Here is a 57,671-nt window from a genome sequence, read left to right on the forward strand (position 1 = left end):
CGATTGCGCGTTCAACGGCAGCCTTGTGGCCCGAGACGACAACCTGACCGTCCGCATTATCGTTTGCCGCGACGCACACACCTACCTTGGATGCCTCTTCAGCAACTGCATTCACATCTTCAAGGCTAAGACCAAGGATTGCAGCCATTGCCCCTTCTCCAACCGGCACGGCGCGCTGCATCGCCTGCCCGCGACGCTTAAGCAGTTTAGCGGCATCGCCGACCGAAAAAGCGCCCGCTGCTGCCAGCGCTGAATATTCGCCAAGCGAATGTCCGGCAACATGGCTCGCGAGGTCAGCAACTTTCAGCCCACCGGCCTCAAGAACACGGATGACGGCAAGGGATGCGGCCATAAGGGCCGGTTGGGTGTTCTCGGTCAGTCGGAGGTCATCCTCCGGGCCTTCCCACATAATTTTCGAGAGATGCTGCGAGAGCGCATCATCTACTTCTTCAAACACGAGGCGCGCGGCTTCTTCCGCGTCGGCCAGCGCTTTTCCCATGCCGACAAACTGGCTGCCTTGGCCTGGGAATACAAGTGCACGAGTCATATCAGCATCTCCAATTGCCCTTCTACTGTAGCGCCAAATGGCACAGGCCGTAACGTCAGCGCAAGAGCTTAGAGTAATTTATTCGCCTGAGACAGGCTTTCCCTTGCATTTCCGGGGGGGCGGCGTTATAGAGGCGCGTCCTGAGTCCCGGTTTTGGCGCATTGCCCTGCCGTTATGTCACAGGATATTTGTTAAGGAAAGCTGGAGGCACCCGTCATCGCGACTGGTGAACGATCAGCATACAGGAGCAAAACATGGCTACGTACGAGCATGTTTTCATCGCGCGGCAGGACGTAAATGCCTCGCAGGTGGAAAGCATCACGGCCGACCTCTCCAAGATCATCGAGGAGAATGACGGCAAGGTCGCTAAGACCGAATACTGGGGTCTCAAGAACCTCGCATACAAAATCAAGAAAAACCGCAAAGGCCATTATGTTCTTCTGAACATTGATGCGCCGCACGCTGCGATTTCAGAGATGGAGCGTCAAGCACGCCTTCATGAAGACGTTATTCGCTTCATGACCATCCGTGTAGAAGAGCTTGAAGAAGGTGACAGCATCGTTCTTCGCGCCAAAGCTGACAAAGAGCGCCGCGGGCCCCGTGAGCCTCGTGGCGAAAGGAGGCCCCGCTAATGGCTGCTCGTCGTCCTTTTTTCCGCCGTCGCAAAACGTGTCCGTTTTCCGGCGAAAATGCACAAGTAATTGATTACAAAGACGTAAAACTGCTTCAGAAATATGTTTCTGAGCGCGGCAAAATCGTGCCGAGCCGTATCACGGCTGTTTCTGCAAAGAAACAGCGCGAGCTCGCTAAAGCGATCAAACGCGCCCGTAACATCGCCCTGCTGCCGTTCATCGTCAGCTAATCGCTCACCCTAAGGAGACATAAAATGCAAGTCATCCTGCTGGAACGCGTCGAGAAACTCGGCCAGATGGGCGATGTCGTCACCGTTAAAGACGGTTTTGCCCGTAACTTCCTGCTGCCGCAAAACAAGGCTCTTCGCGCTACCGCGTCGAACAAAGCTGCGTTTGAAGCCGACAAGGCCCGCCTTGAAGCAGAAAACCTCGAGCGCCGTAAAGAAGCTGAATCCGTGGCCGAGAAAATGGGCGACCTCAAGGTCGTCATGGTTCGCGCTGCTGGTGAAAGCGGTCAGCTTTATGGTTCGGTAACGAGCCGTGATATTGCTGATGCGGTAACGGAAGCTGGTGTATCCATCAGCCGCAATCAGGTTGTTCTCGACCGCGCCATCAAAACACTCGGCCTGCACGACGTTGTGATCCGCCTGCACCCTGAAGTGTCCAAGACGGTTGTTGTCAACATCGCTCGTTCAGACGCTGAAGCTGAAACTCAGTTCTCGACCGGTTCCGCTGTAACCGGCGGTGTCAGCGACATTGAAGACGATTTTGTCGAAGAAGAAACCGTTGAAGAGCTTTTTGAAGAAGAAGCTCCTGAGGAAGCCGTTGAAGAAGTGGCTACTGCCGCTGACGACGAAGACGCTGAAAAAGCTGACGCGTAAGCTTCTCTCACATAGATTTCCGGGAAGGCGGTCCTTTGGGGCCGCCTTTTCTTTTACAACGCTCTACAGCTTCACCAAGTTATCCCCAGAGTTATACCCCTGTGGAAAACTTCTTAGTGGATAAGCTGAATTAGCGGTTTTTACCTATCTCGCGCTGTGGCATTGTGCCCGTCATAGCCGGGACAGCGACACAGATTCGCAGCACAAAACCCGGGCCCAGGAAGAAACGCCCATATACGGAGGCCGCCTCATGGAAGCGCTGAAATCAGACGCTGCCAACGACGAACAAGACTCGCTCACTTATCGCCAGGCCCCTCACAATCTTGAGGCTGAGCAGGCGCTTCTGGGCTCGATTCTTGTCAATAACGAGGCCGCACAGAAAGTTCAGGGTTTTCTCCTGCCCGAGCACTTCTATGAGCCCGTTCATGGACGCATCTATTCTTCCGTGCTTAAGTTGATGGACAAGAACCAGATCGCGGACCCCGTCAAGCTCAAGCCCTACTTTGAAAATGACGAGGCACTCAAGGATGTCGGTGGTGCGCGTTATCTCGTGCGGCTGGCTGCATCTGCGGCGACTATCATCAACACCGAAGACTATGGCCGAACAATCTATGATCTGGCCTTGCGTCGCGCATTGATCCAAATCGGTGAAACCATGGTCAACGACGCTTATGATGCGCCCGTTGATGCGGAGGCCACCGAACAGATCGCGGATGCAGAGAAGCAGCTTTTTGATCTCGCGGAGCTTGGACAAGCGGAATCGGGCGCGCAGCCCTTCTCGCGCGCCCTCAGAACAGCTGTGGAGAATATCGAGAATGCCTATAAGGACCCAGATAGCCTTTCGGGGATTGATACCGGCCTCTCTCGCCTAAACGAAAAAATCGGCGGGCTACATAACTCGGACCTTGTGATTCTTGCTGGACGTCCAGCCATGGGGAAAACCGCGCTCGCCACCAATATCGCGTTCAATGCCGCCAAACGTTACGCCGATGACCGCCTAGCAGGCATAGAGCCGGAACGCTCGAAGGGGGCTGTGGTTTGCTTCTTTAGTCTTGAGATGTCCGCTGACCAGTTGGCGGCGCGTATTCTCTCGGACCGGGCGAACTATAACTATAGCGGGCCGGAGCCGATTCAGTCGCACGCCATGCGGCAAGGCAAGCTAACCCAGGAACAGTTCGAAGCCATCGCCCGGGCTGCCATTGAGCTTGAGGAAACGCCCCTCTTTATTGATGATACCCCCGCGCTGACAATTGCAGCTCTCAGGAACCGCGCCCGCCGCCTCAAACGCCAACACAACCTTGGGCTTGTGGTCGTCGATTACCTTCAGCTTCTTCGTGGCTCAGGCAAGGGTACCGCAGCTGACAGCCGCGTGCAGGAAATATCTGAAATTACACGCGGCCTCAAAGGCTTGGCAAAAGAACTTCATGTCCCAGTCATAGCGCTTTCCCAGCTCAGCCGCGGCGTGGAACAACGTGAAAACAAGCGGCCAATGTTATCCGACCTGCGGGAATCGGGCTCGATCGAGCAGGATGCTGATATGGTCATGTTTGTATTCCGGGAAGAGTATTACAAAGAGAAAGAACAACCCGGCGAAGGCGATCAGACCAAACATGCGGAGTGGCAAGCCCAGATGCAAGCGCTATACGGTAAGGCAGAAGTGATTATCGGCAAACAACGGCACGGCCCTGTGGGCACTGTGCATCTGGCGTTCGAGAAAGAATGCACCCGCTTTACCGACCTCGTGGACGACGACCATTTGCCCGAGCGTTTCGAGTAATCTCAAAACGCTCAGCACTTGCTGTCGTCAATCGCAGGTGATGGTTATTTCCTGTCCATTGGCCCGGGTGATGGTAACGCTGCCATCGTTTTTGTCGCAGTCCACGTCACCCTTTGAGGTGCGCACGACCGTACGGCGGCTGTCACTCTCAATCACCAGCTCATCACCGCTGACTTCATGGCTGAAGCTCCAACTGGCCTCTGATGACCGATTATCGGAAAAAAACCCGGAGATGGCAACAACCGCAATAACACCGGCTATGGCCCCGCCAAAAATCATGTTTCGTGTCATGAATATATCCTCGCATCTTTGTTTTTATATACTCTGGACTAGCTGTTGGTGGGCCAATAAATACCAAATTACAACGGGCTGGTCTATCGTATCCTTAGCCGGCTGACCTTGCCAAGGCTGACATAGTTAATTATGCAACGCTGTACCTGAATTTAATTGAGTGATTTTTATGACTGAGATTGATTCCGCGCCTCGCTACAGCAACGCAATTCTACTGCCTTTACTCGGCAGCGAGGAGAAGCCGTTTACAGCGGGCGGCGCTGAAGGTGGTGTTTTTGACTGCGCGCACAAGCCCATTGAACATGCGTTTCTCATCCGGCAATACCGGCAGGGGGCAAAACTCGTCGCGGGCAAATGGGACACCACAACCGGGCAATCGATCAACACGTCTCAAATGAATTTGCCAAGGGATATCGAGCCCTGCAAGGAACGGCTCGACGGCTGCCACATCTTTGCGGGCTATCTGTTTCCCCATTACGGGCATTTTCTGCTCGAAAGCCTTTCACGTCTTTGGTTTATCAAAAAACACCCCGAGATACCTCTGGTGTGGCTTGGCGTGCATAACCAAAGCACCTTCAATGAAATTCAACGCCAGTTATTTGATCTCTACGGCCTCCAGAACCCTATGCGGTTGGTCACCGAGCCCACCGAGGTAGAGACGCTGATCGTCCCGCATGACGGCTACATCATCCATACCCGGTATTCCGACGAACAGAGAAAAGCGCTGACCTTGCAAGGTGCGAAAGACTGCATTCCTGGCAAAAAAGTGTGGTTATCCCGCAGTCGGCTTGACCGTGCCATCGTCTTTAATGAACCTGCGCTCGAGGAAATTCTGGCCGAGAACGGCTGGACGATATTTCACCCGCAGGAACACAGTATCCGAGCCCAGCTTGATATGCTAGCGGACGCCGAGCATATCGCCGGTGTTGAGGGCTCCGCGCTCCATACGCTTGTTCTGATGCCCGAGTACAAGGGCAAGGTCACAATATTTGCGCGTGGGCGCAAAGTGATTTTCGACTACTGCCTGATCGCGGAGGCGGCAGGCATCAACCAGCGGATCATCTCGCCGCCAAGGATGAAATGGTCAGATGGCCTGAAACACTGGGAGTCAAACTGGATCTGGTCCAACCTGGACGTTCTGCTGGCCGAATTGGGGGCCAAACGCCAGGCAAAACCGTGGCACCCTCTCCCCAAGTCACTGGAGAATGTCACCCGGTCGATTATCGGCTTCTATAAAAAACACACATGTGTGGAACTGTGGCCAAGGACAAATTCCGTCGCGGCTGTTTGCGCCCCTGCACGCGCTGTGGCCGTCGGCCCAAGCCTGCCTTTCGACCTCGCGCCCCTCAAGGATGCTGGCGCCACCTACATGGAGGTTACAGCCGATCAGTATTTCACCACGCGTCCCTTTGGTGGCGTGATTGATCTCTTCTGTTTCAGGCAACAGGATGATGCGAGCATTGCGCTTCGGGCTTTTAATGCCTCGCTGACCCTTGCCAGCCTCAAATCAATCTGGATTATTGATGGCGGCAACCCAGTCAATGAACAACTTCTAGCCTGGATTTATGACTATCACCCAACACTATCGGTCGCCCGGGTCAGAAACTCGGATATCGCAATCGTATGGCGTGCGTCACGGCATATGTTTAAACCGGTCCACGAAACGCTGGATGTAACAGCGCCTGATTTCCGGGCCAAGCTTGCCAAACTGCCACTTAATGACATAGCAACGCTGATTAGCAAGCAAGGCGAAAAACAGGAAAAGGCCTAGAAACCCATCATGTTCCGCGTTGCCGCAGGTAGATGAAGGGTCATACCGTCCAACTCGTCGGTTATTAAAATCTGGCAGCCAAGCCGGGAGGTCGCGGTAAGTCCGAGCGCAAGGTCAAGCATTTCCTCTTCCTCCTCACTGGCCTCCGGTAGCCGGTCAAAGTCAGCCTCATCTACCACCACATGACAGGTGGAGCACGCCATATTGCCCTCGCATGCTCCCTCCATTTCAAAACCCTGTTCGTGCGCAAGCTGCAGGATGGTTGCACCAGTTTCCGTCTCAACAGGCTGCTGACGGCCATCAGGATGTACAAAGATGATGGTGACTTTGCTCATGCGGCATGCCCCTTAATATCGTGAATAGCGTTGAGGAGCGTTTCTGCCGCGAGATCAAGCTCGTCATCCGTGGTGAACCTGCCGATCCCTATACGCAGCGCTGACCGGGCCTCGCTTTCACTGCGCCCAATGGCGTTCAGCACATAGGATGGCCCGCGAACGGCCGAAGCACAGGCTGCTCCACTGGAAAGCGCAAGAGTGCGGATACCCGCCAGTAGAAGGTCGCCATCTACCTCCGGCACGCTGATATTCAGATTACCGGCCCAGCGGCTGGTCTCGCTGCCATTGATAAGCAGACCAGGAAGCGCACTGACAAGCTTGCCCTTAAAGCGCGCCATCATGTGTGCGAGACGACCCGCTTCTTGCGCCATTTCCTGTGATGCGATTTCAGCTGCTTTTCCCAACCCGGCCACAAGAGCGGGGGCCTGGGTGCCAGATCGAATGCCACCCTCCTGCCCGCCACCGACCATTTGCGGTGTCAGCGCTGTTGACCGCGTCCTTCTTTTGTATAACGCCCCAACGCCTTTAGGGCCGTATATTTTATGCGCAGATATGCTCATCAGATCGATCTTCATGGCCTCCACATCAAGGGGGACTTTGCCAAAAGCCTGTGCGGCATCTGTGTGGAAAAGCGCGCCTTTTTCATGGGCAATGCGGCCGATTGCAACCAAATCCTGTATAACGCCAATCTCGTTGTTGACCGCCATGACGGAAACCAGTGCGGTATCGTCGGTTACCGCAGCCTCGAGGGCGGAAAGGTCGAGCAAGCCGTCGCTTTTTACGGGTAGGACTGTTACCCGGTGCCCTGCCCGCTCACAGGCTTTTGCGGCTTCAAGCACACATTTATGTTCGGTCGTCACGGTAACAAGGTGGGGCCGTTTTTTGCCCCAAACATCCATAACCCCCTTGAGGGCCAGATTATTGGCTTCTGTCGCACCGGACGTGAAAAAAATCTCATCCACCCCGGCACCAATAACGTCTGCAACCTGTTCACGCGCAAAATCAAGCGCTGCCTCAGCTTGCCAGCCAAAGGCGTGCGTGCTCGAATGGGGGTTTCCATATACTTCCGTCAGATAGGGCATCATCACATCCAACACCCGGGGGTCCATCGGCGTTGTCGATTGATAATCTAGGTATATGGGGGTTTTGATGGCCATGAGTTAACCCCGTGTCCGGACACGATCATAGAGCGACTTCCAAGCCTTTATGAATTTGTCGATGTCGTCCCCGGTGGTTTTGTAGCCAAGAGATACCCGTATCGACGCTTCCGCAATCCCGGGTTCAAATCCCATCGCTGTCAGCACGTGGCTTACCTTGACCTTGCCGCTTGAACACGCTGAGCCCGACGAGACACAAATGCCGTTAAGGTCGAAATGCATGACCTGTGTTTCGCCCTTCACCCCAGGCATGGCGATACAGCTGGTATTGGCAAGCCTGGGCGATGTTTCGCCAATGATGTGAATGTCGTTGGCGTGTGCCTTGACCGCACTCTCCAGCCTATCCCTAAGAGCGGCAATCTCGCCCATCCGGCCAATATCACCCATGGCTTCAAGTGCGGCAACACCAAAGCCCGCAATGCCAGCCACATTTTCTGTACCAGACCTGCGCGACAGCTCCTGCCCGCCGCCTGATATAAGCGCCTTAAGCGGCACCGTGGGAGCCAACGCAATGGCGCCTATCCCTTGAGGCCCGCCAATCTTGTGTGCCGAGAGCGTCAGGTAATCAACATCCAATGCCTTGCGGTCCAGCATAATCTTGCCCGCCGCCTGCACCGCATCGGTATGCACCAGCGCTCCATTTTCGTGCGCAAGAGCCGCTATTTCGGCAACAGGTTGAATAACACCCATCTCATTGTTGGCAAGCATGACCGAAACAAGGGCGGGTTTGGGTGCAGTCTCAAGAAGGGTTTTCAACATTACCAAATCAACGAGACCATTTGCCTTAACCGCCAGTTCAAAGACCTCCAGCCCGCTTTCCTTGGCAGCTGCCCTTACACAGTCATGCTCAATACCAGATATAATCAGGCTTTTTGCGCCAGCGCCGCGAATCACCGTATTGCTGGCTTCAGTACCACCTGAGCAGAACACCACGTCACGTGGGCGCGCGTTTGCAAGTGCAGCCACCTGCGCCCGGGCCTCTTCCACCCTGGCGCATGCCGCGCGGCCCAAGCCGTGGACTGAGGATGGGTTCCCACAGGTCGCCATTGTCTCCACAACGGTGGTTATCACGCTCTCCCGGATGGGCGCGGTGGCATTATAATCAAGATAAATCATGCTATTCATAGCGCCTGACATAAGCGTCATTCTATCCGCATTCAATTCTAAATTCACCTGATCGCACGAGTTTGCTTGCGATTCGGTACTAAAATTCTATATACGGGTTTCAATACGCCATTGTGGGGGAATCCCGCTCCATGCACTTTTAACCATAAGCGCTTAAAGATCACAGATGCCCGAAATTATTTTCAGTGGACCGGCAGGCCGTCTCGAAGGCCGTTATCAGCCCGGCAAAACCGACACCGCGCCCGTTGCCCTCATCCTGCACTCCAATCCGCAATATGGCGGCAAAATGGATGAGAAGATCAGTTACTATCTGTATCACGCCTTTGCGCACCGTGGTTTTGCGACACTTCGCTTCAACTTCCGCGGCGTTGGCCGCAGCCAGGGCGAATTTGACGCGGGCACAGGCGAGTTGTCGGATGCGGCAAGCGCGCTTGACTGGCTTCAGTCCATGAACCCGAATTCGACCGGCACCTGGATCGCCGGATTTTCCTTCGGTGCATGGATCGGTATGCAACTCCTGATGCGCCGCCCTGAGATCAAGGGCTTTATCTCGGTGGCACCGCCCGCAAACCTGTATGACTTCTCGTTCCTGGCGCCCTGCCCGTCATCCGGCTTAATCATTCAAGCAGACCAAGACGACCTTGTGACACCGATTTCCATCCAGAAACTGGTTGAAAAGCTCAAGACACAGAAGGCGATCACCATTCACCATGATAATGTCAAAGGGGCCAACCACTTCTTTGAAAACGAGCTGAACCATCTCATGGCGTCGGTAAATACCTATCTCAACATGCGTCTGAGCGCAGGCGAATAAAGCCCTTCAAAGGCACAGTGAAATCAGGGCGCCCTATGGCGCCCTTTTTATATCTTACTCTCGCCAGCCCGCACGGCGTTTACGTGGCTTATGCAGTACGCCGCCCGGCGTTGGCTGCTTGCATCCTGTTGTCTCCGGCAGGCTCAGTGGCAAACCTCGTACCGAACGTACCGCCAGGAAGGCAAATGCCTCAGCCTCAATCGCGTCGCCGCGCAACCCCAGTACCTCGATCGGGTCCACAAGAACCGGCATGCGTCTCCTCAACCGGCGCATCAATGTCGGGTTATGGCGACCGCCTCCCGTGACATACCAAGCCTCTGGCGGGGTTGGGAAATGACTTTGCGCTGAAACGACGGACTCCACCATAAAGTTGGTCAGCGTTGCAGCGCCATCTTCAGCCGACAGCCCGCGCACAGCCTGTATGTTGAAGTCATCCCGGTCGAGTGTTTTGGGTGGCCGCTCATCAAAATACGGTGACGCCATCAATCCCATGACCACTTCCTCGTGGTTAAGGCCACGCGCTGCGAGGTTGCCGTCGGTATCCATCGGGTTCCCGGTATGTATCTCTGCCCAGTCATCCAACATCGCGTTCCCGGGACCAGTGTCAAATGCCATAATCTGCGGGTCTTCCCGGTTTGCTTTGAAGGACACCCACGTCACATTCGCGACGCCGCCGATGTTCAGGACTGCGACAACCTCATGCCGCCGCGAACGTGCAAGGAGTGCAGCGTGATAAAGCGGCACAAGCGGTGCCCCTTCGCCGCCGGCCCCGACATCCGCTGTGCGGAAATCATTGACGACCTTGATTCCTGTACGACCGGCCAGGCGGCCACCGTCCCCAATCTGCCACGTCCAGTGCCTGTCAGGCCTGTGGGTAAGCGTTTGGCCATGAAAGCCAATTACATCGACATCTGCGGCTGTGTGACCGGTCACCCCCAACAACTCCTCAACCGCGTCGCCGTGCCAGTCGGTCAGCTCTTGCTCAAGCTGTTTTATTGTGTCTGGGATCGGTGTGTTGTTGGTGCAGGACGTCGCGAGCCTCAAACCCTCTTTCACCTGCTCCCGCATTTCGGATGTGTATGGGAGGGTCAGAGAAGGACCGAGCCGCTCAACCTTGACGCCGTCGGTATAGATCATGGCGGCATCGATGCCGTCCATTGATGTCCCGCTCATGAGCCCGATTGCACATTTCACGTCTCCCGGACGACCCAAAACAGACATAGAACACCGTTTCCCATTCTTCTCACACGCTATAGGCTTTGCCTTTGGGCCACCCTATGCTACATCAGCCCGCTCTTAAATGAATTTTTGTAACCCGGACGCAACATTTTGCGCCCGCATTCAGCTGGATCAGATCAATGACAGGGCTTAAATCGGAATTCCTTCAAATCCTGACAGAGCGCGACTTTATCCACCAGGCAACAGACCTGGCGGCTTTGGACGCAAAAATGTCCGAAGGTCCGATCTCCGCCTATATCGGCTTCGACTGCACCGCGCGGTCGCTTCATGTCGGTAGCCTCGTGCAGATCATGATGCTGCGCTGGCTGCAGAAGTCGGGCCATCAGCCGATTGTGCTGATGGGCGGCGGGACCAGCAAGATTGGTGACCCGTCTGGCCGCGATGAAAGCCGGCAGTTGATGACCAATGAGATCATCGCCGACAACATGGCGGGCATCCGTACCGTGTTTGACCGCCTGTTGACGTTGGGTGATGGCAAGACCGATGCCGTGATGGTCAACAATGGTGAATGGCTGGATGCGCTTGAGTACATCCCGTTTCTGCGTGAGGTCGGTACACACTTTACCATCAACCGCATGCTGACATTCGATAGCGTGAAACTGCGCCTTGACCGTGAGCAGCCCCTAACCTTCCTCGAATTCAATTACATGATCCTCCAGGCTTATGACTTCATGGAGCTTGGCAAACGCTATGGCTGCGCACTGCAGATGGGCGGCTCCGACCAATGGGGCAATATCGTCAACGGGATCGAGCTTGCACGCCGCGCATCAAGTCAGCATCTCTTTGGCCTCACGACCCCTCTGATCACAACGGCGGACGGTAAAAAAATGGGCAAGACGGCGTCCGGCGCCATCTGGCTCAACGAGGACCACCTGCCTGCCTACGATTTCTGGCAGTTCTGGCGCAATACACAGGATGCAGACGTGGGTAAGTTCCTGCGTCTCTTTACCGAAATTCCAATGAATGAGGTTCGCCGATTGGAAGCGCTCGAAGGGGCGGAAATCAACGATGCGAAAATCATCCTTGCCAACGCGGTCACAGCCCTTATTCGCGGCGAGGAAGCAGCCAGGCTTGCAGAGGCCACAGCTAAAGAAACCTTTGAGCAAGGGGGGGCTGGCGCTGACCTGCCGACAGTAACCGTACCGGGGGCGGCACTTGAAGCAGGTATCAACGTGGTTGACCTTTTTGTCGAGGCTGGCCTTGGCGCTTCCAAAGGTGAGGTCCGCCGCCTGATCAAACAAGGTGGCGCAAAACTGAACGACGAGAAAGTCACGGATACAGAAAGCACTGTAACCTCGTCAGCGCTTGCCGGCGGACAGATCAAGCTATCTGCCGGTAAAAAGCGGCACGCACTGGTGCGCCCTGAATAGATGTAACCAGTGATAGGTTATAATTACGGGTTTAACAACTGCGGCCTTCGGCGTTAGACTGGATTTTCATCCATCATACCGGAGGCTTTTCATGTGGAAATCCCTTGTTCTTGCCAGCTCTCTTAGCTTGCCTGTCTCAGCCGACCCCATTGATTTTGCTACTGCGAAAGTCTTCGACCTGAGCCACGCGTACGGCCCTGACACGATTTTCTGGCCCACCTCGCCCATAAAATTTGAACACAAGGAACTTTCCTACGGTGAAACCGCTGGAGGGTATTTTTACTCAGCCTATTCCTTCTGCATGCCTGAGCACGGCGGCACCCACATGGATGCGCCAATCCACTTTTACAGGGGTGGTGACACGGTGTCTGACCTTGCACTTGAAAACCTCATCATGCCCGCAATTGTGATTGACGTTCGGGCGCAAGCCGAAGCGGACAGAAATTTCAGGCTGGATGTCGCCAACATTGAGGCTTTCGAAGAAGTGTACGGCCGTATCCCAAGCGGTAGCGCAGTGCTGCTTGCAACGGGATGGGATCACTTCTGGCCTGACGTGAAAGCATACATGGGCGATGACTCACCAGGAGACGCGAGCAAGCTCAGCTTTCCTTCCTTTGGGGCCGAAGCTATTTCTTTTCTGGTCAAGGAACGCGGCGTGAAGCTGATCGGCATTGACACCGCCTCCATCGACTATGGCAAAAGCAAAGACTTCCCGGTGCATCAGATCGTGGGCCGCGCCAACATTCCCGCCCTTGAGAATCTGAAGAGCATCGATGAACTGCCACCAAAAGGTGCAACACTTATTGCGTTGCCGATCAAAATCAAAAATGGCTCCGGCGGCCCGGTGCGTGCGGTTGCGCTTGTCCCCGGCGGTGCCGGAAAATAAACACCTACTCCTACTGCGGCTTTGGCGGATCGGCTTCAGCGTCGGGGGCTTCACCCTCAAGCAGAGCGCCTTCGGGCGTCTCAGCTTCTTTGGGCTCTTCGATATCTTCCAGCTTGCCTTTGCGGCCCTCGAACAGCAAACGCAGAAAACCCGGCGCGATACCGGATAGCGGATTGACGGAAAAATCAGGCTTCGCAATTGGCCCCTTTACCCGGTAGGCGACGCCGAAGATTCCCTTGCCTTCCCCGCCTGTCAGCAGGTTCCCCAGAAGCGGGATTTTACCCAGCAGCGCATTCAGACCATACGCAGGCACGAAGACACCATTGATGTTGATTTTCTCTGAGCGTGTGGAAATCTGCCCTTCCATTGTCATCCCAAGCGATGGGCCGTTCGCTTTCATTGAGCTGATATCCAAAACCCCCTTGGTATAATCAAACGGCATATCGATAGTATCCAGTTGAACGGCTTCGTCTTTGAGATACTCATTCAGCCCCTCGACGACCCCTTCCGTTACGGCGGCACCCAATTTAGATTTTGATACCATAAATGCATTTTTGACCGACATATCGCCCTCAATATGCAAATCACGGCCCCAGCCGGACGTCTTTCCCTTGAGAGTAAGGTCACCGTCGCGCAAATGCGAGAAGAGGCCAAGAGCCCGCAGGAAATGGCCTGCGTCCGGGGTAACAACACGCAACGCCCTCAGGTTTTGTTCATCACTTGGAGCGATGGAGAGCACCGTTTCTTTGCTCGTGCCGTGCACAAGCCCGGATGCCGTCATCTTCTCGGGAGCACCACCAATAAAATTGCCATGAAGCCGCAGATCGTCAAGTTCCTCACCGTTGAGCAGAACAAGTGTATCCACATTGACATCCAGCTCAAGCCGATCAAGCCCTTCCACGACGCCAGCAGGTTTACCGGCCTGCTCAGCATCAAGAATTGGCGCCAGATTGAAGCGCTTGCCGCTGATGTCCAGCCTGAGGTTACCGTCGGCGCTTTGCCGGGCGGTTGCTTTAAACGAGTTGCCTCCAAGCTCTCCGACGTCAAATTCTGCATCTAAACCGCTGCCCTGAAATGTGAGGTCGGCGCGCAGGTCTATGCCCTCGCCCACAATGACCAGCGGGCTGATACGGGTCTCGCTGTCCTCAAAAAATATTGTCCCCGTCACAGTGGCGGGAACGGCCATGGGTTTGCTCCAGGCCAAACGCTGTTCCCGCAGAATTGCCGTGGAAGCATCGGCTGTAAAGTAACCTCGTTTAAACGCGAAGTTCCTGCCTATGAAGTTGGCTTCGGCCAGCGTCTCACCGGACAGATAATCAGAAACGTCCACGCCAAGAGCGGCCATGTCATGCTCGTTCATGGCGCCCGACAGGACAATTTCTGTCGTTTCTGCATCAGGGTCTTCACGTCCGGCCTTCAGGTTTTCGCGCCAGTAAAGCGCCAGCGGTACGCCATTTAACGTGCCGCTCCCCTCCGCAGATAAGTTGTCAGGGTCAACCATTAGCGTGATATCACCATGCTTCAGGCCGTCACCACCCAGAAGGTCGGTTACCGCCGCCTGCGTTATAGTGGAGGTCACATCATAATGCACAGCATCAACAGGAATGTCTTTGATCAGGGGCAATGTCAGCACCGTACGCACATGCGCATTGCCCGTAACCCTGTTTACGTCAAAGCCCAGCTTCTGTGGCACGTTGAGCGGCGGATGGGATATCAACTCCATCACCTCGGGTACCGTACCACTTAGTCGTATATCGAAGATGCCGGTTGCTCCGTTTGGAATATCGATATCTTCCATACGCGCCGATGTCCCGGCAACTGGCATGCTGCCAATATGGCCGCCATCCAAATCAAGACTGAACACATCCTGTGTCAATTCCCCATGGCCCGACGCACCCATGATGGGCGGCATGGACAACAGGTAATAGGTGTCCAGATCATTGTAATTAAAGGTGAGCCGATACGCACTGCCATTTTCGAAAGCGCCGCCATCAGTTGGCGACCAGTCTACCATAAAGGTGACGTCACGCGTCGCTCCCTTCATGATATGGTCTTCAATCCAGGCCCGCGCACCTCTTGGTCTGCCATCCGGATAGGTTTTGATTGGCCAGTATTGCAATACCTCGGCAATTGATGCGTTATCGGCTCGCAATGTAAGCTGCACAGACGGCTCGGTGTCCGCTGTCGTCCAATAGACAAGTCCCTCGCCCCTGACGACAGGCCTTTCCGTCGCGATCTCGATCTGGTCCAGCACAAGTGTGTCTTCGCCCGCTTCATAACGCCCCGTCACAACGCCATACCGAACCCTGCTTGCGTTTGGGAAACTCACCGGATCGCTGATAGTACCCTCGTCCATGGAGGCAGAAAATCGGGCCGTACGCAACCCAACATCAGATGAAAGGTCGAGCATAAGGTCAAGCGCGAGGGGCACATTAAAATACCCCACGAATTCCGGCATGTTTGCGTATGTGGCAAGGGTTGACGGCCTCAGTTCGTTAAACCCGAGTGATAACTCTATGTCGCCAAGAAGAGGCTCAGCCTTGCCCTGCAACCGGACCTGCGTGGGCATCTCGTCCAATCGAGCGTCAAGGAGTGCATCAACACTGACGACATCACCTCGGCGACTGAGGGCCAAGCGAGGCATGGAAAACCTGGCTTTTTCAATGCCTGTCCCCCGTTCGAGGGTGACGGAAACGTTCGAAAACGTGACCGTACGCAACGCGGGCGCCGCCGAAAGCAGGCGTCTCCCAAAACGGCTGAAGGCTTCTGTCACGGGACGCAACACCTCGGGTGTCGGTGTGCCGGTAGTACTGAAAAGCTCGTTCAGGCCACCCGTTTCAGAAGCATCGCTAAAGCCACCGAGATTTGCGACCTCCACATGCGGGCGGTCAATCTCTACGTCCGAAATCGTAATATTGGTGAAAAGCTTGTTTACCGTTAAGGCCACCCGGGCTTCGGGAACAAACGCGGTCAGTCGGTCACGACGATCAATAAATTGTATATCGCTTAAGGATACCCATGGACGCACAAGCCGCCAGTCCCATCCTATCTCCGCAGTTTCAAACGTAACATTCCAGCCTGGCAGCAAGGTTTTTGTTTGATCGATGACAAGATTACGGGCGAAACCAAGGTCGATGGGAGCAACAAGCAGGCGCACAAACAGAAACGATGCAATCAGCATCGCTGCTGTCACGATCCAGACGCCTGATCTGACGACTATTCCTACTGTACGCTTCAACGGCCTCGCCTGCACAACTTAAAGACACTTGATTTGATACGGCAAGGTATGAACACTCCCAGTATCTCGCAAACTAAATTTATGGATCGCCGCTTTTCTTATGGCAGAAAAATCTCAATATCCGCAGGCCTACGATACAGACAAAGCCGACGAAATTTGGGCATGCTTGTGTGAATATCACCAAGAATCACAAAAAAGCGATGAAATCATCAAGTTAAACAAACAGCTTTCCAGCGCGCTTTTCGGTAACAGCCCCTTTTTAGCATCAATTGCAAAACGAAAACCTGAAACTGCCATCGCTGCGCTTTCACGCCCGCCCACAAAGCTCTTTGAAGCCCTCATGACCGAGATGCAGGCCCCGCGGCCAGACCGGGAAACAACGAATGACCTCATGGCCTTCCTCAGGGAGAAAAAGAGCGTTCTTTCACTTCTAAGCGCCGTGGCAGACGTCTCCGGCGTATGGAGCCTCGAAGAGGTGACCGCTGCCCTCAGCCGTTTTGCTGACCTGTCGGTGGAAATAGCCCTCGCACACTTGCTGCACACCCGGATGAGCGCGGGTGACCTGGCGTGGCCTGAGGACAAGCCCGAGCCTGCGACGCCGGAACTCAGCCGCAAGTCGGGGTATTTTATACTCGGCATGGGCAAACTGGGGGCCTATGAACTCAACTATTCTTCCGACATAGACCTGATTGCACTCTATGACAGTGATCGGGCCAGCTATTCAGGGAATAAATCCGTCGGCCAATGCTTCATCCGTCTCACGCAGGAGCTTGTCCAGATCATGGAGAAACGTACCATGCACGGGTATGTTTTTCGCACAGATCTCCGTCTGCGGCCCGACCCGGGCGCCACACCTGTAGCCATCTCCATCGAAGCAGCAGAAAGCTATTATCACTCGATGGCCGTAAACTGGGAACGCTCCGCGATGATAAAGGCGCGGGTTATCGCGGGTGACAAGACCGCCGGACAGGATTATCTCGACACCATGTCCCGCTGGGTATGGCGTAAGAGCATGGACTTTGTTGCACTGCGCGATATCGCCGCCATAAAAAACCAGATCAACCGGCATTATGGCCAGACAAACACAGTATTTGAGGAGTACGATGTCAAGCTGGGCCAAGGCGGCATCCGGGAAATCGAGTTTTTTGCACAGGTAAACCAACTATTGTACGCGGGCCGACACCCGGGCTTGAGGGTGCGCGGCACCATGGATGCGCTCGACGCCCTTGCCACCGAGCAACTCATCCCGGCCAAGACACACAAAGACCTTCTTGACAGCTACCGCTTTTTACGAACGCTTGAACACCGTATTCAGATGGTGGATGACGCACAAACCCACCATATCCCGGACCAGAGGGATGCGATCGACCGTATCGCCTGTTTTATGGGGTTTGAAAATCGGGACGCTTTGCGGGCCAGCCTGCACGATCATACGGAGAGGGTGGGCGCGCACTATGACGAATTATTACCCGAAGAGCAGACTTCGATAACATCGGTCGGATACGGCGAGGCAGATCTTCCGAAAAAACTCGAAGAACTTGGGTTTGCGGGCATCGAAGCCGCGTGCTCAATTATTGAAGGCTGGCGACGGGGCCGCTACCGCGCGCTGAGAACCGAACGCGCGAAGGCGTTGCTGGAGCACATCCTGCCCGGCCTTATGGAAGCTTTCTCTGAAACCCACCAGCCTACCGCGGCCTTGAACCGGTTCGATAAGTTCATTTCCCAGTTGCCAGCCGGTGTGCAGTTGTTTTCACTGTTGCAGGCGAACCCCTCGCTGTTTGGCTTATTGGCACGCGTAATGGGGCTCGCTCCCGCCCTTGCAGAAACGTTGGCAAAGAAACCGGAGCTTTGGGATGCTGTGCTGGAACCCGACTTTTTTGCTCCAATGGATCATGAAGAAGCACTTGCCAGTTATCTTGAGGAGTTGTTGGAAAGTGCGGCCGACTATCAGGACACCCTCGACATTGTCAGGCGGTTTGTCGCCGAAGGCCGCTTCCGCATTGGTGTTCAGCTTCTTGAAGCCCTCGCTAGTGTTGACGAATGTGGTGAAGCCCTCACCCGTTTTGCCGACGTATCTCTGAAGGCGCTTACCAAGGCCGCGGAGCAAGAATTTAGCCAACGCCACGGCCGGTTTGATGGCGGCGGCATTGCAGTTATTGCCATGGGGAAATATGGCGGACGGGAACTCACGAGTACATCCGACCTGGATATGGTGTTTCTCTACCACGTGCCGGACATGGATGCCGTATCAGACGGCATCAAGCCGTTGAGTCCAAGCCAGTATTTCTCTCGGCTGGGTCAGCACATCATCACGGCCATCACAGCGCTCACACCGGAAGGCCGCCTATTTGAAGTAGATACCAGACTGCGCCCCTCCGGGCAGCAAGGGCCGCTGGTCGTTACCCTTAAAACCTTCGCCGACTATTACACTGATGCCGCCTGGACCTGGGAGCATATGGCGCTTACCCGGGCTCGTATCCTTATTGCGCCAGAGAGCGTGCGTGGGGGACTCGAAGATACAATCCTGCGCGTGCTCACCGCACCGCGCGATAAAACCAAGCTTCTTAAGCATGTGCACGATATGCGGAGAAAGCTGGACGGAGAATTTGGTACCGAAAACCCTTGGGCCGTCAAAAATGTTCGCGGTGGTCTTATCGACATGGAGTTTATCTGCCAGTACCTGATGCTGCGTGAGGGCCATGGAGCGCCCGATATTTTCAGCCCGGAGCTGGACGCCAGTATAAACCGGCTCGGCAGTATCGGGGCGCTCACCGCAGAGCAGGTGGACCTTATGCACAAGGCACATTTGTTTGAGCAGAATATACAGTCGGTGCTGCGGTTGTGTCTTGGGTCTTCCCGCATTAAGGATGATGAAATTGCCGAAGGCATTCGCAGGGTTCTATGTCGTATTACAGCCACGGAGGACTTTAACACCCTCAAGACACGCTTGTTGACGCTACAATCAAGCATATACAGCCTGTTTTGCGATGTGATAGAGAAACCCGCAGAAGAACTGAGCCAAGATAAAGACCAATAACTGGAGGTACCCATGACCCTTGACGTCGGTATGCCCGCCCCTGATTTTTCCCTGCCAGGTGACAATGGCCAGACCATCACTTTGTCCGGTTACCGCGGGAAAAAGGTTGTGCTCTATTTTTATCCAAAAGATGACACGCCAGGCTGTACCACCGAGGCCAAAGACTTCACCACGCTGGCGGACGACTTTGCTTCTGCGGGCGCCGTTGTTATCGGTATGTCGAAAGACAAGGCCACAAAACACGACAAATTCATCGCCAAACATGACCTCAAGGTAAAGCTGGCATCCGACGAGGACGGCAAGACGATTGAAAAGTATGGCGTCTGGATTGAGAAGAACATGTACGGGCGCACCTATATGGGTATCGAACGGGCAACCTTTCTGATTGACACCAATGGTGTTGTTCAAAACGTATGGCACAAGGTCCGCGTGAAGGGACACGCCGAAGCTGTCCTTAACGCCGTCAAAGCCCTGTAAGTTTTATGGCGGGTAGCTGGACAAGTATTGGGCAGGCTGCGGTAGCGGTGTTGAAAACCGAACGGGCGCGCACTAAAGCTGAAACAGCGCGGGAAGTGGCGGCGGCCTGGCGGACGGGTCGCCTCGCCTACGAGTTTGACGCCACTCCACCCTCACGTCCAGGCCGGCCTAGCAAACCGGAGCTTCTCTCACCCGGCGATATGCCCAAAAGACGCAAAGGCGGTAGCGACAGCAACCGCCGCGCGCTACTGCATGCGGTTGCCCATATCGAACTGAATGCCATCGACCTCGCGTTTGATATTATCGCACGCTTCGGAGCGGTTATGCCGCGAAGTTTTACCGACGACTGGGTACAGGTTGGTGACGACGAAGCTCGGCATTTTTCGCTTTTAAGCGCCCGGCTCAAGGCAATTGATTCCTTCTATGGAGATCTGCCTGCCCACGATGGATTGTGGCAATCCGCGGAAGAGACAAAAAATAGCCTGCCGGCAAGACTGGCGATTGTGCCCATGGTTCTGGAAGCTCGTGGCCTTGATGTTACCCCCAGGATGATAGAGCAGTTCAAAAATGCTGGCGATAATACGTCAGCCGAAGTGCTGAAAACCATTTATGAGGAAGAAGTAGCTCACGTGGCTACAGGCACGCGCTGGTTCAAGTATCTTGCCAAGAAAGGGACCATCGACGCCGACACTTGGTTCCATGAACTGGTGCAGGAATATTTCAAGGGCCAGCTTAAACCGCCGTTTAATAAACCTGCTCGCTGTCGTGCAGGTATGCCGGTTTCTTTTTACGAACCCCTTGCAGAGATGCTTGAAGCAGAATAAGACACTTGACCAATGGCATCAAAATAGGTGCTATATTGTGAGAAATTAACCAAATACTATAAAAATAATCATACGTTGGGTCGCAGCAGACGACCCACATTGCAGGGTACGGGATCGACGAGGTTGGGGCAGTAGTTGTCTAACGAGTTAACATGGCTGGAAAAATTTCACGCGTTTCGGGGAAAACACTTCCCTGAACGACAGCTTTTTTTGCGTAGCGAAGGCCGGGTAAGATTCCTTACAATTGGCAGCTATACGCAGATGGGCATGGCCTCCGCGCTCGCCATCGCGCTGGTATGGGGGGGTATCACGTCATATGCATATCTTACCCAAGATAAGACTATTGAAAACAAGAACCGCACCATTTCGACAATGAGCGCTCAGTATCAGGCGCTTTCGAATGATTTCTCCGCACTTGAGCTTGAGGTCGAGCGCCGCGCAGAACAGCTTGAGATGCGCCAGAAGTTCCTTGAGGAGCTGCTGGACTCGCCCGCTGGAGAAGCGATCGAGGCTATGCCTGCCCTCGAAGAAACAGCAGATGACAGTGATGATGGCGCAACCGACAAAGTTGCGCCAAAAACGTCTGCGCTTCTGGATGGTTCGGAAGGACAGGCGACTTTCATCGAGCGCCTTTTTGGCGCTGGCGCCGCACAGGCAGCCGTGCATTCGAATATCGACCGTCGAAAAAACCTGTTGTTCCGCCTACAGGATATGGCCGCACGGCAGCAGGCCCTGGCTGATAAACTCAAGTCGGAAGCCGAGACACGCTTGGCCTCTATAGAAACGATTTTGGAGCCGACCAAACTCGGCAGCGACGATCTGATCGCAAAACTAAGTGCTGGCAGCACCGCTCAGGGCGGTCCGTTCGTGCCGGACGCCACCTTTGAATCCGTTTTCAATGATAATGACGGCGCTGTATTTGGTGACCTGATTTCCTCAACCCTGCGCCTTGAGATGGTCACAAATGCGCTCAATAGTTTCCCTGTGGGGAAACCGGCTGAAAAATACTATCTTTCCAGCCGTTTTGGTCGCCGTGTCGACCCCCTCAAAAAAACATGGGCTGATCACCCGGGTCTTGATCTGGCAGGTTGGCCGGGGACGGCCATTTATGCGACAGCGCCTGGCAAAGTGGTGCACGCGGGATGGTACGGCCCATACGGTAACATGGTGGAAATTGACCATGGCAACGGCTTCAGGACCCGCTACGGCCATATGCGCAAAGTGCGGGTGAGTAAAAATGATGAGGTAACATTGGGACAACGTGTTGGCGACATGGGTAAAACCGGCCGTGTTACAGGAACCCATCTCCATTACGAGATCTGGTTTGACGGTGCCGTGCGTGATCCAATGCCCTATTTGAAAGCAGCGAATGATGTTCTCGAAATCCAAGGAAGACATGAAAAAGCCAGTCAGCAATAACAACCCGACGCCGCGTCCGACCGCCGCGCCGACTCCATCGATTATCGGTTCCGATGTTGAGATTGAAGGCAATATCCGCACTGTTGGTGAGTTGCAGCTCGATGGTGCGATAAAGGGCGACCTTACATGTGGAGGCGTTGTCATGGGCGAGAGTGGTGCCGTTAAAGGTATTATTACAGCCGATACCGTAACCATTCGTGGTACCGTCAATGGTGAGATACGGGCCCGTTCCGTCCGGCTTGAGAAAAGCGCCGTGGTGGAAGGCGATGTCTATCACGAAAGCCTGTCGGTGGAAGCCGGTGCTAAACTGACTGGGCGCTTCGCCCACACATCGAGCCCGAAAGAGGGCAAGGCTGCACCGGTGGAGTTGAAGCAAACGGACGAGACTCCTTCGTTTGTAGCCAAGAAACCTGCGGCGGAATAAACCACTGGGTCTTTGGTGACTAGATGGAAAAAAGGGCGCTTAAAGCGCCCTTTTCTTTTACTTAGCTTAGCTAACTTTATGCAATCTCGTCTTGGCTCTTAACGACTTTTCCGACAATACCGTATTTTACAGCTTCGTCACATGTCAGCCAAAAATCCCGATCAACGTCCTTTTCGATTTTCTCAAGCGTTTGACCTGTAGCTTCTGCGAATATCTTGTTCAGGCGCTCGCGCATCTTCACGATTTGCATAGCCTGGATATCGATATTGGCAGCATTACCACTGATCCCGCCTGATGGCTGGTGCAACAGGAAGCGGGTGTTTGGAGTTGCAAATCGGTTTTTCTTGTCTGCGGCCACAAAAATCAGCGCCCCGGCGCTCGCAACCCAGCCTGTGCCGAGTACCTTCACCGGAGAGTTGACGAACTTGATCATGTCATGAATCATATCGCCGGACTCCACATGGCCACCGGGCGAGGAAACCACAATCGTTATCGGATCGTGGGACACCTCATCAAGCGCCATCAGCTTCGCGACCGTGTCGCGTGCGATATCATGGTCGATATCACCGACAATAAAAATCTTCCGTGCGTCAAACAGGATCTTGTTAACCTGCTCGTTTGTGGACTTCTTGTCCTTGTCGTCTTTATCTTTGCTCATTTTATCCCCCATAGGATTGCGGGTGGGCCCTTGGGCCCGGTTTTTCAGTCGATATCATCAACAGCAGCGTTCTCACCGTGCACACGCGCCGCAAGAGCTGCCGCCATAAAGGCATCAAGGTCACCATCCAGTACTTTGTCTGGCTGGCCGGATTCCTCGCCAGTGCGCAGATCCTTCACCATTTGATAAGGTTGCATCACGTACGAGCGAATCTGATGCCCCCAGCCAATCTCGGTTTTGCTGGCATTGATGGCATTGGCCTCCTCTTCCCGGCGGCGCAGTTCCGCTTCATAGAGGCGGGCTTTCAACATGCTCATTGCTGCCGCCCTGTTTTTGTGCTGTGACCGCTCGGCCTGGCACTGCACCACAATGCCTGAAGGCTGGTGCGTAATCCGCACCGCACTATCTGTGGTGTTCACGTGTTGCCCACCAGCGCCTGACGCCCTGTAGGTATCTACTTTCAGGTCACCCTCGTTTATATCGATCTCGATCGAATCATCGATAACGGGATAAACCCATACGGACGCGAAGCTTGTATGCCGGCGGGCATTGCTGTCGTACGGTGAGATGCGCACAAGGCGATGCACCCCTGATTCAGTCTTCAGCCAACCGTAGGCATCCTCGCCCTTGATCTGAAGTGTGGCGGATTTGATGCCTGCTTCCTCACCTGGCATATATTGTACTGTGGAGACCTTGAAACCGCGTTTTTCCCCCCAGCGCATATACATGCGAAATAGCATGGACGCCCAGTCCTGGCTCTCTGTGCCACCAGCGCCGGAGTGGATTTCGACATAGGTATCGTTACCGTCGGCTTCCCCCGACAACAAGGCCTTCAGTTCGGCTGTCTTGGCTTTTTGGGCCAGAGACTTGAGCTGAGCCTCGGCTTCACCCACCATGTCCTCATCGTGTTCTATCTCTGAAAGCTCGATAATCTCGACGGTAGCTTCAAGGTCATCGCTGATCTCGCGCACTGCGCTGATAGCGTCGTCCAGCTTGGTCCGCTCACGCATCAGCTTCTGGGCATTCTGCGGGTCGTTCCAAAGGTCCGGATCTTCAGCGAGCGCGTTCAGTTCCTCAAGTCTGAGTAATGCCCGATCCCAGTCAAAGATGCCTCCTCAGCAGTGCCATTGACTGCTGGAGTTGATCGACGGTTGCCTGAGCTTCCGCGCGCATAACGTCATTCCTTCTTCTTTTGAGGGCACATGTGGCGGTCAGTAGATACCGCCCGTACCTTTTCGAATAGTGCTTTTTGTTTTAGCGTCTTCGAGCGAGCCGTCAAGTACAGCATATTGCCCGGCGCGTGGTTCGGTGCCTGGCTTGAAGGCCTCAAAGATCACATGCTCGTCGCCAACGCCTGCTGGCTGGCCCGTTTCAGCATTCACGCGGACAAGACGAATGCCAGACGGCATACGAAACGGTACGCCCGGTTCGTCCTTTAATGCGTCTTTCATGAAATCCCGGAAAATCGGGACCGCAACCGACGAACCCTCCTCGCCATTGCCTAGTGAACGCGGGCGGTCGAAGCCTGTGAACACACCAACGGCAAGGTCCGCTGAGAAGCCGATAAACCATGCATCCAGACTATCGTTCGTGGTGCCTGTTTTGCCCGCAAGCGGCTTACCCAGCCACTTGATCTTCTGCCCGGTACCGTTTTGCACCACCCCTTGCAGCATGGAAACCATCTGATACGCGGTCAACGGATCAAGTATCTGTTCGCGATTATCGGGCAATTGTGGTTCACGCTGGTTCTGGTCCCACGTCAGGTCGCAGGGCATGCAGATGCGGTCATCATGGCGGTAAACTGTCTCCCCCCGGCGATCCTGCACCCGGTCAATCAGCGACGGTTGGATTTGCTTGCCGCCATTCACCAGCATGCCGTATGCCGCTGTAAGCTGCAGCAGTGTGACTTCCCCTGCCCCCAGCGATGCCGCAAGCGTCGGTTCCATATTTTCAGCAAGGCCAAATTTGTCGGCATATTGCAGCACTGTTCCCACACCCAGATGCTGCGCCAGTCGCACCGTCATCAGGTTCCGGGATTTCTCGAGGCCCAGACGCAGGGTGCTGGGGCCATAAAATTTGTTTGAACTGTTTTTGGGTTTCCATTTCCCCAGACCGTCACCCTGGTCGATCACAAACGGCGCATCAAGCACGAGGCTTGCCGGCGTGAAACCATTATCCAGAGCTGCGGCATATACAAAAGGCTTGAACGCAGACCCAGGCTGTCTTTCCGCTTGAACTGCGCGGTTATATTGGCTCTCGGCATAATCGAAACCACCAACCATGGCCAGTACCCTGCCAGTATGCGGATCCATCGCCACAAGCGCCCCGTCAACTTCAGGAATCTGCCTTAGCGCATACGTCTGGATCGCGCCGATGGGCCTGCCTTTGCTGTCCCAGAAGCTCTGAATTTCGATGAGGTTGTCATTGGCGCGTGCTTCAACGGCGATGACATCACCAACACTGAGAACCTCAGCGCTATCCTTCACGCTTGGACCAAGATATTCACCCTGACGCCATGCACGCGCCCATTTGATCTCCTCGAACGGGATAAAACCAAAGTTGCCATCATTAAGACCAATGATGGCACCGTCCTCCCTTACTTCATGGACAGCAGCCAGTTTCCAGCTTGCAAAACCCAGCGGTTTCTTGAAGGTCCGCAGACGTTCCGCCCACTCGCCATCCACAACCGTGCGGCCGATAGGCCCCCGCCAGCCGTGGCGGCGATCATAGGCCACGAGCCCTTCTCTGAGAGTACGTTCCGCAATCGCCTGAAGGCGCGGTTCCAGCGAGGTCCGCACCGACAGGCCGCCTTCGTATAGCGCGTTGTTGCCATAAAGGCCGCTGATACGACGGCGTACTTCCTCGGCGAAATGCTCAGCTTCAAACCGTGCATGCCCTTCACGTTCGTGCATCACAAGGTCTTCCGCGACTGCGTCAAGGTATGTTGCTTCATCAATATGGCCAAGCTCAAACATCCGCGAGAGTACCCAGTTGCGGCGCCCGAGCGCGCGCTCCTTGTTCCGAACGGGATGATAGTTGTTTGGTGCTTTGGGCAACGCCGCCAAGTAGGCCATCTCGGCCACTGTCAATTCATTCAGTGATTTATTAAAATAGTTGAGGGCAGCAGCCGCAACCCCGTAAGACCGGTTACCAAAGTAAATCTCATTCAGGTACAGCTCAAGAATACGGTCCTTGGAGAAGGCGCGTTCGATCCTGAGCGTCAAGATCATCTCTTTGATTTTCCGGTCAAGTTTCTGGTCAAGCGTCAGCAGGAATGTCCGAGCTACCTGTTGTGTAATCGTGGACCCACCCTGCAACGGTCGATTAGTAAGCACATTCATGACGTTGCGCAGATTGCCGCGGATCATGCCGATATAATCAAGGCCATCGTGCTCGTAAAAATTTTTGTCCTCGGCGGAGAGAAACGCCTCAATCAGCCCCTCTGGAATCGCGTTGATGGGCACAAAGAGACGCTGCTGACGCGCAAACTCAGTCAACAAACTACCGTCGCCCGCATGAATCCGCGTGACGATCGATGGCTCATAGTTGGCAAGTTGTCGGTAATCCGGCAGGTCGCGACCGTAATAGACAATGGCCCATAAAACTGCGGAAACACCTGTGATAATGCCAAGAACACCCAATATAATCGTATAACGGACCAGCCGTCGCCAAAGCCGCCGTTTGGCCTTTTTGGGCGTGCCAGTATTAGTGTCACCGGTGGTGTTTTCAGTCTGTTTTGTCATGGCCTCGTTGGTCTCATCCCTATCTGACACCAATGATCAGTCTGCGCTGTGAATATGGCCCCGTTGTGGCATATCACTGCCGTAAGGAGGTTGCTTATGGCAGCAAAGGGCTTTCCTTGCAATTATCGGTTCGAATTTTCACGGTAGACAGTCAGCTTAACGCCCCAACGCAACCATCTGCTGAAAATAGCGGTCCGTTGCGCGCCGGACCGCCTGCGCGATCTTCTTGCGGCCATCTGAGCTGTTGATGAAACGTGCGTTGCTTTTGTTGGTCAGATAGCCCGCCTCAAGGAGCACGGACGGTACATCTGGTGCTTTCAGGACGCCAAGGTTCGCGAAGCGGTGTGTACGTTGCAACAGCGGCACATCGCGCCCCAACTCCTGCACCAGGATATTCGCGTATTGGGCTGAGAAGTTCATCGTCTCACGCTGCGCGAGGTCGATCAGGATGCTGGAGACATCATCATCCGCCTCCGCTAGGTTCACGCCGGCAATCACGTCGGATTTGTTCTCCCGCGCTGCCAGACGCGCCGCTTCCCGGTCCGACGCCGTCTCGGAAAGGTTATAGACGCTGGCGCCGCTCACATTCGGGTTTTTGATCGAATCTGCATGCACACTGATAAACAGGTCCGCGTGATGACGCCGCGCGATCCGGAAGCGTTCCCGCACCGGGTGAAAGATATCGCGGTCGCGTGTCATATGGACTTGGTATCGCCCTGTCTTGTTCAACTCGTCGCGGATCGCACGTGCAATTTCAAGCACCACAATCTTTTCATGTACCCCGATAACCCCGAGGTTTCCGGGGTCAGGCCCGCCATGCCCCGCATCGATTACCACAACCCGTTTGCCTGATATGCGTTTGCGGGGTGCTGTCACGTCCGGCACGGAAGCAGACGCAAAGCTCGGCCGCTCGCTTTTGCTGCTTTGAACAGCGGACAGAAAACTGCTGCGCGACGTAGGCTCAATATCCAAAACCAGTCGATGGCTGTACTGGCCATTCGGCGGCAAGGTGAACGAGTTGGCGATGGTGGCGGGAGCTTTCAGGTCAAGCACAATCCGGTAGACACCGGGAGAAAACAGGCCATGCCGGTATCCATCCACCACACCAGATGTTTTCACATCGCCATTGGTGCGCCAGTTGGCTTCCGGCAAGTCAATCACCACTCTGTAGGGGTCTGCAAGCAGGAAGATAGACGGCGTTGCTTCGCTGGAAACGTCAAGAACAAAGCGTGTTGTCGTGCCGTTCTGACCGAACCTGATGCCGTCGATAGTGATATCTTTGGCGACCGCAGGCACGCCAGCACCTATCAACATCATCAGACAGACAAGCATCACATTTAACAAACGCGGCACAAACATTCCCCAACAAGCGCTTCTATCCGGCATCAGTTTCCCGCCTATACTATGAACAACGCCTTAATCTCTCAAGAGAAACAAATCAGATGCTCAAAATCGAGTGGTATTGCGGAATAATAATGGCAAATCATGCAATTCATTTAAACGAATGCACAATTTCGATTGTAATGATTGGCGGACTTCACTATTTTAACCCTGCGAGTTTACCGACCGGTCGCATGCGCGCGGCGGGTCTGGCTTTGACGGAACGCTCTCGTGGGCTGGCTTTAAGCAACTGCCCGCCATCGGACCCAAAGCCGAACAAGGACAAGAACCGGCAATGGCCAAAAGGCTTTGCGCATTGAAAAAACATCAGACAGGTCTGCCTCCGTCATGGGCGCAGCGACCATCTTTTGTTGTCTGTGGTCTACCGGGGACTGCCTACTCCACACCTACTATCGTAGTATCATCATATAAATTGGACTTGGCCAGCGCCCCCCTTTCTGAGGGCGTGCCCGCGCGGCTGAGCATCCGGAGAAGTAGTTTATGTCGACAAGAATGCTTATCGACGCGCGTCACTCTGAAGAGACGCGGGTCACAGTTGTTAAGGGAAGCCGCGTAGAGGAGTTTGACTACGAATCTGCAACACGACGCCAACTTAAAGGGAATATATATCTGGCACGGGTAACCCGTGTTGAGCCTTCCCTGCAGGCGGCCTTCGTGGAATATGGCGGCAACCGTCACGGCTTTCTCGCTTTCAGCGAAATTCATCCTGACTATTACCAGATCCCGGTTGAAGACCGGGAGGAGCTGATCGCGGCCGAAGTTAAAGCTGCCGAGACGCTTGTTGATGACGAACATCACCATAGTGAAGAAAGCCCGTCGGCGAATGCTGAAGGCGATCATGAAGGTGATGAAGCGCCTGACGTCAAAGACAGTGATGAAGATGAAAAAGACGCCGAGATCGAAGAAGCAGCGGCACGCCGCCGTGGTCTCCGCGCCCTTAAACGCAAATATAATATCCAGGAAGTGATCAAGCGCCGCCAGGTGCTGCTTGTACAGGTCGTCAAGGAAGAGCGCGGCAACAAAGGTGCTGCACTCACCACATACCTGTCACTTGCCGGTCGTTACTGCGTACTGATGCCAAACTCGACCCACGCAGGTGGTATCAGTCGTAAAATCTCAAGTGCTACTGACCGCAAGCGCCTGAAAAAGATGATTTCCGACCTCGAAGTGCCAGAAGAGATGGGCCTGATTGTCCGTACCGCAGGCATGCAGCGCACCAAGGCCGAGGTCAAACGCGACTATGAATATCTGCTACGCTTGTGGAACGGTATCCGCGAGTTGACGCTGCAGTCCGTGGCCCCTGCCCTCGTTTACGAGGAAGGCAATCTGATCAAGCGTACGATTCGTGACCTCTACACCCGCGATGTTGACGAAATTCTTGTCGAGGGTGAAAACGGTTACCGCGCGGCGAAGGACTTTATGAAGCTCCTGATGCCAAGCCATGCCAAGAAGGTCCAGCATTACAAGGATCGTATTCCGCTGTTTCATCGTTATCAGGTGGAAAGTCATCTGGAGGCGATGTACCAGCCAGTGGTGCAGCTTCGCTCCGGCGGTTATATCGTGATCAACCCGACAGAGGCATTGATCTCGATCGATGTGAACTCCGGTCGGGCCACTCGCGAACATAATATCGAGGAAACCGCCCTCAAGACCAACATGGAAGCCGCTGAAGAAGTGGCCCGTCAGCTGCGGCTGCGTGACATGGCTGGTCTCGTGGTCATCGACTTCATCGACATGGAAGAACGCAATAACAACCGCGCCGTCGAGCGCCGGATGAAGGATGTGCTCAAGTTTGACCGCGCCCGTATCCAGGTTGGCCGCATCTCTTCCTTCGGCCTGATGGAAATGTCGCGCCAGCGCTTGCGCCCGAACCTTCTGGAAGCCAGTATGGAAACCTGTTCAGCATGTGCCGGCATGGGTGTTGTACGCTCGGTCGAATCCGCATCGCTGATGGTTCTGCGTCAACTGGAAGAAGAAGGCATCCGTGGCCGCAGCTCGATTGTGCGCGTAACGGCGAGCCCCGATGTCGCGATTTATCTGCTCAACAAGAAGCGGGCAATGCTGTCTGATCTTGAGACCAGCTATGACTTTGTCATTGAAGTTCTTTCGTCACCGAGCATGGCACCGGCCGAAGTTGAAGTCACCCGCGAAGCAACAGCGTTGGGCGGAAAAGCAGAAGGCCCGGCGGAAAGTGTTGCCGTGAAGCCTGATAGCGCCGCAACAGCGCCCCTGCCTCTCCCGGCTCCTGTTGAGCCAGTCGAGGTTGAGGCCGCTCGTGAAGAAAAGCCGGAAGATGACAAGCCACGCCGCAAACGCCGCCGCCGTCGTCGTCGCCGTCGTGGCGATGAAGCGGGTGAAAGCGCCACCACACAACATGCACAGACAACCGATACCGAGGGTGAAAGCCCGGACGGTGACGAGGCATCAGAAGCTTCAGCTGACGGCGAGATGGCCAACAAGGATGATCGTCCACGCCGCCGCCGCGGTAGCCGTGGCGGCCGCCGCCGCCGTGAGCGCAACGACGCGCCAAAACCTGCTGATGATAATTCACAGCAAGTTGAGGCCGGTGATGCCGGCGCCCAGCCAGTTGAACCTAGCGCGGCCCCTGAAGCTGACGCGCCCACGGAAGAAAAGAAACCGCGCCGTCGCCGCCGTGTTGTTAAGAAGGCAGAGGCTGAATCGGAACAGGCTGATCAATCCACTGACACGCCAGTCATTGACGCTGTTGCCCAAGCCGCCGAGGTCGTTGCGGAAGATAAACCCGCCCCACGGCGCCGCACACGCAAGAAGGCCGTAGCGGAGGATACCGCTGCTGCGCCGGAAGCTGCTGCCGTTGCCACGGATGAAAAACCTGAGGCAGATGAGAAGCCAAAGCGTCGTACGCGCCGCAAAGCCGAGCCAAAAGTGGCGGGTGAGGCAACCGAGCCGGCAGAGGCCAGTGAAACGCCCGTGAAAAAAGCGCCGGTCCGTCGCCGTCGCACCACTAAAAAAGCAGACGATACCGCACCGGTTACAACTGATAAGGCTGCGGCGGCTGAAAAGCCCAAGGAGGCGCCTGCAAAGCCGGCATCCCCAAAGCAGTCAGCGCCAAAACCGGCACCGGTGGATAAACCTGTTCAATCGATCAAGGTTTCAGCCGATAGTAACCAGGCTGAGGCCAGTACCGCAGCGCCGTCCGATGAGGACAGCGGCCCCAAGCGCAAAGGCTGGTGGCAGCGGACTTTCGGCTAATAGGATGAAATCAGTTTGAAAAAAGGCGGCGGGGCCATAGCTTCGCCGCCTTTTTATATAAAAATGTCCCGCACTGGGGTGTTGCACAGCCTTGTCAATCATTGTTCATTGACGATTAAGGCCTCGCGCCCTAGCGTTCGAACGAGCATTGGAGAGATATTTTGCGCGTGACATGTAAACAGATTCTGGCCTCGGTTCTTATGTTACTTATCCTGCCGTTCTCTGCGGCACGGGCACAGTCAATCCTGCGGGATGCAGAGACAGAAGCCTTTCTGCATGAGGTCTCGGATCCGATTTTTATCGCCGCTGGCCTTAACCCAAAGTCAGTGCACCTTTATCTTTTGCATGACAATTCCATCAACGCTTTTGTCACGGGTGGTCAAAATATCTTCATCCACTCGGGGCTTATTCTCGCCGCTAATGACGTAAACGAGTTTCTGGGCGTCATGGCCCACGAGACATGCCATATCGCCTGTGGCCACAGGGTAAGAACCGCTGACGCTGCCGGTATCGCCGGCACCACCTCCATTCTTTCGATGGTGCTTGGTGCCGCGGCGATCCTTGCTGGCGGCGCGGATGCCGGTATGGGGATCATGATGGCGGGCCAGTCAATGGCTCAGGGGCAATTTCTGGCCTACAGCCGAGGGCAGGAAAGTGAGGCCGACCTCGCCGGCGCCAAATACCTGGAGAAGGCGCATATTCCCGGCGAAGGCATGATCGCTTTTTTCGAAAAACTGCGTGATCAGGAAATCCTGGCGCAGGTTCGCCAGGACCCATATGTCCGCAGCCACCCCCTAAACCGCACCCGAATCATGCAACTTCAGGAAGCTGTCGAGACAAGCCCTTATGCCGGGCAGGCCCCCGATCCGGTAATGAACGAGAAGTTCAACCGGCTAAAGGCAAAGCTCGAGGGGTATCTCTTCGAGCCGCGTCGGACGCTCAGGGATTATCCGTTGACAGACACAAGTGCATCCGGCCGGTATGCCCGGGTCTATGCCTACCATAAGGCGCTGGAATGGGATGCCGCGCTCAAGGAAGCCGATGCGTTGATTGAGATGGAACCCAACAATCCGTATTTTTATGAAATCAAGGGGCAGATCCTTTTTGAGAACGGCCATGTCGACCAAAGCCTGCCCGTATTCAAGAAAGCGGTAGCTCTCGCGCCTAAAGAACCGCTGATATCTACGGCGCTTGGTCAGGCCATGGTATCGACAGAGGACGATACCCTAATGGCACAGGCCATTCCAATTCTCGAAGACGCGACCCGGCAGGACCGGGGCAACAGCTTTGCATGGTTCAATCTCGCCAAGGCATATGCTTGGGTTGGGCGGGAGGCGGACGCAAGTCTGGCCACCGCTGAGCGCTTCTATTCCGCAGGCGCCCCGATGCAGGCAGTCATGCATGCACAGCGCGCCATGCAAGCCTTCGACGAAGGCACGCCGGAATGGCTTCGGGCACAGGATATTCTTTATGTCTCGGAAGAAGCCGCTGAAAAAATGCGTAAATATCAGGAAAAGCGCCGCCGCGAGCAAGATCGTCGGCGGTTTGAGGGCGCAGCCTTCTACGGTAGCCCTTCTTAAAGACGTCTAAAAACAGAAAGACACATACCCTATGGTCAAAAAACTGATTCTTGCGGCTGCATTGACCGCGACTGCTTCCCCTGCCCTTATGGCACAGCCTCAGGATATCGACCCGGTTGAACGTAAAAAAATTGAATCGGTGGTGCAGGACTATCTGATGGAACATCCTGAGGTCATCATGCAGGCAGTGGGGGAGTTGCAACGCAGGCAAACCCTTGCCCAAATGCTGCCCGCCATCGAGATGTACCGCAGCTACCTCGAGGAAGATGCTGGCGCAGCCGTGCTCGGCAACCCCAACGGTGATGTAACAATTGTCGAGTTTTTCGACTACCGCTGTGGTTATTGCCGCCGCCATTTCCCTGATGTCATGAAACTTGTTGAGGGCGATGGCAATATTCGCCTGTTGCCCAAACAATTTCCTATTCTCGACAGCCCGGATGCCAAACCTTTGTCTCTGCTCACTGCCAAAGCTGCCCTCGCGGCCCAAAAACAAGGCAAGTTTGCCGCGTTTCACAAGGCAATGATGACGTCCGGCGCACAGGTAACGGAAGAATCAATCTATCAGGTTGCCTCAAGCGTTGGTCTTGATGTAGCCATGCTGAAGGCCGACATGGCGGACAAGCTAATTGAAAAACGAATCAAAAACACGCTCGCCATCGGACAGGACATCGGGTTCTCGGGCACACCGGGTTATATAATTGGCAAGGATGTTGTCCTTGGTGCCGAGGGCTATGGTCGGCTCAAGCAAGCGGTCGATCGCGCGCGGGCTGAGATGGGTAAATAAGGTCTCCGTGCGAACACCCAAAGAAAAGGCCGCTTGAGGCGGCCTTTTTTTGTATCTAGATCAAGCCTGACAATGGTGAACTCGGGTCTGCATACCGTTTTTTCGGCATACGCCCGGCAAGATAGGCCAGCCTGCCGCCTTCGACAGCCAGCTTCATGGCCCGCGCCATTTCCACCGGCTTTCTAGCTTCCGCGATCGCCGTGTTCATCAACACACCGTCACAGCCAAGTTCCATCGCGACAGCGGCATCAGACGCCGTGCCAACGCCAGCGTCGACAAGGACAGGCACCTTAGCCTGCTCAATCATCAGACGAATTTGCACCGGATTTTGGATACCAAGCCCAGAGCCAATCGGGGCGCCAAGCGGCATGATCGCAACACACCCCATATCCTCCAGCCGCTTGGCGGCTATCGGATCATCGGAACAGTATACCATGACCTTGAACCCATCCTTGATCAGCGCTTCTGCCGCCGGGAAAGTTTCCATCATATTGGGATAAAGGGTTTTCTGGTCACCCAGCACTTCAAGCTTCACAAGATCCCAGCCCCCGGCTTCACGCGCCAGCCTGAGCGTACGCACCGCACTGTCGGCGTCAAAACAGCCTGCGGTGTTTGGTAGGTACGTAATTTTCCTGGGGTCAAGATAATCGACCAGCATCGGCTGGTTTGGGTCAGACACATTCACCCGGCGCACCGCAACCGTCACGATTTCAGCGCCAGATGCTTCTACAGCCTGCGCCGTTTCCTCAAAATCCTTGTATTTGCCGGTTCCCACGATCAGGCGGGAGCTATATTTTTTCCCCGCTAGAGTCCATGTATCTGTCGAGTTTGTCACGTCGGTGTTTCCTCCGCCGATAAAATGTACGATTTCCAGTTGGTCGCCGCTCTCAAGCGTGACGTCGCCATAGGTGGACTTGGGTACGATCTCGCGGTTTCGCTCAACAGCAACCTTTGCCGGGTTAATGCCGGTGCCCTCAAGAAAAGCGGTAAGCGAAAGGCCTTCATCAAGCCTTTTTTTGTCGCCATTTACGGTAACACTGATCACGATACGCCTGTCCTCTTGTGCAACTGTGGCACTGGTCGTGTGATTTTCCGCGAAGAAACTTGTTCTTGCGGCTTTGCATGCCATGCATATGGCATTATACAGGGGGCATCAAGCGATCTGTCGAAACATTGGATCCGAATTTATGAGTGCAAGCATGCCGACAATGATCATGGTCCTGAACGGACCGAATCTCAATCTGCTCGGCAGCCGGGAGCCAGAGACATACGGCACCCTCACCCTTCCAGAGATTGGCAGCATGAGCAAAGACCATGCTGCCAAGCTGGGGTTCGATATCGATTTTCGCCAAAGCAACCATGAAGGTACGCTTGTGGACTGGATTCAGGAAGGTGGCGACAGTGCACACGGCATTATATTAAATGCTGGCGCCTACACCCACACTTCCATTGCGATCCGGGACGCAATCGCTGCAATTAAAACACCCGTTATTGAAGTGCATCTATCCAACGTATTCGCGCGGGAGGCATTCCGTCATCACTCTTGTATCTCCGAGGTATCGGAAGGGGTGATATGCGGTTTTGGCGCCACAGGATATGTGCTTGCGATTGACGCGATAGCGAGTATGCTGCGCGCCTGATAACGTTAGAGGGGTTAAGGGCCTTATTACATGTCTAAAATCAAAGATTATAAAGAACTTATCCGTGAACTTGCCGAGCTTCTCGACAAATCCACCCTATCGGAAATCGAAGTTGAAGAAGAAGATTTCCGCATCCGTGTTGCCCGTGAAGTGCCGAGCAACGTCAATTACACATCCGCAGCCCCTGCTGTAGCGCATGCAGCGGCACCGGTGGCCGCAGCGCCAGCCGCTGCAGCGCCCGCGCCGGTCGCCGCCAACCCGGCAGACCACCCCGGGGCTGTCCCCGCACCGATGGTCGGTACGGCTTATACCGCGCCAACACCAGGCGCTGATCCCTTCATTCAGGTGGGTGATACCGTCAAGGAAGGCGACACGCTTCTGATTATCGAAGCCATGAAGGTTATGAACCAGATCGCGGCACCCAAATCCGGCAAGGTGAAAGAGATTTTCTTCGCCGATGCACAGCCGGTCGAATTTGGTGAAACCCTCTGCATCATCGAATAGGGGCAGCACCAAATGTTTGAAAAAGTCCTTATCGCCAACCGCGGTGAAATCGCACTGAGAATTCACCGCGCCTGTCATGAGATGGGTATCAAGACGGTTGCTGTCCATTCCACGGCCGATAGCGAAGCCATGCACGTGCGTCTTGCGGATGAAAGCGTCTGCATTGGACCACCATCTTCCGGCCAGAGTTACCTCAACATACCGGCAATCATTTCAGCGGCCGAGATCACCGGGGCGAATGCCATTCATCCGGGCTACGGATTCCTGTCTGAGAACGCCCGTTTCGCCGAGATCGTCGGCGAACACGAAATTGCGTTTATCGGTCCGTCGCCCGAACATATCCGCATGATGGGGGACAAGATCACCGCCAAGGAAACGGTGAAAAAACTGGGTATTCCAGTGGTTCCTGGCTCCGCAGGCGGCATCACCGAAGATGACGAGGCCAAACGGGTTTGCGCGGAAATCGGCTATCCTGTCATCATCAAGGCCTCGGCCGGCGGTGGCGGGCGCGGCATGCAGATTGTACGAAATGCCGACGAGCTTTCCCGCAAGTTGCAAACGTGCCGCACCGAAGCCAAGGCGGCCTTCGGCGACGATGCAGTTTATATCGAAAAATTCCTGCAGAAACCGCGTCACATCGAGTTTCAGATTATTGGTGACGGTCACGGCAACTGTATTCACCTTGGTGAACGGGATTGCTCACTGCAGCGCCGTCACCAGAAGGTGCTTGAAGAAGCCCCCTCGCCCGTGATCGATAGTGAAACGCGCGAGCGAATGGGCGGCATTGTCGCCAAAGCCATGGCCAACTTTGGCTATTGTGGCGCTGGCACGATTGAGTTTTTGTATGAGGACGGTGAATTCTACTTCATTGAGATGAACACCCGCCTGCAGGTGGAGCATCCTGTCACCGAAATGATCACCGGTATTGATATTGTGCGCGAGCAGATCCGCGTTGCCTCCGGGGAAAAGCTCTCCTACACGCAGGACATGGTGCGTTTCTTCGGACATGCTATCGAATGCCGCGTAAACGCCGAGCATCCGTTCACATTTGTGCCAAACCCAGGCGATGTTACCCAGTATCACCCACCAGGCGGCCTGAATGTACGCTGCGACAGTGCGGTCTATTCTGGATATCGGATTCCGCCCTACTACGACAGCATGATTGCCAAGCTGATCGTCTCCGGTTACACGCGCGAAGGCTGTCTGCTACGGCTTCGGCGCTCGCTGGAGGAATATGTGATTGACGGCATCGTTACCACGATTCCCCTGCACCAGGCATTGATGGATGATGAGGAATTCAAGGCCGGAGCCTATGATATTCACTGGCTTGAAAAATTCCTTGAGAAACGTAAAGCCGAATAATGTAAATTGGGGGCTATGCCACACGACAGTATATCCCCCAATCTTCTCCTGCAGGCCTATTCGGCCGGTGTTTTCCCCATGGCCGATGGCCGCGCTGATGATGAGCTTTTCTGGGTAGACCCGGAAGAGCGCGGTATTATCCCGCTCGATAACTTTCATGTGTCGCAGTCACTGGCAAAAAAAATTCGTAAAAATCCGTTTGAGGTCCGCGTGGACACGGCATTCCGGGATGTGGTCCGTGCCTGTTCCAAACCTGCGCGGGGCCGTGAAACAACCTGGATCAGCGAACGCATCGAAGCACTATATGCCGAGTTACACAGTAAAAGCTTCGCGCATTCAGTTGAGTGCTGGCAGGACGGTGATCTGGTTGGCGGTCTGTATGGAGTTTCTCTCGCCGGCGCATTTTTTGGCGAAAGCATGTTTCACACCGTCACCGACGCCAGCAAGGTCGCGCTTGCCTATCTGGTGGCGCGTCTGCGGGTCGGAGGGTATAGCCTGCTCGACACCCAGTTCTCCACAAGCCATCTTGCGCAATTTGGCACGATAGAGATACCGCGAGTGGAATATCACGCCCGCTTGCGTGCTGCCCTAGGCCTGCATTTAGCCAACTTTCAGCGGCTGCCGTCTTTGCTCACGGGGGATGACATCTTGCAGTTGATCACCCAGACATCGTAAACTGGGTGCTCCAGCGCATTGAGCGCCGGGCTTGACGCCACCATCCAGCCTTCAAATACGCGTTCACGCACGTCATGCCGTTTAATGTCGTCAATCTCGAGATATGCAAAGGTCTCGGGTGGCTCGATAGGCGGGCGAGTTCGGCAATAGCGAGCCTTCAGGGCAAGGGTACCAAAATGCCCCTCCTCGCCTATAGGCAGCTCGATCTCCGTAATCCGGGCGGTGATTTTATCAAGTGCCCGCAAAACCACAACATTATGCGAGGTATTTTGATCCGCGCTCGCATCGGCTTCAAGGTCCTGCTGTGCGAATGCGGCCGGCCCCAGAGCGACCACGACAAAACACAGGATATGAGCGAAAAAACTATTCCGGTTTCTTGGCATCGGAATCGCCATACATGAACTTGCCGATGAGGCCAATCAGGTCAACGGCGTCCTGCGTTTCAGAAATCTCGTCACCCGGTTCAAGGTTTTCTAGTGACCCGCCGGGGCGCAGGCTCAGGTATGTGCCGCCCAGCAGCCCTTCAGATGTAATTGCCGCAGCGGTATCAAGCGGCAGTTTCACATGCTCGGCGACCGAGAAATGCACAATCGCTTGATAGGTCTTCGGGTCCAGTTCGCTATTCACAATGGAACCGACCTTGATGCCGGAGAGGCGCACATCTGCGCCAACACCCAATCCATCTATGCGGTCAAAGCGGGCTTGGAGGGTATAGCCGCTTGAAACAGCACCGTCCGTCCGTTCGTAAGCGAAGACAAGGAACCAGCCAGCTATCACAAGGACAAGCGCGCCAATCAGACTTTCAACCAAATTACTCGACATAAATATCTTCCGTAATCGCTATCCGCCTGACACTGACCAGGGGCGTCTTATGGACGCCAGGGCTCATAGTCAGATGCTGTAGCGGCCCGTTCACCAACGGCACCCAGCGCGCCTTGCGGAAAATAAGCTTCAGCGGAACCGGTTTTGTTCGGCTGGTGCTCTTTTTCCCATTCTTTTTTCACAAGCGGTGCTTCCGACGGCGGATTTTTCATTGTGTAATGAAGCCAGCCATGCCAATCCGCCGAAACACGCGACGCTTCCACCGGGCCATTCTTGTATATGACCCAGCGCTTGCGGCCGTTCTTTTCCTTATAGTAAACGTTGCCCAGCTCGTCCTCGCCAACTTTTACGCCCTTGCGGTGCGTAAACAAAAGCGTGCCAAACGTGGCGCTGTTCCACCATGTAAAGATGGGAGAGGAAAAGAGTTTCGAAACCAAACCAGCCATAGCGAATTTCCATACTTACTCGGTCAATTTCGGCTCGTGTAGCACGTTTGTTGCGAGAGGAAAAGCAACAAGCTCCCCCCTGCGGCATTTAGTGTGCCAGATCCGTGTCAGGTCCGGGTGCCAGTTTACAGCAAAACCGAGTCGCCAACAGCGCCAGGCTCCTCCGCTTGATGCGATCATTTTTAGGCAAGCTTTATGGACAGATTAAGGCAAAAGCGCCGACTCACGGCTATGCCATGAGTCGAGCAGGTGCCGCTTGTGCCTCTTGTCCTGTCAATCACAATATATAGAAAATTAGGCTTGTGGCCGACGTCTTTTCACCCCTAAACTTGTGGCCAACAAGGGCCAACCCACAACATATTGTGGGCGAAGACAGCGGCATATCATGAATGAGATGGGCTAGAACCAGCGCAAGCCGGGCACATCTTATATGCATGGGCCGCTTTCCTTTTGGCTGAAACAGGGTGCCGGACACCCTGAAGACCGAAAATTCGGGGGAAACAAATACATGCGTATCGAACGCCAATTTACGAAAGATGTGTCTTGCCCATATGCAGGCATGGACTGGCGCACAGCTGTGAGCGAAATCAGGAATCCGGATGGGTCCATCGTCTTTCATATGGACAGTGTCGAGGTGCCGACAAGCTGGAGCCAGGTGGCGACCGATATTATCGCACAGAAATATTTCCGCAAAGCGGGTGTGCCACAGGCACTCAAAGCCGTTGAAGAAAATAATGTGCCTAGCTGGTTATGGCGTCAGAAAGCCGATGACGAAGCCCTCGCAGAATTGCCGAATGAGGAGCGTTACGGCGCGGAAACCAGTGCGAAGCAGGTTTTTGACCGTCTGGCAGGCACATGGACCTACTGGGGATGGAAAGGTGGCTATTTCGACGGTGAAGCCGATGCCCGCACATTCTACGACGAAATGCGCTTCATGCTGGCAAACCAGATGGCGGCCCCGAACAGCCCTCAATGGTTCAACACCGGGCTTTACTGGGCATATGGCATCGACGGCCCTGCTCAGGGCCATCATTATGTGGATTTCGAGACCGGCAAGCTGGTGAAATCCAAAAGCGCCTATGAGCACCCGCAGCCGCATGCGTGTTTTATCCAGAGTGTATCCGATGATCTCGTCAACGACGGGGGCATCATGGACCTCTGGACCCGCGAAGCCCGTCTGTTCAAGTACGGCTCCGGCACAGGCTCAAACTTCTCCAACATTCGCGGTAATGGTGAAGCCCTGTCCGGCGGCGGTAAGTCGTCTGGCCTGATGAGCTTTCTCAAAATTGGCGACCGCGCCGCAGGTGCCATCAAATCTGGTGGCACCACACGCCGTGCCGCCAAGATGGTTGTCGTTGATATCGACCACCCCGATATTGAAGAATTCATAAACTGGAAGGTTGTGGAAGAACAAAAGGTTGCTGCACTTGTTTCAGGTTCAAAATTAAATGAAATTCACCTGAACCGCATCATCAAGGCCTGCCATGACGGCAAAACCGAGATGGGAGATGCAGCGTTTGAGCCCAAGGAAAATAAAGACCTCAAGAAAGAGATCGTCGCCGCACGCAAGGTGATGATTCCCGAAAACTACGTCCAGCGTGTGATCCAGTTTGCCAAGCAGGGTTATACCGCCATTGAGTTCAAGACCTATAATACGGACTGGGATTCGGACGCCTACCTGACTGTTTCGGGGCAGAACTCAAACAACTCCATCCGCGTAAGCGATGACTTCATGCAGGCGATCAAAAACGGTGGCGAGTGGCACCTTACCAGCCGCCGGGATGGCACGGTTACGAAAACGATCAAGGCGGAAGACCTGTGGCGCGACGTGGGCCATGCCGCCTGGGCGTGCGCCGACCCGGGCATCCAGTTCCACACCACAATCAATGACTGGCACACCTGTCCTGCGTCAGGTGATATCCGCGCGTCGAACCCCTGTTCGGAATATATGTTCCTGGACGATACGGCCTGCAACCTCGCGTCCCTGAACCTCATGACCTTCCGCGCCAAGGATGGCGGCTTCAAGGTTGACGGCTTCAAGCACGCAGTGCGCCTATGGACGATGGTGCTGGAAATTTCCGTGCTGATGGCGCAGTTCCCATCCAAGGAAATAGCAAAACTGTCATATGAATTCCGTACGCTTGGCCTCGGTTACGCCAACATTGGCGGCCTTCTGATGAGCCTTGGCCTTGGCTACGACAGCGACAAGGGCCGCGCGCTCTGCGGTGCCATCACTGCACTGATGACCGGTGAAAGCTATGCCACCTCTGCTGAGATGGCGTCTGAGCTTGGTGCATTCCCCGGGTACAAGAAAAACGCCGACCATATGCTGCGTGTTATCCGCAATCATCGCCGCGCGGCTTATGGTCAGGACGATGGCTACGAGAAGCTGAACACAAACCCGGTCCCGCTGGACATCGAAGGTTGCCCGGATAAGGCGGTGGCAATCGCCGCCGCTGAAGCATGGGACCGTGCGCTGGAAATCGGTGAGGAACATGGCTTCCGAAACGCGCAAACGTCCGTGATTGCGCCCACAGGCACTATTGGCCTTGTCATGGACTGCGATACGACCGGCATTGAGCCGGACTTCGCCCTTGTGAAATTCAAAAAGCTGGCCGGCGGTGGGTATTTCAAGATTATCAACCGTATCGTGCCACAGGCACTGACCGTGCTTGGTTATTCCCCGGCACAGCTTGAGGATATCGCGCGCTACGCTGTAGGTCATGGTACACTCAAGGACGCGCCGGCGATTAACCACGCCACACTGCGCGCCAAGGGTTTCGGCGACCGCGAGATTGACCTCGTGGAAGAGCAACTAAAAAATGCGTTTGACATCAAGTTTGTGTTTAACCAGTGGACTCTGGGCACCGACTTCTGCCGTGAGACGCTGGGCATCAGCGAACTTGACCTGAGCGACTTCAACTTTGACCTTCTGGCTGCCATTGGCTTCACCAGGAAAGAAATCAGTGAAGCTAACCTGTTCTGCTGTGGCTCCATGACGCTCGAGGGCGCGCCACATCTGAAAGAGAAGCATTATTCCGTTTTTGACTGCGCCAACGCGTGTGGCAAAGTCGGCAAACGCTTCCTCTCATGGGAAAGCCATATCCGCATGATGGCGGCCGCGCAGCCGTTTATTTCCGGCGCCATTTCCAAAACCATCAACATGCCGAACAATGCGGACGTTGACGACTGCATGGCAGCCTACGAGCTTAGCTGGTCACTGGCACTCAAGGCCAACGCGCTGTACCGCGACGGCTCGAAACTCAGCCAGCCACTAAACTCTTCGCTGCTTGATGACGCAGACCTCGAGGAAGATTTCGACGAAAAATCAATGCCCGAAAAGGCCGAAATCGTTGCCGAACGCATTGTCGAGCGTATTGTGGAAGTTGAACGCGTCGGAGCGGCAAGTCGTAAACGCCTGCCCGAACGCCGCAAGGGCTATACCCAGAAAGCCATTGTCGGTGGCCACAAGGTTTACCTGCGCACCGGCGAATATGATGACGGGTCCGTGGGGGAAATCTTCATCGACATGCACAAGGAAGGTGCCGCCTTCCGCAGCCTGATGAACAATTTTGCCATCGCGATCTCGATCGGCTTGCAGTATGGCGTGCCGCTGGAAGAATTTGTCGATGCCTTCACCTTCACGCGCTTCGAGCCTTTTGGCCGTGTAGAGGGTAACGAAACCATCAAGATGGCAACGTCCCTTCTGGATTATATCTTCCGCGAACTGGCAATCTCCTACCTTGGTAGAGACGACCTTGCCCACGCCACACCTGCTGACTTCGCACCAGACACCACCGGGCGCGGCGACGCAGGCGACGGCTTGCCGCAGCTAGACGATGAAGTGACGGAAGCCCTTGAACGTGTTCAGAAATTTGCAAGTTCCGGTTATGTACGCGGCAGCAATCTTGTTGTCCTTAAAAGCAAAAGCCAAAAAGACGACAAGGAGCTTGAAACCGTTGCCTTAGCCACCGGCACCCACGGTGCCACCAGCAGCGTTTCCATTGGTTCCGCAATGGCTAATGGCGGTACTGACGCGACCGCAGACGCCCGCGTTGCGGCCCGCATGAAAGGCTATGAGGGCGATGCCTGTGGCGAATGCGGAAACTTCACACTGGTTCGCAATGGCACTTGTTTGAAATGCGACACCTGCGGTGGCACAAGCGGCTGTAGCTAAGGCACAGAAGTTTTACCACCCACTAACCCGTCCCAGTGGGTGGTTATCTCGGGGAAGGTCCTGCCTTCCCCCTTTTTTTGTCCGACTTTGATACACTTTGAAATAGATGTGTTGATTTTGTTGTTTTTTTTCCGGTTGCAGGATTATCCTTTACCAAATTTTTACCCTGCGGTGATGAACTGCAGTTTGTGGCTGGGGGTCACAGCATTATAATTTTGGGTATTTCAGGGTGGAGCCGACAGTGGCGGACACACAGAGAAAAAAGGTATCGCCGATTGACGATACCGCAAACGGGGCTGCTCGTACCGCGCGCATCGTCAATACGTCCGCCGTGGTTGAACGGCTTCCTGTTGGCGTTTTGGTGTGCAACGTCACCAGCGCCAATGTGATTGAAGCGCTGTTTGTGAATCATTTCGCCCGCGAGGTGTTCTCACTTCAGGAAACAACCCCCCTTCCCTGCCCGCTTGATACCATCTGGAATTCCGCCGACAACCATGTGCTGTCAGGGCAGATCCTGGAAGTTTTCCGCACAGCCCGCGACACCACATTTGAGTGGAGCATCCGCGCCGGTGTGATTGAACGTTTCCTCTCATCCCATCTGATGCCCTTGCTTGATCATGAAGGCAACGTCTTCCAGGTTATCTGTACCATTGAAGATCAAACCGCCGAGAAACTGGCGGAACGTAACCTGCTGCATCATGCGTTTCATGACGCGTTGACCGGACAGCCCAACAGGGTGCTGTTTCGCAACAAGCTCGAAGAGGCGGTTTCCGACTGCCAGCGCGAAGGGCACCAGACCGGCTGTGCCGTCCTGATCATCAACATTGACCGTTTTCAGCAGATCAATGAAAGCTTCGGCCACAGTGCCGGGGATCGTTTCCTCATTTCAATGGCTTCGACCCTTCGCCGCTGCATCCGAAGCTCTGACACGCTGGCCCGGTTATCAGGCGACGAATTTGCGATCCTTGTTTCCCGCTTCAAGGACGTCGAAGAGGTGGAGATGATCTCCCGCCGTGTGCATGCAGCTATGCAGCAGCCCTATGACCTGGACGGGAACGAGGTATTCACCTCTGTATCAATCGGCGTGGCCACCACGCTTTCAAGTTCTACCCACCCCGAAGACCTGATCCGTGATGCAGACTTCGCGATGCACCGTGCGAAAGGTGCTGGCAAGGCCCGCACAGAGATTTATCACCGGGATTCACACCAGCGCGCGCGTTCCCAGTTTCATCTGGAAACCGAACTCCGCCGCGCCGTTGAGCGAAGCGAACTGGAACTCTATTATCAGCCGATCATTGACCTCAAAACATCGGAGCTACATGGTTTCGAGGGACTGACCCGCTGGTTTCACAAAGAACGCGGTTTTGTTTCACCGGTAGAGTTCATTCCACTTGCGGAAGAAACCGGGGTGATCGTCAACCTTGGCCGCTGGGCCATCAAGGCCGCCTGCCTGCAAATCAAATCCTGGCTTGACGAAATGGGCCCCGAAAAAGCCGTCCCAATCAATGTCAATGTCTCGGGCATTCAGTTTGCGCGCGACAACGTGGCGTCAGTTGTTGAGAAAGCCCTGGAGGAAAGCGGTATCGACGGCCGCTTCCTGCGTATCGAGCTGACGGAAAGCGCCATCATGGCTAACCCCATGCGCATTTCTGAATCGCTGCAACGCATCAGGAAACTGGGCGTGAAGGTCGCCCTTGATGACTTTGGGACCGGCTATTCGTCGCTAAACTACCTCCACCAGTTCCCGATAGACGTGATCAAGATCGACCGCAGTTTCATCAACCAGCTTGAGCGTGGCAATGCGCCATACAAGATCCTTCATATGATTGGCATGCTGGCTGCCAGTCTTGGTCACGAGGTTGTTGCCGAAGGACTGGAAGATATCGACCACATCGAAATGCTGCGCACCCTTGAGTTTGGATTTGGTCAGGGTTTCTATTTCTCAAAACCGATAAAGGGCACTGAAGCCACTCAGATTGTACGCGGCGACCTGCCGTGGTCGAAATAAGACGCGGACGTAAGCGTAACACACAAGCTTGAACTGCACCTTGAACTGCGCGGTGTGCCACACCACATGGTTCATTATAGCAATCCGTTATATGAACACAGGTGAGCAATGAGCGAGGAAACAGGGACTACATCGAATAGCGACGCGGAGAAACCCGCGGCTGCACCCAAAAAGGCAGCAGCAAGGAAACCTGCCGCCAAAAAGGCCGCGCCGAAGAAGACCGGCGCAAGCAGCAGCAAAAAGCCTGTACGCACAACCACACCGACCAAAGCGGCAGCGGGCGGAACATCTGCGCGAAAAAAAACGCACGCTAAAGCTGCTGGCGCCAAAGCGTCGTCTGCTAAAAAGGCCTCGGTAACGCCCAAAACAGCAGCTGAAACAACGGCCTCTACCGCCGCAGCCACCGCTAGCGCACCGCAGCATGGCGACGTTTTTGAAGAGACAGCAGGCAGCGATACGATTAGGGCGTCCGCACAACGAGATAGTGGCGCCAACCAATCCTTCACCGGTGGCACCCGCGAAGGCAGCACCGCGACTGATGACCCCTATTCCGCTGACAGGATAGCGTCGGAGCTGCGCAACAAGGACTGGCGGCATGTCTTCGCCCGTGCTGCGTTCACGCTCTTTTACATGTTCGCATCCTGGATTGCGATTGTGCTTGGTGTCGGGTTGACCATCGTCCAGTTCCTGATCTATCTGGTCAGCGGGACCGGCAATGACGTGATCCGCCGCGCGATCCTCTGTATCGGGCACTATATCGGCGACGTGGCAATTTATGTCAGCTTCGCCAGCGATGACCGTCCCTTCCCCTTCGGGAAAGACCTCCCGGAAGGCGAATAGAGATCAGAGAGAGCGCGGCATTTGACTGAGGGGCGCCACTGGCGCCCTTCTCCGTGCCTAAAGGCCAACCGCAGAAAAAAGAGCTTCGGCACCCAGGCGAATAATGATAACGGCCAGAATTGCGGTCAATAACCCTTTCACAAAATCAATCATCTAGCGTCAGTCAACCTCTTCTGGTCCAGCCCTTAGCAGGCGAAAACTGTTGCGGGCCTGTATCGCAGTGTCGGGAAAATCGGCAAAGACACCGTCAACCCCAAGAGCAAACATCAACTTAAGCTCCTCGTCAACCGAGTTGATCATGTCCGGCACCTCGTCGTTGCGGATGGTCCAGACATGGACTTTCAGGCCCATATTGTGTGCATCTTCAATAATGCTGGTGGGGCGGCCCCTGGCATCTATGAGAAGCGCTTTGTTGATGCCGATGCCGTCGATCTCGCCGCCGTACAGCTGCAACGGTACATCCAGTTTATAATGCTTGCTTCCAGCGTCTTTCCTGCCCTCGATCAACCAGATTAATGCCGCCTGTGTCTTTCCCTTGAGGCTGACAAGATAATCACCATTAAAGCACTGGAAATAAAGAGGAATGCCGGCTTCCAGAACTTCCGAAAACCCTTTCAACAATGCATCTGTCGGGTCAAGGCCCATTTGAATGAACAGTTCAGGCCGTTTGAGTTCCACATAAAGCCCCGCGTCCTCCCCCTCCGCTTTCGCGGCTCGCATCAGGGCGATGATCTCGTCGAAAGTGGGGACTGTTTCAAGGCCGTCGAATGTCTGGCCCCGGCTCTGGCGTGGCTGGAGCGCCTTCAGCGTCTTCAGCTCTGCCAAGGTGAAGTCAAAAACGTACCAGTCTTCATGGCCTTCAAGCGTGCGCTTCCTGCCCGCGAATTCGGGATGGTCGGCGACATCGGTGGTGTGCGACAAATAAACATCGTGCCGGGCAACCAGATGACCGTCTTTGGTCATCACAAGGTCAGGTTCGATATAGTCCGCGCCTTGCGCAAGGCCAACCTTGTAGGACATGAGCGTATGCTCAGGCCGGTAACCGCTGGCGCCCCTGTGCGCGATAACGATTGCAGCCTCTTCCCCGAGCGCCATATTGTCTGCCATTACCGCACTCCCCGACATGGTCAACACCAGCCAGCTCAAAACCAGTTTAAAACCCACCAGACATCCCCTGAAAAAACTTACATGGACTGTAAAGCTAGCTCGCTGACGTGACAAGAATAAGACTGTTTTTTCGTCGACATAAACATTCAAGACTTGACGGTCCAGTAAATACGCGCCTCTATAATGCATAAGGGAAGATTATTATGGATCCAGTACAGGTTTTAGGCTCGCTTGCAGCCATTTTACTGTTGGCTTTTATCGCCATGCGCATGTTCCCCGTGAAAGCGCCGCTTGATGACGGCAAGGTCACGCGGAACCTGCAGCGGTATGAACCCGACGCAAAAATCAGCGAGATATATCTGACCGAAGACTGCAAAGCCGCCCTCATTCAGCTTCAGGCGCCAGCCAACGCGCTGGGGCTAACCGTGCAACTGGGCGACCGTGTGGTTTGCCGCGTGATTACGGGCCAGGATATCAAGCGCGCCGATATCAGCCATGGCAAGCTTGTCATCCACTTCGATGATTATACCCAGCCCGCCATCAAACTGGCGTACGGCACCGAGGTGTTGCCCAAGGTGCAGGACCTTGTAAACACCGTCGCCACGTCTGGGCCGACAAAGGATATGCACCATGCCGCTTGAACTTGCCAAACCCACAGAACTGGCAGTGCCTGCTTTTGTGCTTTTTGTACTGGTGGAGATGATCTACGGCTGGCGCACGGGACGTGCGAAATTTGAAGGCAAGGACGCCCTCACCTCCTTGACCATGGGGCTTGGCAGCACCGTCTCCGGTGCGTTGACGGCAGGCCTCTTTTTTGTGCTCAGTTACTGGATTTGGGAAAACTTCCGCATTTTCGACCTTGGTGCCGGTGTTTGGGTTTTTGTGCTCGCCTTCGCGCTGGATGACTTTGCCTACTATTGGGTCCATCGCTTCGGGCACCGCATGCGCTGGATGTGGGCGGCCCATGTGATCCATCACTCAAGCCAGCATTATAACCTGACAACCGCACTAAGGCAGACGTGGACGGGCCAGTTCACCCCGGGTTTCCTGTTCAAGGTTCCTCTGTTCCTTTTGGGCATCGAACCGGCGATCGTATTTTTTGTTGCGGCCCTCAACCTGATCTACCAGTTCTGGATTCATACCGAAGCCATTGGCCGTATGCCGCGCTGGTTTGAAGCCGTGATGAACACCCCAAGCCACCACCGGGTACACCATGCCAACAACCCCAAGTATCTGGATGCCAACTATGCTGGTGTATTTATTATCTGGGACAGGATGTTCGGCTCCTTCATCCCCGAAGACAAGGATGAACCCTGCCGGTATGGCCTTGTGCGCGACCTTGGCACCTTTAACCCGCTTCGTGTTGCCACGCACGAGTGGGTCGGTATCTTCAGGGATATCTGGCGCGCGAGATCATGGAAACACCGCGCCCTGTATCTGCTGGCGCCACCGGGCTGGACACCGGACGGCAGCCGCAAGACAAGCGATATGATCCGCGCCGAATGGCTCGCGCGGCAAGGAAAAATAACGCATGGTACGGAAGAACCCGAGGCACCGACCGCGCCCCAGGCTGCTGAATAGCCAGGTTATTTAGGGCGGTTCGCCGAGACCTTGTCGACAATCACGCCGAGAATGCCGCCGACAATACCACCCGCAAGTGCCTCAAGACTGGCGACAAAAGGCAGCCATTTGCCGATGATCGCGCCCAGCACCAGCCCGGCGAAAACATAAAACCCGATCCGCGTCATACCTGCTCTCCCTTGTTTCCGCCACTCTGGCAGTCGCCCGCACATATAAACACGGTGCAGTGCACAGTCAATTCCATCAATTTATTTTGCACTTGCGAAATAATTGTTTTTTGGCAAAGTGTCGGCAATCAAAATTCGACCCAAGTTTCGAAGCAGAATTCGACAGGCACGCGGCAACAGCGCACGGCCTTAAAGATCAGAAGGAGAGCCCCAATGTCACAGGATCCAATCGTTATTGTCGGTATGGCCCGCACGCCCATGGGTGGGTTGCTTGGCGACCTGTCTACCGTTCCAGCGTCCGAACTTGGCGCGATTGCGATCCGCGGGGCACTCAAAAGCGCGGGCATCGAAGCAGACACCGTCAACGAAACAGTGATGGGCTGCGTGCTGCCCGCGGGCCAAGGCCAGGCCCCTGCCCGCCAGGCCAGCCGCAAAGCTGGCATCCCCGACGGCACCGGCGCTGTGACGGTTAACAAAATGTGTGGCTCTGGCATGCAGGCAATGATGCAGGCGCATGACAGCCTTGTGGCCGGGTCTCGTAAGGTTGTTGTGGCGGGCGGCATGGAAAGCATGTCCCTTGCACCGCACCTGCTGCCAAGCGGCCGGACCGGCGTGAAATATGGCAACGCACAGGTGCTTGACCATATGGCGCTTGACGGCCTGACCGATGCGTATGCTGGTGAACCAATGGGCGTGTTCGCTGAACTATGTGCCGAACGGTACCAGTTCACCCGCGACGCGCAGGACGCCTATGCCATTGAATCACTCAAGCGCGCGCAACGCGCGATCGAGGATGGCTCCTTTGACGATGAAGTGGTGCCCGTCACGGTAAAATCCCGCCGCGGTGATGTGGAAGTATCAACCGACGAACAGCCACCAAAAGCCCGGCTGGACAAAATTCCCGGCCTGCGCCCCGCCTTCAAGAAGGACGGCACGGTCACCGCAGCGAATGCCAGCTCCATCTCTGACGGGGCAGCAGCCCTTGTGATGATGCGCCAAAGCGAAGCCAAGGAACGTGGCCTGACGCCGCTTGCGGTTCTGAGGGCCCACGCTGACCACGCCCAGGCGCCAGAATGGTTCACCACAGCACCAGTGAAAGCTATCCAGAATGTGCTTGATAAAGCCGGTTGGAGCGTGGGTGACGTTGACCTTTTTGAAGTAAACGAAGCCTTTGCCGTGGTTGCCATGGCCGCGATCCACGAACTGGCGCTTGACCACGACAAGGTAAACGTCAACGGCGGCGCCTGTGCCCTTGGCCATCCGATTGGCGCGTCCGGTGCGCGCATCTGCGTGACACTTATCAACGCACTCAAGAAACGTGGCCTCAAACGCGGTGTGGCCAGCCTGTGCATCGGTGGTGGTGAGGCAACCGCTGTCGCCATCGAGCTTGTGTAAGGCCGGAGCACGACATGATCCTCACAGAAGAGCAACGCATGGTGCGGGATATGGCCCGCTCCTTCGCGCAGGACCGTATTGCCCCCAATGCGCGCGAGTGGGAAAAGGCCGGCGAAATCCCGGCTGCTTTCCTGCGCGAAATGGGCGAACTGGGCCTGATGGGCATGACAGTGCCCGAAGAATGGGACGGCGCCGAGACTGATTATGTCTCCTACGCGCTGGCGTTGATGGAAATCGCAGCAGGGGACGGTGGTCTCTCGACCCTGATGAGCGTCAACAACGCTCCGGTATGTGCCGCTGTGCTCGCCAACGGTAGCGATGCGCAGAAGGAAAACTACCTGCGCCCCCTCGCGCGCGGTGAGATGATCGGCGCTTTTTGCCTGACGGAACCACAAGCGGGCTCTGACGCGTCCATGCTCAAGACCAAAGCTGAACGCACCAATTCAGGCTGGGTCCTCAATGGTACCAAGCAGTTCATCACCTCGGGCAAAATCGGTGGCGCGGCAATTGTCTTTGCTGTCACCGACCCAAGCGCAGGCAAGCGCGGCATATCTGCGTTCCTCGTGCCGACAGACACGCCAGGCTATACGGTTGCAGGGCTTGAACACAAGCTGGGCCAGAAGTCGTCGGACACCTGCCAGATCGCCTTTGTCGACATGGAAGTACCAACCGACTGCCTGTTGGGGGCAGAAGGCGCGGGTTATAAAGTGGCGCTATCGAACCTTGAGACCGGCCGCATCGGCATTGCCGCCCAAAGCGTTGGCATGGCGCGCGCCGCATATGAATATGCGCTCGCTTACGCGCAGGAACGTGAAGCCTTTGGCAAGGCGATTATTGACCATCAGGCTGTGGGTTTCCGCCTTGCCGATATGGCAACCGAACTCAAGGCGGCGGAACTGATGGTGTTGAATGCCGCAGCCATGAAAGATGCGGGCGAACCATGCCTCAAGGAAGCCTGCATGGCGAAACTCTTTGCCAGCGAAACGGCTGAGAAAATTTGTTCCGCCGCGATCCAGACGCTTGGTGGTTATGGTTATCTGGCGGAATATCCGGTTGAAAAGATTTATCGCGATGTGCGCGTGTGCCAGATCTACGAAGGCACGTCGGATATCCAGCGCATTGTCATCAGCCGCGAAATCAACCGATAACAAGAAAGCCCGGAAGCGTTTGCCTCCGGGCTTTTTCTGTGCCCCCGTCTGTATTCCTCACAGAAAGTCTGTTTTGCGGCGCTGACAGTAAAAAATCAGGCCAAGAATGGCGGCAATAAGCAGAACCTCTCCTGCCAGCACCAACAGCGCTGCATCAGTCCACACAACATCGGGCTGGTTGATCAACTCCCCGCCCACACCTTCAATTGCGTTCAGGCCCATGAAAACGAAGGTGAATGCGGTGTTGCAGACCACCATGGCCAAAACGGTCCAGCCTTCTGACTCCGAGATCAGCGCCGCCGCCAGCATGATCATGTAGGTGATAAACATCCACACCAGCATCAGGGTAAAAATAGGCACCGCCCCGCCTGACCCGATGATGGAAGAACTCATGATCGTGATAAGAAAGCCTGACAGTAAACTCCAGGGCAACAGATACACTGACAGGTTAGCGACCAGTTTTGCCACGGTATAATCCGTGACCGATACCGGCAGGCTCATGATAAAAGGCAGGGTCTGCATTTTACGTTCCTGCACGACGGTTCCCATCACCAGATGGCAAGCCAACGAGATGATTGCGGTTACGAGCAGGATTGACCCCACCGTGTACATGGACTGGCCGCCAGAGAACATCACCGCCATGGCGACAAAACCGCCAACCAGATAGGCCACCATAATGTAGCGGTTGAAATACCAGTCCTTGGCGACCAGTTTTTTGATCATGAAGCTGTTCATTGCAGTTCCCTCCCCCGGCTTGCCGAGACATTGGAAAGGAAAATTTCCTCAAGTGTCATATGTTCAACCGCCGTTACCCGTGCCCCGCCAGCCTCATACGCCTTTGCGTTGTCATCCGAATAATTGCTTGTGGTGACCACGGAGATATGGCCGCTTGCCCGTACTGTCTCAACGCCCGCGACCACTGGCAGTTTTATACCGTCAGGCACCTCAAGGCGAATACGGCGCCAGCTGTCAAGGAAGCTCTCCTTGTCGCGGGAGGCAATCACCTGCCCGCGGTCGATGAAGGTTATGCTGTCCGACAGTTGTTCCACATCCTGCGTGTTGTGGCTTGAGAACAGAATGGTGCGTTCCTCATCCCTGAGCGCGTCCATCAGAGCGGCTAGCACTTCCTGCCGCGCGACAGGGTCAAGACCCGTGGTCGGCTCATCAAGAATCAGCAGGCGTGGTGCGCGCGCAAGCACCAGCAGAAGGGATGCTTTCACGCGTTGGCCATGGGACATGCCCTTGATCTTCTGCTCTGACTTCAGGTCAAATCTGCGCAGCAGTTCCTCGGCATAGCGCTGGTCCCAGCCCGGGTAGATAGATGCGATAAAGCCCATATGCCAGCCAAGGCTTGCATGACCATAAAGGCGCATATCTTCAGACACATAGCCGATCTGTGTTTTGGCTTTCACCTGTTCATCGGGCATGGTGTGGCCAAAAACCCGGACGTCGCCCGCGTCTTGATGAACAAGGCCCATGAGAATGCGGATTGTGGTCGATTTGCCAGCGCCATTGGGGCCAATAAGCCCCATGATTTCACCCACCGGCAGGCTCATGTCGATTCCCTGAAGGGAAAAGTGCGGGTAGTGTTTTTCTACCCCCTTGAGGATTGCTGCTGTCATGTCTCGGTCTCTTCTTTTTGTCGTGTCCAAGCCCTTTTGGCCTCGTGAAGGAATGTATCCTCTGCCAGGCCAAGATGTTTTGCACTTGTGGCCGCCTCATCAAGGTGGCGTTCCAGCGCCTTGATCGGGGATGCTTCCGGCGTATCGTCTTGCCGGTCCGCAACAAAGGTCCCCTTGCCATGCTGAACTTCGATCACTCCTTCGCGCTCAAGCTCCAGATACGCGCGCTTGACGGTGATCACACTGACCCTGAGCGAAACCGCAAGCTCACGAATGGATGGCAGTTGATGCCCCGCCATCCAGTCGCCGACGCTGATTTTCTGCCGCATATGATCCATGATCTGGACATACATCGGCCGTCTGTCGGTCTGTGAAAGAATGAAGTTCATTCGGTGTTTGGTCTCACTGTATATACACTGTTACTAACTGTATATATACAGTGATTGAAAAGAGTCAATATGACAGTGACAATTTAAAAAGGCCGTCCAAAACGGCGGCCCAAGGGAGAGCTTGCATTTATACCGCTGTCAGGACGCGGCAACCGCATAGCCACGTGCTTCAAGACCAGCCAGTATGTCATGCAGTACCGCTTCCGTGGCAAGGCGGCCAAGGGCAATCAGTTCATTGGCCTTGCGGAAATCCATCACGTCGATATGGCCGATGGCAGGCGCGATTATATGGTCGGGCTTGTCAGCTTCCAGCCTCACGCGGGAGAGAGAGCGCAACAGCAGCGCAATGCCAAGGCGTGCCGTGCGCATCGGTGCCCGCCCTGCCCGGTCGTTATCGGGCTCAAAGCCGCGTTTGACCGCGCGCTGAGCGTAATCCCCCTGCAGATCTACCGCAATGATGAAATCCGCCCCCAGGTCACGCGCCGCTGAAACGGGGATCGGGTCAATCAGCCCGCCGTCGGCCAGCAGCATCCGGTTTGTGGCCACCGGCGGCAGAACACCCGGCACCGCAGACGACGCCATCAGCGCAGTCGTCACGTCGCCCTTGTCGAAGACGATTCGCTCCCCGCTGATAAGGTCTGCCGCAATTGCCGCGAAGGGTTTTGGCATCTCCTCAATCGTCATGACACCAAAATGCTCGCGCAGGCGTCTCTCGATCTTGCGGACCCCAATCAGCCCGCCTTGCTTGAAGCCGAATTCGCTCATTGCAAGCATATCGCGGATCTTTACTTCGCGCGCGATTTCCTCAAGCTCATCGAGGATATCCGCTGCCACGCATGCGCCAACAATCGAGCCAATACTGGTGCCTGTGATGATATCAGGGTCGATGCCAGCTTCTTCGAGCACACGCACCACACCGATGTGAGCCCAGCCAAGCCCTGCTCCGCCACCAAGCGCCAAACCGATTCTCATGTCGCTTCCCTCTTGTTTTTTCTGGTATATTTCAAACATGGGATAGAAGTGTAAGGCATACAAGTGCCAGAAAAATGGCAACGGCTTTCAAGGTAATGTTTTTATTGAACCGTCATTCAAGTTAAACATTTCCCCTCTAGTGCCCTAAAGTGATTGACCACCCCGCCATTCGCGGCCCTCATGGGGTAGATGAAAGAAAGTAATGACTGAGACCTGTTATAAAAGTTTTATCGGCGGCCGGTATCTCGCCAATGGTGGCGGCGAAACCCTGGCGGTCGTGAATCCGGGGACGGGCGAAGCCATATACCGGATAGAGATTGCCGACGAAAGCGTGCTTGAAGCCGCTGTCAACGCGGCACAGGCGGGCTTCAAGGTCTGGTCCGCGATGCCAGCGGCCAAGCGCGGACGTATTCTCCTGAAAGCTGTTGCCTTGCTGCGCGAGCGCAATGACGACCTCGCGCGGATTGAAGTTCTCGACACTGGCAAACCGTGGCAGGAAGCATCCAGCGTGGACATCACCACCGGCGCCGATTCCATCGAGTTTTTTGCCGGACTCGCAGCGTCACTGGAAGGCAACCAGCAAGATCTTGGCGGAGATTTTTATTATACGCGCCGCGAACCGCTGGGTATCTGTGCCGGAATCGGCGCTTGGAACTACCCGTTGCAGATCGCGTGCTGGAAAGCCGCCCCTGCCCTTGCCTGCGGCAACACGATGATTTTCAAACCGTCGGAGGAGACACCGCTCGGCGCGCTCAAGCTGGCGGAGATTTTCATCGAGGCCGGGATGCCGCCCGGCGTTTTTAACGTGGTGCTGGGCGCCGCGGAAGTTGGTGCATGGCTCACTCACGATACCCGTATTGCCAAGGTGTCCTTCACTGGCGAGGTGGCAACGGGCAAAAAGGTCATGGCGGCGGCCGCGACCACGCTCAAGGACGTCACGATGGAACTTGGCGGCAAATCGCCGCTCATCATCTTTGCTGACAGTGACTTGGACGAAGCCGTATCTGCCGCACTGGTGGCCAATTTCTACACTCAGGGTGAAGTGTGTACAAATGGTACCCGCGTTTTTGTCGAACGCCCGCTCTATGATGCCTTCCTCGGTCGCGCAAAAGCCCGGACAGAGGCCAATATAACGGTCGGCAATCCGATGGACCCGGCAACCAACCTGGGTGCGCTGATCTCAAAAACGCATTACGCACTGGTTCTGGACTATATAGAAAAAGGGAAGTCCGAGGGCGCGCGGCTTGTCTCCGGCGGTCATGCGCTTGCCCCCAAGGGAGTGGAAGGCGGCTTTTACGTTGCCCCCACCATCTTTGCCGACTGTACCGATGATATGATCATCACGCAGGAAGAAATCTTTGGGCCGGTGATGGCTGTCCTGCCGTTCGACGGAGAGGACGAGGTCATCGCCCGCGCCAACAACACCAGGTATGGGCTTGCCGCTGGCGTTTACACCAAAGATATCCGCCGGGCGCACCGTGTGGTTCACCAGCTTGAGGCAGGCATTTGCTGGATCAATGCTTATGGCGCCTCTCCCGCCGAGATGCCGGTGGGTGGCTTCAAACAATCCGGCATTGGCCGGGAAAATGGGGTGGAAACGCTCAAGCACTATACACAAATAAAGGCCGTCTATGTCGGTATGCAGCCGATCGAAAGCCCCTTTTGATGAAAGATGAGTTTGATTTCGTCATCGTCGGCGCGGGTTCGGCCGGGTGTGTGCTGGCAAACCGGCTAACGGCAAGCGGTGCACATAGCGTGCTGTTGTTGGAAGCCGGCGGCTCGGACCGAAGCATCTTCATCCAGATGCCGACGGCCCTGTCCATCCCGATGAACACGGAGAAATACGCGTGGCAATTCCATACCGAGCCGGAATCCGGGCTGGATGGCCGCGAGATGCATTGCCCACGCGGCAAGGTGCTGGGCGGTTCATCATCAATTAACGGCATGGTGTATGTCCGCGGCCATGCCCGCGACTTCGATGAATGGGCCGAACAGGGTGCCCACGGATGGGATTACGCTCACTGTCTGCCCTATTTCAAGAAAGCCGAAAGTTGGGCGTTTGGCGCGGATGATTATCGCGGCGGTGATGGTCCATTGGCCACCAACAATGGCAATAACATGAAAAACCCGCTCTACCGTGCTTTCATCAAGGCAGGCGTGGAAGCCGGGTATCTTGAGACACCCGATTATAACGCCTTCCAGCAGGAGGGGTTTGGGCCCATGCATATGACCATAAAGGACGGGGTGCGCTGGTCAACGAGCAACGCCTATCTGCGCCCGGCCCTGGCACGGCCCAACCTGACGGTGCGAACCGGGGTCAGGGTGGAAAAGCTTATATTGGAGGGGGGCCGCGCAACAGGGATCACCTATACGCAAAATGGCATCGTCCGTGGCGCCTCATCCCGTCGGGAGGTGATCCTCTCCGCCGGCCCTATCGGAACACCGCATATCATGCAACTGTCCGGCATTGGCCCCGCAGACACCCTGAAGGCGGCGGGCATTGAGGTAAAACATGAACTGCCCGGCGTTGGTGAAAACCTGCAGGACCATTTGGAGTTTTATTTCCAGTTCAAATGCAGGCAGCCTATCACCCTGAATGGGCAGCTGGACTGGTTCCACAAGGGCCTGATCGGCGCGCGCTGGTTTCTCACAAAAAAAGGGCTGGGTGCCACCAATCACTTCGAATCCTGCGGATTTATCCGCTCAAAACCCGGCATCAAATGGCCGGACATGCAGTATCACTTCCTGCCCGCCGCCATCCGCTATGATGGCAAATCACCCTTCAGTGGCCACGGGTTTCAGGTCCATGTCGGGCATAACAAACCCAAAAGTCGCGGCCACGTGCGCGCCAGAAGCGCAAACCCCTGTGAAGCGCCGGGCATCCGGTTCAACTATCTCACCCATACAGACGATGTTGAGGGATTTCGCGCCTGCGTACGGCTAACGCGGGAGATCATCAACCAGCCAGTGTTCGACAGCTATCGCGGGGAGGAAATCCAGCCCGGAACCGCCGTCACCAGCGACGGAGAAATTGACGCTTTTGTGCGCCAGGCAGTTGAAAGCGCCTATCATCCGTCCTGCAGTTGCAAGATGGGCACCGACGACATGGCCGTTGTCGACCCCGAGGCAAAGGTCCATGGCCTTGAGGGGCTGAGGATAGTCGATTCCTCGGTTT

General features: G+C 55.2%; 50 protein-coding genes (2 of these 50 only partly in view). 29 read left to right on the forward strand and 21 right to left on the reverse strand.

The genetic code is table 11. From position 1 onward, the window contains the following. Positions 1-547, reverse strand: partial view of an ACP S-malonyltransferase gene (gene fabD / locus OEU85_RS12130; RefSeq protein WP_262691742.1) — the 5' portion only. It extends 392 nt beyond the left edge of the window; only the first 547 of its 939 coding nucleotides appear in the window; the start codon lies at positions 545-547; the stop codon falls past the left edge of the window. Between the two features lie 254 nt (positions 548-801). Here fabD and rpsF point away from each other — a divergent pair, with 254 nt between their 5' ends. The 4 genes from rpsF (at position 802) to OEU85_RS12150 (ending at position 3,837) form a co-directional block, all read left to right on the forward strand. Continuing rightward, positions 802-1,179, forward strand: a complete 378-nt coding sequence (rpsF, locus tag OEU85_RS12135) for a 30S ribosomal protein S6 (RefSeq protein WP_262691743.1) — start codon at positions 802-804, stop codon at positions 1,177-1,179. Continuing rightward, positions 1,179-1,409 carry a 30S ribosomal protein S18 gene (rpsR, locus tag OEU85_RS12140; protein WP_020399103.1) on the forward strand — a complete coding sequence of 77 codons (231 nt, stop codon included), beginning with the start codon at positions 1,179-1,181 and terminating at the stop codon, positions 1,407-1,409. The genes rpsF and rpsR overlap by 1 nt, the downstream gene beginning before the upstream one ends. A 24-nt stretch (positions 1,410-1,433) precedes the next feature. Next, on the forward strand, positions 1,434-2,060 hold the full coding sequence (gene rplI, locus OEU85_RS12145) for a 50S ribosomal protein L9 (protein ID WP_262691745.1): 627 nt from the start codon (positions 1,434-1,436) through the stop codon (positions 2,058-2,060). A gap of 250 nt (positions 2,061-2,310) precedes the next feature. Beyond that, positions 2,311-3,837, forward strand: coding sequence for a replicative DNA helicase (locus OEU85_RS12150; protein ID WP_262691746.1), 1,527 nt, complete (start codon positions 2,311-2,313; stop codon positions 3,835-3,837). A 27-nt stretch (positions 3,838-3,864) separates the two neighbouring features. On the opposite strand, the gene OEU85_RS12155 is transcribed toward OEU85_RS12150, so the two are convergent. After that, on the reverse strand, positions 3,865-4,128 hold the full coding sequence (locus tag OEU85_RS12155; protein WP_262691747.1) for a hypothetical protein: 264 nt from the start codon (positions 4,126-4,128) through the stop codon (positions 3,865-3,867). Positions 4,129-4,297: 169 nt separating this feature from the next. Here OEU85_RS12155 and OEU85_RS12160 point away from each other — a divergent pair, with 169 nt between their 5' ends. Further along, on the forward strand, positions 4,298-5,899 hold the full coding sequence (locus OEU85_RS12160; protein WP_262691748.1) for a glycosyltransferase family 61 protein: 1,602 nt from the start codon (positions 4,298-4,300) through the stop codon (positions 5,897-5,899). Here the strand turns inward: OEU85_RS12160 and OEU85_RS12165 are convergent. Genes OEU85_RS12165 through OEU85_RS12175 form a run of 3 tightly spaced genes read right to left on the reverse strand, consistent with a single transcriptional unit; the run spans position 5,896 to position 8,528 of the window. After that, positions 5,896-6,234: a ferredoxin family 2Fe-2S iron-sulfur cluster binding protein gene (locus OEU85_RS12165; RefSeq protein WP_262691749.1), complete on the reverse strand. Its 339-nt coding sequence runs from the start codon at positions 6,232-6,234 to the stop codon at positions 5,896-5,898. The two genes, OEU85_RS12160 and OEU85_RS12165, sit on opposite strands and share 4 nt — an antisense overlap. Beyond that, on the reverse strand, positions 6,231-7,391 hold the full coding sequence (locus OEU85_RS12170) for a cysteine desulfurase family protein (protein WP_262691750.1): 1,161 nt from the start codon (positions 7,389-7,391) through the stop codon (positions 6,231-6,233). The genes OEU85_RS12165 and OEU85_RS12170 overlap by 4 nt, the downstream gene beginning before the upstream one ends. A gap of 3 nt (positions 7,392-7,394) precedes the next feature. Next, entirely contained in the window at positions 7,395-8,528 is a 1,134-nt protein-coding gene (locus tag OEU85_RS12175) for a cysteine desulfurase family protein (RefSeq protein ID WP_262691751.1), read from the reverse strand. Positions 8,529-8,682: 154 nt separating this feature from the next. Between OEU85_RS12175 and OEU85_RS12180 the strand changes: the two genes are divergently transcribed. Next, the gene (locus OEU85_RS12180; RefSeq protein ID WP_262691752.1) at positions 8,683-9,330 is read left to right on the forward strand and encodes an alpha/beta hydrolase; all 648 of its coding nucleotides are present in this window, start codon (positions 8,683-8,685) and stop codon (positions 9,328-9,330) included. 54 nt (positions 9,331-9,384) lie between these two features. Here the strand turns inward: OEU85_RS12180 and OEU85_RS12185 are convergent, their stop codons facing one another. After that, complete coding sequence (locus OEU85_RS12185) at positions 9,385-10,551, reverse strand: anhydro-N-acetylmuramic acid kinase (protein ID WP_262691753.1); 1,167 nt, start codon at positions 10,549-10,551, stop codon at positions 9,385-9,387. A 137-nt stretch (positions 10,552-10,688) separates the two neighbouring features. Between OEU85_RS12185 and tyrS the strand changes: the two genes are divergently transcribed. Next, entirely contained in the window at positions 10,689-11,939 is a 1,251-nt protein-coding gene (tyrS, locus tag OEU85_RS12190; protein ID WP_262691754.1) for a tyrosine--tRNA ligase, read from the forward strand. Between the two features lie 91 nt (positions 11,940-12,030). Then, complete coding sequence (locus tag OEU85_RS12195) at positions 12,031-12,825, forward strand: cyclase family protein (protein WP_262691755.1); 795 nt, start codon at positions 12,031-12,033, stop codon at positions 12,823-12,825. A 10-nt stretch (positions 12,826-12,835) separates the two neighbouring features. On the opposite strand, the gene OEU85_RS12200 is transcribed toward OEU85_RS12195, so the two are convergent. Further along, a complete protein-coding gene (locus OEU85_RS12200) occupies positions 12,836-16,063 on the reverse strand; it encodes a DUF3971 domain-containing protein (RefSeq protein ID WP_262691756.1) in 3,228 nt (1,075 codons plus the stop codon). A 100-nt stretch (positions 16,064-16,163) separates the two neighbouring features. Here OEU85_RS12200 and OEU85_RS12205 point away from each other — a divergent pair, with 100 nt between their 5' ends. From OEU85_RS12205 to OEU85_RS12225, 5 genes are all read left to right on the forward strand, one after another. Continuing rightward, a complete protein-coding gene (locus OEU85_RS12205) occupies positions 16,164-19,100 on the forward strand; it encodes a bifunctional [glutamine synthetase] adenylyltransferase/[glutamine synthetase]-adenylyl-L-tyrosine phosphorylase (protein ID WP_262691757.1) in 2,937 nt (978 codons plus the stop codon). 12 nt (positions 19,101-19,112) lie between these two features. Then, positions 19,113-19,577 carry a thioredoxin-dependent thiol peroxidase gene (gene bcp, locus OEU85_RS12210; protein WP_262691758.1) on the forward strand — a complete coding sequence of 155 codons (465 nt, stop codon included), beginning with the start codon at positions 19,113-19,115 and terminating at the stop codon, positions 19,575-19,577. A gap of 5 nt (positions 19,578-19,582) precedes the next feature. After that, complete coding sequence (locus OEU85_RS12215) at positions 19,583-20,401, forward strand: ferritin-like domain-containing protein (RefSeq protein ID WP_262691759.1); 819 nt, start codon at positions 19,583-19,585, stop codon at positions 20,399-20,401. A gap of 135 nt (positions 20,402-20,536) precedes the next feature. Beyond that, positions 20,537-21,820 carry a M23 family metallopeptidase gene (locus OEU85_RS12220; protein WP_262691760.1) on the forward strand — a complete coding sequence of 428 codons (1,284 nt, stop codon included), beginning with the start codon at positions 20,537-20,539 and terminating at the stop codon, positions 21,818-21,820. Continuing rightward, on the forward strand, positions 21,798-22,244 hold the full coding sequence (locus OEU85_RS12225) for a bactofilin family protein (protein WP_262691761.1): 447 nt from the start codon (positions 21,798-21,800) through the stop codon (positions 22,242-22,244). The genes OEU85_RS12220 and OEU85_RS12225 overlap by 23 nt, the downstream gene beginning before the upstream one ends. 76 nt (positions 22,245-22,320) lie before the next feature. Here OEU85_RS12225 and OEU85_RS12230 read toward each other — a convergent pair whose 3' ends face one another. From OEU85_RS12230 to OEU85_RS12245, 4 genes are all read right to left on the reverse strand, one after another. Further along, entirely contained in the window at positions 22,321-22,902 is a 582-nt protein-coding gene (locus tag OEU85_RS12230) for an ATP-dependent Clp protease proteolytic subunit (protein WP_262691762.1), read from the reverse strand. 44 nt (positions 22,903-22,946) lie between these two features. Then, a protein-coding gene (gene prfB / locus OEU85_RS12235) for a peptide chain release factor 2 (protein WP_262691763.1) occupies positions 22,947-24,075 on the reverse strand; the annotation gives its coding sequence in 2 pieces (ribosomal slippage) (positions 22,947-24,005 and positions 24,007-24,075; 1,128 coding nt in all). Positions 24,076-24,113: 38 nt separating this feature from the next. Next, on the reverse strand, positions 24,114-26,645 hold the full coding sequence (locus OEU85_RS12240; protein WP_262691764.1) for a penicillin-binding protein 1A: 2,532 nt from the start codon (positions 26,643-26,645) through the stop codon (positions 24,114-24,116). A gap of 156 nt (positions 26,646-26,801) precedes the next feature. Next, positions 26,802-27,998, reverse strand: coding sequence for an N-acetylmuramoyl-L-alanine amidase (locus OEU85_RS12245; RefSeq protein WP_262691765.1), 1,197 nt, complete (start codon positions 27,996-27,998; stop codon positions 26,802-26,804). Between the two features lie 528 nt (positions 27,999-28,526). Between OEU85_RS12245 and OEU85_RS12250 the strand changes: the two genes are divergently transcribed. The 3 genes from OEU85_RS12250 (at position 28,527) to OEU85_RS12260 (ending at position 33,641) form a co-directional block, all read left to right on the forward strand. Continuing rightward, positions 28,527-31,277 (forward strand): Rne/Rng family ribonuclease, encoded by a 2,751-nt coding sequence (locus tag OEU85_RS12250; protein WP_262691766.1) that lies wholly within the window; start codon positions 28,527-28,529, stop codon positions 31,275-31,277. 167 nt (positions 31,278-31,444) lie between these two features. Further along, complete coding sequence (locus OEU85_RS12255; protein ID WP_262691767.1) at positions 31,445-32,857, forward strand: M48 family metalloprotease; 1,413 nt, start codon at positions 31,445-31,447, stop codon at positions 32,855-32,857. 31 nt (positions 32,858-32,888) lie between these two features. Next, positions 32,889-33,641, forward strand: a complete 753-nt coding sequence (locus tag OEU85_RS12260; protein WP_262691768.1) for a DsbA family protein — start codon at positions 32,889-32,891, stop codon at positions 33,639-33,641. A 55-nt stretch (positions 33,642-33,696) separates the two neighbouring features. Here OEU85_RS12260 and thiS read toward each other — a convergent pair whose 3' ends face one another. Next, entirely contained in the window at positions 33,697-34,686 is a 990-nt protein-coding gene (gene thiS, locus OEU85_RS12265; RefSeq protein ID WP_317277425.1) for a sulfur carrier protein ThiS, read from the reverse strand. A 154-nt stretch (positions 34,687-34,840) separates the two neighbouring features. Here thiS and aroQ point away from each other — a divergent pair, with 154 nt between their 5' ends. Genes aroQ through aat form a run of 4 tightly spaced genes read left to right on the forward strand, consistent with a single transcriptional unit; the run spans position 34,841 to position 37,822 of the window. Continuing rightward, complete coding sequence (gene aroQ / locus OEU85_RS12275; RefSeq protein WP_394805420.1) at positions 34,841-35,281, forward strand: type II 3-dehydroquinate dehydratase; 441 nt, start codon at positions 34,841-34,843, stop codon at positions 35,279-35,281. Between the two features lie 30 nt (positions 35,282-35,311). Beyond that, positions 35,312-35,785 (forward strand): acetyl-CoA carboxylase biotin carboxyl carrier protein, encoded by a 474-nt coding sequence (accB, locus tag OEU85_RS12280; RefSeq protein WP_262691770.1) that lies wholly within the window; start codon positions 35,312-35,314, stop codon positions 35,783-35,785. Between the two features lie 12 nt (positions 35,786-35,797). Further along, a complete protein-coding gene (gene accC, locus OEU85_RS12285; protein ID WP_262691771.1) occupies positions 35,798-37,147 on the forward strand; it encodes an acetyl-CoA carboxylase biotin carboxylase subunit in 1,350 nt (449 codons plus the stop codon). 15 nt (positions 37,148-37,162) lie between these two features. Then, positions 37,163-37,822, forward strand: a complete 660-nt coding sequence (gene aat / locus OEU85_RS12290) for a leucyl/phenylalanyl-tRNA--protein transferase (RefSeq protein WP_262691772.1) — start codon at positions 37,163-37,165, stop codon at positions 37,820-37,822. Here aat and OEU85_RS12295 read toward each other — a convergent pair. Genes OEU85_RS12295 through OEU85_RS12305 form a run of 3 tightly spaced genes read right to left on the reverse strand, consistent with a single transcriptional unit; the run spans position 37,759 to position 39,090 of the window. After that, positions 37,759-38,205, reverse strand: a complete 447-nt coding sequence (locus OEU85_RS12295; protein ID WP_262691773.1) for a DUF2155 domain-containing protein — start codon at positions 38,203-38,205, stop codon at positions 37,759-37,761. The genes aat and OEU85_RS12295 overlap by 64 nt on opposite strands. Next, entirely contained in the window at positions 38,186-38,644 is a 459-nt protein-coding gene (gene mlaD / locus OEU85_RS12300) for an outer membrane lipid asymmetry maintenance protein MlaD (protein ID WP_262691774.1), read from the reverse strand. The genes OEU85_RS12295 and mlaD overlap by 20 nt, the downstream gene beginning before the upstream one ends. Before the next feature lie 47 nt (positions 38,645-38,691). Then, positions 38,692-39,090, reverse strand: a complete 399-nt coding sequence (locus tag OEU85_RS12305; RefSeq protein ID WP_262691775.1) for an NADH:ubiquinone oxidoreductase subunit NDUFA12 — start codon at positions 39,088-39,090, stop codon at positions 38,692-38,694. Positions 39,091-39,598: 508 nt separating this feature from the next. Here OEU85_RS12305 and OEU85_RS12310 point away from each other — a divergent pair. The 3 genes from OEU85_RS12310 (at position 39,599) to OEU85_RS12320 (ending at position 46,115) form a co-directional block, all read left to right on the forward strand. Then, complete coding sequence (locus tag OEU85_RS12310; RefSeq protein ID WP_262691776.1) at positions 39,599-43,267, forward strand: vitamin B12-dependent ribonucleotide reductase; 3,669 nt, start codon at positions 39,599-39,601, stop codon at positions 43,265-43,267. 241 nt (positions 43,268-43,508) lie between these two features. After that, positions 43,509-45,275, forward strand: coding sequence for a putative bifunctional diguanylate cyclase/phosphodiesterase (locus tag OEU85_RS12315; RefSeq protein ID WP_262691777.1), 1,767 nt, complete (start codon positions 43,509-43,511; stop codon positions 45,273-45,275). 108 nt (positions 45,276-45,383) lie between these two features. Continuing rightward, positions 45,384-46,115, forward strand: a complete 732-nt coding sequence (locus OEU85_RS12320) for a DUF4389 domain-containing protein (RefSeq protein ID WP_262691778.1) — start codon at positions 45,384-45,386, stop codon at positions 46,113-46,115. Positions 46,116-46,274: 159 nt separating this feature from the next. On the opposite strand, the gene OEU85_RS12325 is transcribed toward OEU85_RS12320, so the two are convergent. Continuing rightward, on the reverse strand, positions 46,275-47,279 hold the full coding sequence (locus OEU85_RS12325; protein ID WP_262691779.1) for a glycerophosphodiester phosphodiesterase family protein: 1,005 nt from the start codon (positions 47,277-47,279) through the stop codon (positions 46,275-46,277). Between the two features lie 146 nt (positions 47,280-47,425). Between OEU85_RS12325 and OEU85_RS12330 the strand changes: the two genes are divergently transcribed. Next, the gene (locus OEU85_RS12330) at positions 47,426-47,863 is read left to right on the forward strand and encodes a hypothetical protein (protein WP_262691780.1); all 438 of its coding nucleotides are present in this window, start codon (positions 47,426-47,428) and stop codon (positions 47,861-47,863) included. Further along, a complete protein-coding gene (locus OEU85_RS12335) occupies positions 47,853-48,803 on the forward strand; it encodes a sterol desaturase family protein (protein ID WP_262691781.1) in 951 nt (316 codons plus the stop codon). Before OEU85_RS12330 ends, OEU85_RS12335 begins: the two co-directional genes overlap by 11 nt. Positions 48,804-48,808: 5 nt before the next feature. Here OEU85_RS12335 and OEU85_RS12340 read toward each other — a convergent pair whose 3' ends face one another. Further along, complete coding sequence (locus OEU85_RS12340) at positions 48,809-48,970, reverse strand: hypothetical protein (protein WP_262691782.1); 162 nt, start codon at positions 48,968-48,970, stop codon at positions 48,809-48,811. A 213-nt stretch (positions 48,971-49,183) separates the two neighbouring features. Here OEU85_RS12340 and OEU85_RS12345 point away from each other — a divergent pair, with 213 nt between their 5' ends. Next, positions 49,184-50,365, forward strand: a complete 1,182-nt coding sequence (locus OEU85_RS12345; RefSeq protein WP_262691783.1) for an acetyl-CoA C-acyltransferase — start codon at positions 49,184-49,186, stop codon at positions 50,363-50,365. A gap of 14 nt (positions 50,366-50,379) precedes the next feature. Further along, a complete protein-coding gene (locus OEU85_RS12350) occupies positions 50,380-51,513 on the forward strand; it encodes an acyl-CoA dehydrogenase family protein (RefSeq protein ID WP_262691785.1) in 1,134 nt (377 codons plus the stop codon). A gap of 57 nt (positions 51,514-51,570) precedes the next feature. Here the strand turns inward: OEU85_RS12350 and OEU85_RS12355 are convergent, their stop codons facing one another. The 4 genes from OEU85_RS12355 to OEU85_RS12370 all read right to left on the reverse strand — a co-directional run bounded on the left by OEU85_RS12355 (position 51,571) and on the right by OEU85_RS12370 (position 54,496). Continuing rightward, positions 51,571-52,248, reverse strand: coding sequence for a hypothetical protein (locus OEU85_RS12355; RefSeq protein ID WP_262691786.1), 678 nt, complete (start codon positions 52,246-52,248; stop codon positions 51,571-51,573). Continuing rightward, positions 52,245-53,135, reverse strand: a complete 891-nt coding sequence (locus OEU85_RS12360; protein ID WP_262691787.1) for an ABC transporter ATP-binding protein — start codon at positions 53,133-53,135, stop codon at positions 52,245-52,247. The genes OEU85_RS12355 and OEU85_RS12360 overlap by 4 nt, the downstream gene beginning before the upstream one ends. Next, positions 53,132-53,524: a GntR family transcriptional regulator gene (locus OEU85_RS12365; protein WP_262691788.1), complete on the reverse strand. Its 393-nt coding sequence runs from the start codon at positions 53,522-53,524 to the stop codon at positions 53,132-53,134. The genes OEU85_RS12360 and OEU85_RS12365 overlap by 4 nt, the downstream gene beginning before the upstream one ends. Positions 53,525-53,662: 138 nt before the next feature. Beyond that, positions 53,663-54,496 carry a patatin-like phospholipase family protein gene (locus tag OEU85_RS12370; RefSeq protein WP_262691789.1) on the reverse strand — a complete coding sequence of 278 codons (834 nt, stop codon included), beginning with the start codon at positions 54,494-54,496 and terminating at the stop codon, positions 53,663-53,665. A gap of 202 nt (positions 54,497-54,698) precedes the next feature. Here OEU85_RS12370 and betB point away from each other — a divergent pair, with 202 nt between their 5' ends. Both betB and betA read left to right on the forward strand, forming a co-directional pair. Next, positions 54,699-56,162, forward strand: a complete 1,464-nt coding sequence (betB, locus tag OEU85_RS12375) for a betaine-aldehyde dehydrogenase (protein ID WP_262691790.1) — start codon at positions 54,699-54,701, stop codon at positions 56,160-56,162. After that, positions 56,162-57,671: the 5' portion of a choline dehydrogenase gene (betA, locus tag OEU85_RS12380; RefSeq protein WP_262691791.1), read on the forward strand. It continues 164 nt past the right edge of the window; the window shows 1,510 of its 1,674 coding nt (coding positions 1-1,510); the start codon lies at positions 56,162-56,164; its stop codon lies beyond the right edge, outside the window. Before betB ends, betA begins: the two co-directional genes overlap by 1 nt.

The sequence above is a fragment of the Kordiimonas aestuarii genome (assembly GCF_025574465.1).
GTDB classification, from domain to species: domain Bacteria; phylum Pseudomonadota; class Alphaproteobacteria; order Sphingomonadales; family Kordiimonadaceae; genus Kordiimonas; species Kordiimonas aestuarii.

Coding starts and splice junctions, on each gene's coding strand:
- rpsF (WP_262691743.1), top strand. CDS start 802: ATGGCTACGTACGAGCATGTTTTCATCGCGCGGCAGGACGTAAATGCC.
- rpsR (WP_020399103.1), top strand. CDS start 1,179: ATGGCTGCTCGTCGTCCTTTTTTCCGCCGTCGCAAAACGTGTCCGTTT.
- rplI (WP_262691745.1), top strand. CDS start 1,434: ATGCAAGTCATCCTGCTGGAACGCGTCGAGAAACTCGGCCAGATGGGC.
- OEU85_RS12150 (WP_262691746.1), top strand. CDS start 2,311: ATGGAAGCGCTGAAATCAGACGCTGCCAACGACGAACAAGACTCGCTC.
- OEU85_RS12155 (WP_262691747.1), bottom strand. CDS start 4,128: ATGACACGAAACATGATTTTTGGCGGGGCCATAGCCGGTGTTATTGCG.
- OEU85_RS12160 (WP_262691748.1), top strand. CDS start 4,298: ATGACTGAGATTGATTCCGCGCCTCGCTACAGCAACGCAATTCTACTG.
- OEU85_RS12165 (WP_262691749.1), bottom strand. CDS start 6,234: ATGAGCAAAGTCACCATCATCTTTGTACATCCTGATGGCCGTCAGCAG.
- OEU85_RS12170 (WP_262691750.1), bottom strand. CDS start 7,391: ATGGCCATCAAAACCCCCATATACCTAGATTATCAATCGACAACGCCG.
- OEU85_RS12175 (WP_262691751.1), bottom strand. CDS start 8,528: ATGTCAGGCGCTATGAATAGCATGATTTATCTTGATTATAATGCCACC.
- OEU85_RS12180 (WP_262691752.1), top strand. CDS start 8,683: ATGCCCGAAATTATTTTCAGTGGACCGGCAGGCCGTCTCGAAGGCCGT.
- OEU85_RS12185 (WP_262691753.1), bottom strand. CDS start 10,551: ATGTCTGTTTTGGGTCGTCCGGGAGACGTGAAATGTGCAATCGGGCTC.
- tyrS (WP_262691754.1), top strand. CDS start 10,689: ATGACAGGGCTTAAATCGGAATTCCTTCAAATCCTGACAGAGCGCGAC.
- OEU85_RS12195 (WP_262691755.1), top strand. CDS start 12,031: ATGTGGAAATCCCTTGTTCTTGCCAGCTCTCTTAGCTTGCCTGTCTCA.
- OEU85_RS12205 (WP_262691757.1), top strand. CDS start 16,164: ATGGCAGAAAAATCTCAATATCCGCAGGCCTACGATACAGACAAAGCC.
- bcp (WP_262691758.1), top strand. CDS start 19,113: ATGACCCTTGACGTCGGTATGCCCGCCCCTGATTTTTCCCTGCCAGGT.
- OEU85_RS12215 (WP_262691759.1), top strand. CDS start 19,583: ATGGCGGGTAGCTGGACAAGTATTGGGCAGGCTGCGGTAGCGGTGTTG.
- OEU85_RS12225 (WP_262691761.1), top strand. CDS start 21,798: ATGAAAAAGCCAGTCAGCAATAACAACCCGACGCCGCGTCCGACCGCC.
- OEU85_RS12230 (WP_262691762.1), bottom strand. CDS start 22,902: ATGAGCAAAGATAAAGACGACAAGGACAAGAAGTCCACAAACGAGCAG.
- OEU85_RS12240 (WP_262691764.1), bottom strand. CDS start 26,645: ATGACAAAACAGACTGAAAACACCACCGGTGACACTAATACTGGCACG.
- OEU85_RS12250 (WP_262691766.1), top strand. CDS start 28,527: ATGTCGACAAGAATGCTTATCGACGCGCGTCACTCTGAAGAGACGCGG.
- OEU85_RS12260 (WP_262691768.1), top strand. CDS start 32,889: ATGGTCAAAAAACTGATTCTTGCGGCTGCATTGACCGCGACTGCTTCC.
- aroQ (WP_394805420.1), top strand. CDS start 34,841: ATGCCGACAATGATCATGGTCCTGAACGGACCGAATCTCAATCTGCTC.
- accB (WP_262691770.1), top strand. CDS start 35,312: ATGTCTAAAATCAAAGATTATAAAGAACTTATCCGTGAACTTGCCGAG.
- accC (WP_262691771.1), top strand. CDS start 35,798: ATGTTTGAAAAAGTCCTTATCGCCAACCGCGGTGAAATCGCACTGAGA.
- aat (WP_262691772.1), top strand. CDS start 37,163: ATGCCACACGACAGTATATCCCCCAATCTTCTCCTGCAGGCCTATTCG.
- OEU85_RS12295 (WP_262691773.1), bottom strand. CDS start 38,205: ATGCCAAGAAACCGGAATAGTTTTTTCGCTCATATCCTGTGTTTTGTC.
- mlaD (WP_262691774.1), bottom strand. CDS start 38,644: ATGTCGAGTAATTTGGTTGAAAGTCTGATTGGCGCGCTTGTCCTTGTG.
- OEU85_RS12305 (WP_262691775.1), bottom strand. CDS start 39,090: ATGGCTGGTTTGGTTTCGAAACTCTTTTCCTCTCCCATCTTTACATGG.
- OEU85_RS12310 (WP_262691776.1), top strand. CDS start 39,599: ATGCGTATCGAACGCCAATTTACGAAAGATGTGTCTTGCCCATATGCA.
- OEU85_RS12320 (WP_262691778.1), top strand. CDS start 45,384: ATGAGCGAGGAAACAGGGACTACATCGAATAGCGACGCGGAGAAACCC.
- OEU85_RS12330 (WP_262691780.1), top strand. CDS start 47,426: ATGGATCCAGTACAGGTTTTAGGCTCGCTTGCAGCCATTTTACTGTTG.
- OEU85_RS12335 (WP_262691781.1), top strand. CDS start 47,853: ATGCCGCTTGAACTTGCCAAACCCACAGAACTGGCAGTGCCTGCTTTT.
- OEU85_RS12340 (WP_262691782.1), bottom strand. CDS start 48,970: ATGACGCGGATCGGGTTTTATGTTTTCGCCGGGCTGGTGCTGGGCGCG.
- OEU85_RS12345 (WP_262691783.1), top strand. CDS start 49,184: ATGTCACAGGATCCAATCGTTATTGTCGGTATGGCCCGCACGCCCATG.
- OEU85_RS12350 (WP_262691785.1), top strand. CDS start 50,380: ATGATCCTCACAGAAGAGCAACGCATGGTGCGGGATATGGCCCGCTCC.
- OEU85_RS12355 (WP_262691786.1), bottom strand. CDS start 52,248: ATGAACAGCTTCATGATCAAAAAACTGGTCGCCAAGGACTGGTATTTC.
- OEU85_RS12360 (WP_262691787.1), bottom strand. CDS start 53,135: ATGACAGCAGCAATCCTCAAGGGGGTAGAAAAACACTACCCGCACTTT.
- OEU85_RS12365 (WP_262691788.1), bottom strand. CDS start 53,524: ATGAACTTCATTCTTTCACAGACCGACAGACGGCCGATGTATGTCCAG.
- OEU85_RS12370 (WP_262691789.1), bottom strand. CDS start 54,496: ATGAGAATCGGTTTGGCGCTTGGTGGCGGAGCAGGGCTTGGCTGGGCT.
- betB (WP_262691790.1), top strand. CDS start 54,699: ATGACTGAGACCTGTTATAAAAGTTTTATCGGCGGCCGGTATCTCGCC.